The sequence below is a fragment of the Desulfosporosinus nitroreducens genome, assembly GCF_023897015.1.
Taxonomy (GTDB): domain Bacteria; phylum Bacillota; class Desulfitobacteriia; order Desulfitobacteriales; family Desulfitobacteriaceae; genus Desulfosporosinus; species Desulfosporosinus nitroreducens.
The window spans coordinates 115,343-173,013 of record NZ_JAMHFY010000004.1; the positions used below are offsets into that span (position 1 = coordinate 115,343).

Consider the following 57,671-nt stretch of genomic DNA (forward strand, 5'->3'; position numbering starts at 1 on the left):
AACAAGCATATTTCCTAAGGTCAGGACGAATGGACTAGCAAATCAGTACTTTAAACCCACCACACATTCCCTTAAATTCTCATTTCAGAAATATAACTCCAGATAACTCAACCCAAACCTTCTATCCTCGGAATGACATTGTTAGCACTCTGAGCTGATAAGCTTATTCTACGATAAGGCGTATCCTATCCAACACATCTTTACTGACCGCCCCGCCGCCGCAGAACACGTAAGGGACACTCCTTCCCCCCACAACAATGGTCTCTCAAATATTTAGATCCCTTTTAGTTTTGATATTAACCTAATTAGGCACTTCCAATTGAAAGAAGTAAAATCTGTCCTCATCAATTACCCAGAATTTCGAATTCTCTTTGTCATTATCGCTATGCTTATATACGATAGGTTTCAAAAGTTCATCACTGATTTTTACTAAATCCTCCATCGACCGGACTCTGCTCTGGAGTTCACTTTTAGGGGCTATCTCAGAGCTCAGAGCAACAAGCCTTGTTCCATGCCTTTTAAAAATCTTTTTAAGTTTAGAATCAAACACGTTCTCTTCTACGCTTTGGGTCTTAAATATAAGAATGAGGAGCGCAACCACCACTATTCCTATTCCTGTTCCCCCTAAAGTAAGCAGCTTTGTATCTACAGCCCTCGGCACCAGCTTAACTTCTTCAATGGCTTCAGATAAATTTTCACCCTGTTTCTTATTGATCATAAAATAGCTTCCTGCCAGAGGAATTTCTATCGATGATTCTGACGTTTTTTTGATTTCACCCTTGTCCGTTTTTGCATCAAAAACCACATTCATCGATGCTGTTACCTTTGTCTGGGCTGTGACTTTCGACTCCTCGGAAATTTTTTGGACAATATCATTAAAGTCTTGAAGCTTTAGAGACATTTTCTTAGTTATTGAAAATGTCTTATCTTTAATTGAAAAATTATTGTTAGCTAAGACAGGGATCTCTTTCCGCCAAAGTGTAGTGAGCCTGTCTCCTTCACCAATATAGCCCTCAATAACTGCCACTATTTCATAATTACCTTTTACTTCGGCCACTCTCTCCCCCGTAAAATTATATGAATAGGTTGTGTCAATAAAATCAACTAAATTAGAAAGGTAAACCTGATCCTCCCCTAAGCTCTTCTTGTCATAAAGCGAATTCGGTTTTAACGTGACCTCGTAATTGACTTTCCCTTGACTCTCATAGCTATAGAGGGGTACCATATTTTCATTAAAACCAGGGTTTATAAATTTAAAAGATAAAAGGGTTAGCGAGACTCCTAAGATTGCCATACATAAAATTATACTTCCTAACCTAATATCCTTTCGAATCTGCCCTTTTCTCATCTTTAATCCCCCTTTATGCTGATACTTCATACTCTCCTACAACATACATATCATAATATGGTAGACATAATATTTGCATCTCTTTGGGAGATTCTCCAATGGCAACCCCAAAACAATGTTGAGCATCTTACGCGTAATGCGTTAAGACGCTTATCGTTAATTATACATTTTTCTCCAACTTCCCGATTCAGCCTAAGGTATACTTTTTTAGCCTTTTTGAAGGCAATTGTTCCTAAGACGTATGGATACGACAATATACTACTTTCGTACCATACCAACTACCCTGAAAAACCCTCCAAAAACATCTTAAAGAATCCATAGACCTCAAAATCAGGCAGCTTCTTCCACAGGAGTGAACGAATTGCATGGCGAGGCGATAAGGCCCACAAAGCCTGCGCGGGAAAGCGGAGCCACGGTTCACTTCAGGTACTACCCAGAGGTTTGGCGAAGCTCCCGTACAGGCGCGTTGGCCAGCCTCGGAGTGCCTGAGTGACGAAGACACTGTCTTCGCACGAATTAGCTTTCTTGCAGGATGTGGGAGAAGCTGCCCGACCCAAAGGACCCTTTTCATCATCTGCTGATGCTGCGTAGCGGCATGGGGGTCTACTTAAAAAAACAGGGCATCATGCCTTGCTCTAAACTCCTACTCAAAATTGAACTTTTTCTATTGGGATCTCGTTTTTACGCTGTAATTATCCTTTCCTGTGCATATAGCGCTGCCTGCGTCCGATCTGCAAATTTCAATTTTGCAAGCACTTGACTGACATGTTTCTTCACAGTGTATTCCGAAATATACAGTTTCTTAGCAATCTCCTTATTATTTAACCCTTCCCCTAAAGCGGTTAATACTTCTAATTCACGAGACGTCAGCTTATCTTCTAGGTTCCCGACATTTTCGATTTTGCTCATCATGGAGTCAATTATGCTGGGATCATAGTATTTTCTCCCCCGGTAAACCAAACGGATTGCAGAAATAACTTCTTCCGGAAATGCCTCTTTGAGTATATAACCATCGACACCCAGCTCGCGAGCTCGTCTAAAATCCTCTCTATCTACTGAGGCGGTAAATATGATGTACTTACAGGCAGAATCTTTCTCCCTGCACCTTCGAATAATTTCTAATCCTGACATATCCTTTAATCTAAGGTCTAAAAGAACGACATCCGGATTACTTTTAGTGATTAGACTGACCGCTTCATTCCCAGCTTGAGCCTCTCCGATTAAGTTCATGTCCCCTTGACCAGCAATTACCGCGGTTAATCCATGGAGAACTAAGGGATGATCATCGACAATTATAATATTCATGCTGCACCTCCTTCTCGTCTTACTTTTAGTTCTGTAATGAAATTCAAGGGAAATTTAAGATGAATTACCGTTCCATCTGTTTAATGCTTACTAAATCAAAAGTACCATTAAACCATTTAAAACAAACAAAAAGACACACCTAATTCAAAGGTGTGCCGGTTTCACCATTCGCTACCGCAACCTTTTGGTGACCAAAGGAACTGTTGCGGGTCATTGCCTCACACAATAAGGCCAATTAAATTTTTGGGATCGTGCTTATTATACTGTAGTATGGCGTTTCAAATCAACCAATTATTTACAACACAATTCTCTGATTTCCTTCTTATTTTTCACCTTTTCAACATCGACCTTTACTAAAAGCTACTTTTAGCCGATTCCAAAACCTTTGTTTTCTCTTCTTTATAACTGGCTCAATAAGAACATACTCCCCACTGCACTGCATTCCCTGCCCGCTAAGGATATTTTTCGGATTAATCACCGTCAGTTCTTGGAACCTGCTCTCGCCAACCAGGTCCCTGACACTCTGGAGTGTCTCCGGATAAGTTGACTCTCTTCGGGACACACGGTGTGCATCAGACCCTATAAAGTGAATTAAATTACTATCGAGCAGTATTTCAGCCAAACCCTTGGACTGAGGGCCGTAACGCCCATCCAAGCTCCTTAAGTTCATCTGAAAGAAAATCCCCTTTCTGGCCCACTCCAGCAAACGCTCCGGATTCTCAACTAACTTTCTGTTACGTTCCGGATGGGCAAGAACCGGTGTCAGCCCATTAACTTGTAATTCAAAAAACACCTGGTCCGTATATTGAGGGATTTCAAGCATTGGAAGCTCTACCAGAATATACTTACCCGTGTTTCCCAAGGTCATCAGTTTCCCGTCACGCACCCACTTCGCCATCTCCGGGAAGATATAGTTCTCAGAACCCGGCAGGATCTCAATCTGAATTCCGGCTTCAGCAACCCGCTTGCGCACCTGTTCTGTGTAAGCAAGAATGTCTGCCGGGGACAAAAAATTGTCTTCCAAGACATGGGGGGTAGCAATCAGAGTCTTAAAACCCGACTGTTGCAACTGACTAACAATTCCCAGGGTTTCTTCCATGGTTTTGGCCCCGTCATCAATCCCGGGCAGGATGTGGCTATGAATATCTATCATCTAAACTCTCCTATATGCACTGTAATGTACCCTCCCTATCTTACCACAAGCTTAAATCATTAGTTCATCAAGTTGGGGATACCCCTGAATTTTTCTTAATTTGAAAACAACTCTGTACAATTATGAATACAGGATTCATGCCAAAAACCTATTCCCCATTCTCTAAAGAAGTGCTACTATAGAGTCAAATCATCAATCCTGTTTAAACTATTGAGGTCAAAGATGCCCTCAGGGAAACCTGAGGGCACTTTCTGTTTAAATGGTTGATGGCTAGGCAATGGCGCCTATGGGTAGAAGTACTGCTACCCATAGGCGCTTTTTTGTTTAACATAAAAATTCATGACTTGAAAGGAGAAAAGAAAAATGAAAACAAAATCCGTAAAAAAAGGAATTATCTTTGCAACAATAACAGCTTTACTCCTGGCGATCCCAGGAGTTGCCTTAGGAGCCGACCCTACCGTTGAAAGCAACGCCATTGCTATCGATACTATCTGGACTCTAATCTCCGGATTTCTCGTCTTTTTCATGCAAGCCGGATTCGCCATGGTCGAAGCAGGATTTACACGGGCCAAGAACGCAGGCAATATTATCATGAAGAACTTAATGGACTTTTCCATTGGCTCAATAATTTACTGGCTTTTTGGATTTGCCATCATGTTTGGAATAGACAAAGCCGGACTTTTTGGCACAACCGGCTTCGGCATGTCCGATACCTTTGAGCACTTGGGATTATCTATCCCTCTTCCAGCCTTCCTCCTGTTCCAAACTGTCTTTGCTGCAACGGCAGCTACCATCGTTTCAGGAGCTATGGCCGAACGCACTAAATTCGTCTCTTATATGATTTACAGCTTTGTCATCAGCGCTGTCATCTACCCTGTGGTTGGACATTGGATCTGGGGTGGAGGCTGGTTAATGGAACGCGGCATGATAGACTTTGCAGGATCGACAGTCGTTCACTCCGTGGGCGGTTGGGCCGCTTTGATCGGTGCACTTCTCATAGGACCCCGGGTTGGCAAATATACCAAAGACGGCAAATCCCATGCCATTCCGGGACACAATATTACCCTGGGCGCTCTTGGCGTATTTATCCTCTGGTTTGGTTGGTTTGGCTTTAACCCGGGAAGTACCCTATCCGGAACAAACCCCGATATCGGTAAAATTGCCTTGAACACAAACCTGGCAGCTGCCGCGGGTGCAGCAATGACGATGATCTTTACCTGGTTTAAATATAAGAAACCCGATGTTTCATTAACCTTAAACGGTGCCTTAGCTGGTTTAGTAGCCATCACAGCAGGATGCCTGGCTGTAAATCCCCTTGGAGCAGCTGTCATCGGAGCCTTGGCCGGTATCTTAATTGTTCTTTCCGTTGAATTTATTGACCAAGTCCTTAAAATCGACGATCCGGTGGGAGCTATTTCCGTCCATGGAGTCTGCGGTTGCTTTGGGACAATTATGGTAGGAGCCTTTGCCGTGGATGGAGGCCTCTTATATGGAGGGGGCAGTGCCTTATTAATCACCCAAATCATCGGCGTAGCTTCCGTTTTCGCCTGGACAGCAGTCACTTCTCTGGTACTTTTCGGTATCATCAAAGCAACCCTTGGATTACGCGTTAGCGAAGAAGAGGAAGTCAGAGGCTTAGATATCGGCGAACACGGTATGGAAGCCTACTCAGGCTTTGAAATGAAGGCACCTTCTGTGAACCTTTAATGCTTACGCAGGGATTCAATAATGAAAAAAATTGAATGTATCGTCCATCCCTCAAAGTTAGAAGCTATTCGAGATTCAATCGGACAATTTGGATTTAAAGGGATGACTCTAACCAACGTCTTAGGTTGTGGTTTACAAAAAGGGAGAACCGAGATCTATCGAGGATACACAATCACTAATAACTTCTTTATCAAAACAAAGATTGAGTTAGTCGTCAGGAATGAATTAGTCGATTATGTCGTTGACGTAATAATCAAAGAAGCACAAACCGGAGAAATTGGCGATGGCATAATTTTTGTTTCCGATATAGAGAGTGCTGTTAGAATTTGTTCCGGTGTCTGCGGAAATATTGCGATTTGATCGGAAAGAAACCTGGTTAGTGAAAAAAAGTAGAGAGCGTCTGCGGACGCCCTCTACTTTTTACTTCTTTGCCAAGAGGTTTTAAGCCTAGTTTCTAATGTTAATCACCATCTCCACAAGCTTGTCGATTTCAGGCTTGGTAATTTGGGCATCGGCACCGACACTTAACCCCTTATGTGCCAACCCTTCACTAGCAATCGAAGAAAACAAAATAACAGGTATCTGTTTTAATTTTGAGTTACTTTTGATTTGCTTTGTTAAGGTTAAACCGTCCATAACCGGCATTTCAATATCTGTAATAACGCAATAAATTTCGTCTAAAGAACTATTCTCCAGGAAATTTAAGGCGTCCAGGCCATTTCCAAACTTCTCCACAGTCGCCCCGGCTTTTAACAGAGACTCATTAACGACTTTCAATAAGAAGGTCGAGTCCTCTGCCACGACAAGTTTTTTCCCTTCCAGTCCTTTTGTCGCGCTGGATTCTCTCAAGGCCAAGGAAGGATCAATATCTCCCAGTATTTTTTCAAAGTCCAGCATCAAGATAATTTCTTCGTTTTCAGCCTTAACAATTCCTGTTATTGGGGTTTCATTTTGACTTAGGAGAATCGATGAGGGTGTCTCAATTTCTTTCCAAGACAGTCTCCTGATCCCACTAACAGAACTTACCTCAACAGCGAAATCACTGTTGTTAATATTAATCAGGATTAATAATCTTTCTTTCGAGGTTTTAGGACAAACTTGCTTGAGGGTTTTAATTAAATCCAAGACAGGAATAACCCGTCCTCTATAGTTAATGACTCCGCTGATATTCTTATTGGAATTTGGAACCTCAGTAATAGGCTGGTGGGTAAGGATGCATTCAACCTTGGCAACATTAACCCCTAACACGCTGTTCCCAGCTTTAAAAATAACAATTTCTAATTCATTAATGCCACTTTCTAAAAGAATATCTTGCTTCAAATAAAGACCTCCTTAAAATCATCAACGTCCGACAAATTTCTAAATATTAAGTACTATTTTAACATATTGAGTCTAAAATGATAGATATTAAACCAATTTATAAGTTATAAATTTCCCCTCCCCACCACACTCTATATCCTTTCTCGTCTAGAGAAAATCGTATTTATTTAAATTAAAAGAAGGAATTGGTCAATATTTCGAGAAATAAATAGGAAAAGGAGGACGAGCATTTTGATCACAAAGAAACACTTTATTCTCAGCTTTTTCCTAATAAGCATTCTTGTGTTCGCCTACGCGCCTATAGCGAGTGCATCTACATCTACAGAACGAATTTCAGGCTATGATAAATATCAAACAGCTGTTGCCATCAGTCAAAATGGCTGGCCTGCCGGATCAGATTCAGCTATTCTTGCCTTCGGCGAGGATTTCCCCGATGCCTTAAGTGCCGGTCCATTATCGGGTAAATACAATGCCCCCATCTTATTGACAGGTACCTACTCCTTAAATATTGACACTGAAGCCGAGTTGAAACGTCTAAAGGTCAAAAAAGTTTACATAATCGGAGGACAAGCGGTCATCTCTAGAGATGTCGAAAGGCAACTTTCGTTACTGAAAATAGCCACCGAGAGGCTTGCCGGCCATGATCTATATGAAACATCGATCATCGTAGCCCAATCAGTCGGATTAAGTAAGGGAGTTTTTGTAACATCCGGTACAAATTTTTCAGATGCTCTATCCATAGGACCCATTGCGGCCGCCAATCAAATGCCCATCATCCTAGTACCGGCCCAGGATCTTACGGCTGCCCAGAAAACTTTCTTAACTAAGAATAAGATCCCCTCCACTGTTATTGTGGCAGGGTACTATGATTTAAGCGACAACGTGATCAGCCAATTTACTGATCCCGAGCTTATTTATGGTTCAGACCCTTATGACAGAAATATTAAGCTGGTTAAGAAGTTTTCAAACACTCTAAATCTTGACACGGTTTACGTCGCCACAGGCAGAAACTTTCCAGATGGTCTCACCGCCTCCGCCTTAGCGCAAAAAGGTAAGAACCCCCTGCTTTTACTCGATGGCGATACGATTCCTTACCCAACTCTTACCTATATCCAATCTACGTTAATTTCGCATTTCAAAGTCTTAGGAGGAGAAAATGTCATTAGCGGTTCAACGGAATCATCCCTCGCTGAACTCCCAGCCGAGATTGAGTCAGTGATTGACGTTACTGACAGTATTCAAGAACAGCAAAAATACACCCCCCCTAAAACGGTTACCGTCGTAAAATCAGACGGATTGACCGAAGAAGTCCCTGTCACCTGGAGTCTGTCCTCAGTACAAACCCTAAAGTCCGGAACATATGAATTCGCAGGTCAGATAAAGAACTACAGCGACAGTGTTTATCTGAAATTAACCATCTATCCAAAAGTATCGAAAGTGACGAATATTACCGCTGAAATCATCCTGGGGGAATCCTATGATTTCCCTGACACCATAGAAGTGACCATGAGCGATGGAAGCACCGAAACATATCCTGTAACCTGGAACAGCAATATTGTCCCGTTAAATAAGGCCGGAAGCTACACCTTCCAAGGAACCGTTGACGGCTTAACTCAAAAAGTCAGTCTAGCCCTCAAAGTTTCCGAAGATGCTAAAATCACCTTTACTGACCCAGAGTTACATGATGCCATACGACGCAAATTGCATAAAAGCAGGTCTGAATCAATCTATAAAAGTGATGTTATAGATATCACTACGTTATATTTTCGCAATGATAACATCACCAATTTAGCCGGGTTAGAGTACCTCACAAACTTGAAAACCCTTGATGTTGGCAATAATGAACTCACCAATATTACTGCACTAAGTAAGCTAACCAAGTTGCAAACCTTGAAATTGAACGATAATGGTCTTAAGGATATCAACGCCCTAAAAACTTTAACCTCCCTCACCTATCTTGATCTATCTGATAATTATATTACCAACTTCACACCCTTAAAAGGGCTTGTAAACTTAACCACTCTTTACTTAGATGATAACGAACCCTTGGTTGAAGACGAAAAATATACCCCTGATTACAGCCCCATCAAATCCTATTATGATGATTTAAAAAAGAAGGATTTCAGTATCTAGAGCTAATGGATATGCACAAATAAAAGGTAAGCGGCGGAACAAATAGCGTGGTACAGAAAATTCGCCCAGATTTTCAGTTATTGAAAATTTGGGCGAATTTAACGTTCTTCAATATACCTCTTAATCACTTCAATGGGAACTCCACCCGTTGTTACAGGAGATCAAAAATTCATCCCCCGCCTAACGAGGTGGGAGAATTCTTTGTGAACGTAGGTTAAAAAATGTGTCATGCGTACTTGAGAATTTTACCTTAGTTGAGTTGTCATGAACTTTTTCGCTACGCTATTTAGTCCACCGCTTACAAATAAGAGAGAAGTTGCAGTTTGAAAATGCAACTTCTCTCTTTTCACATTTAGTATAGCAAACGCCCCTATTTGGTTGCCGTAATTTTAACCAAAGAATTAAATTGCTGTTCCACATTATTCTGAGTGACGTAATCAATCTCAAGATTAAAGGTTTGTCCTTCTTCGAATTTTAAGGTATCTCGGCCATTTTGATTCTCTAGTTCCGAGAGATACAAATCAAAATCAGTCAATCCATCAACACGATATCCATTGTCGCTCTGTGGCAACACTGCTTTGCCGCTATTATCTAATACTGCTAGTGCATATCCGTTTAGAGGAAGGTTTTTATTGTATATCCATCCCCACTTCAACGACTTACCAAATTCGGAATACCTAATCCATATGGATTTTACGGCTGACGGTTGACCGAAAGGAAGAGTCACATGAAAATGTCCGTCTGGTTTAGTATCGAGTGTTAAGTCATTTGGGCCTAATACATCCTGATCCACTCCTATCCAGGAAACCGAGACATCTGTCGATAGTGTGGGACTAATTGGGGCAGTCTGTTCTTGTTGTTCTTGCGAATCGGATGCTTGTGACTCAGGGGGTGGAGTTTGAGAATTGGTCGTAACCGGACTTTGGGAATTGAAAATTCCACATCCTGAAAGGGTAAGAACTACAATAATTGACATAAGTATTTTTGCAAATTTCATTAAATTTCACCTCTAGCGTTACTTCATTGCTAAATATTCGCTACGTCTTCACATTTACCCTTTTAATTTAGTATATCAAAATTATCCCCGTTCAGAATAATGATTTACTCATTATTCTTTGGTTGGGTCCGACTCCTTGCCCGACTTCAACAGAACCAACTCCCTATCCTTGCCATGTATGAACATGTCTTCCGTCTGACGCTGTATCTGTTGGATTTCTTCAATGATATCCGTCATTTTGTTGAATAGCATACTATACATCTTATTATAATCTACCATTGTTCGTCACCTCGATAAACAGATTACTTATACCATTTTATGCGATAAACGCATAAATTTCAATATGCATTTATCGCATATTATAGAATAGTATCGAGGTGAATTCAATGTACCAACGATTACGGGATTTAAGAGAAGACAGGGATTTAACCCAGCAAGAGCTTGCAACCTTGCTGAAGGTAAGCCAAACAACCTATTCAAGATATGAAAGCGGTGCCCTTGATATTCCGAGCACTTCACTTATTAAACTTGCCGAATTCTATAAAACCAGTATCGACCATCTGTTGGGGCTGACCAATAATAAAAAACCCTATCGCTAAGATGTAGATCTGTATGAGCAACCACTTTACTCTACTAACATTTCCTTGATAGTACATTTCACATTGAGTATTGCAGCAGCCTCCAAAACTCCGATTTTGTCGCAAAGCCTGGCTTTGTCAACCATCCGAATCTGATCTAATACAATCCACCCATCCACATCACCAACGTTAAGCCTAACACGGGTTGGATATGCTTCCCTACCTCTACTTGTAACCGGAGCGATCATCACTGTACGAAGATGCTCACAATAGCCCCTCTTTCCAGAACCTCAGGATTACCATTTCAAGAGATGGGCGCAAAGACTGTATCAAGGAAGTGAAGCATCGGCGTCTTTGTGACCCGTTTTAAGAGGTTGTTACCGAAATAGCAGACACTCCAGGCTCACATAAGTATACCTTGACAGGGGGAGTTTCCTCCTTGTGAAAATAACCTTAAAATGGAATAATTCCGAAATTATAGTAACAACCCTCGACCGAAGTTAATATAGTATAGAGTAGGACAGACACCCGGGACAAACCTCCTGTCCTGATTATTTTAAAAGGAGTTGACTACTATGGCTGTTATAGCCAGCAGCAGAGACAGTGTGATAGTCATTACCATTCAAACGGGGCAAACCCCGCAGGGCGCACCCATTCTGAGACAGCGCAGCCTCTCTAATGTGAGAGCAACTGCCACAGATCAGGATGTTTACGATATCGCTGCCGCCCTTTATGGACTTCAGGATCACTCCTTAATCGGAGTTCGAAGAGACAATCGCGTCGACCTTGTTGAAGCCTAGTGCTCATCGGAGGCATGCTCATGTTTAAGCAAGACAGGAGACTATTTGATAAGGAAAGGAGTGCCGAGAAATGGCAATCACTACCAAAAAAGTCTTGCGGATGACCTTTACCAACGCCGCAGGCAAAACGGTCACCATGACTCTTGACCAACCAAAAGAAGGTATAACATCGGCAGAAATCGAAACCGTCATGGATCAAATCATCTCTAAGGATATTTTCTTCACTTCAGGTGGGGGTCTGGTTTCCAAAAGAGATATAAAAATCGTGGATACAAAAACAGAAGACATGTATGAGCAACCCGAAGGATAAATGTAAGCTCACCCAACTGAATCTCCTTGTGTCAGGCCTGTCCGAGAAACGAAAGCGCTTTCGTTTCTCGGACAGACTGTTTAGATGAAGGTTTAGCACACTCAGGGACCAGGCCACATATTCTGTGAATAAAAAACAGAAAAGGCAGATGGCTACCCTTATGAAGGATTTGATCTCAGACCGTACGCCCCTCGTGATCGCGGCTGAAATAAACACCATTAAATACCAGACCAGAAAAGTTCTCCTGGCCGGCGCCATAGAGATTGGCCGGCGCTTGAAGGAGGCCAAGGACCTGCTTCCCTATGGGGAATGGAGCAAGTGGCTGGAGGAGTCGTGCAGCTATACCAAGAAAACCGCCGAAAAGCTGCTGCGCGTCTTCGATGCCTACGGAAGCCAAGAGCCGCCGAATTTGAATTGTACCCAGGCTTATATCCTCTTAGGAGTCCCGGAGGAAGAACGAGCGCAGTTCATCGCGGAGATTGATGCGGAAGGCCTGTCTACCCGCGAACTGCAAAAGGCGGTTAAGGATCGGAGCCAGGCCCTTCAGGAACGGGACCTGGCTCTGCAGGAAAAAGATGATCTCCGGCAAGCCCTGAGTGATCAAGAGAGCCAAATAACCCAGCTGACCACTGAGCGCAACAACCTGAAAACTAAGGCAGAGCAATTAAGCAAGTCCCAAGGAGAGCTGGAGACCAAGGCCCAAACCCTCGAGACAAAGTTGAACTCCCTTGAGAAAAGCACATCTTACGAAGGCCTCCAAAAGATGAATAAGAACCTTACTGCCGCGCAGCACAAGACCTGCGCCAATAAAATTGCCTTTTTATACGAGAATCTGGACAAAACCTTCAAGCAACTGGTCTGGGAAATGAAGGATTTCGCAGCCAAGGATCCGGATACCCATGAAGTGTATAAAAACAAAGTGCTTGATCTTTTAACGAAAGGTTTGAAGGAGAAAATCTAACACCCCCTTATTTCTCCTTCGAGGCCTTTTCTACCCCAAGCAAAAGCTCAACCAGAACCACCAAAATAAATATTGTTATAATCAAAGTCGAAACTTCCTGATACATAAAGAGCTTCAGATCATCCATACAGGAACATACCAGTTCTTTGCATCGATGGGAAGCAGATCATTTGCCATGCAGATGACCGCGCCGTTCCCGATTTTCATTTTTGTCTGAGAAAGTTCACCGAACTTTTCCGGCTCTGTAACGGGTTCCAACACACCAAAATGCTTAATGGCATCCTTGCCAGGGGAAGCTGATTTTTTGATTTCGATGGGATAAAGCGTTCCGTTCTCGTAGATTATCAGATCAATTTCCTTCTTATCCTTGTCACGGTAATAATAAATGGGCGGTTCCTTTCCTGCGTTCAGGTAGCTCTTGTAAATCTCCGAAAAAACATAACTCTCGAAGAATGCCCCGGACATAGCCCCTCTTTCCAGAGCTTCGGGATTACCCCATTTCAAGAGATGAGCGCAAAGACCTGTATCAAGGAAGTGAAGCATCGGCATCTTTGTGACCCGTTTTAAGAGGTTGTTGTAATAGGGCTGGACAAGTGCGATGATGTGGGATGACATGAGGATGGAAAGCCACCTTTTTGCTGTAGGAGATGATATGCCACATTCGCTGGCGATTTCGTCATAAACAACAGGCTTCGCTGTTCTTGCCGCAACGACAGTCATGAAATTGTAAAAAGCCATTTCATCTGCAACCTGTGTCAAATCCTTTATGTCACGTTTAAGGTAACTATCGATATAGGAGCGATAATACATTTCAAGGTCCACATTATCATCCGCATAGAGCTTAGGCATAGACCCTTTAAAGATGCGGGAATACAGACCATTAAGATCAATCTTCTTAGCCTTTTCGATACGTTTCATCAACCTTTCCGAGTCTGTGGCAAATACTTCGGATGAAACTGCATTGATTTCACTAGTCGATAAACCCAATAAGTTAATAATCCCGACGCGTCCTGCAAGGGATTCGCTGACATTCTGCATCATGAGAAATGACAGTGATCCGGTGATCCAAAAATCCCCGTTACGCTTTGATTTATCTACCGCCATTTTGATATACGGAAATAATTCGGCAGCAGCATATTGGATTTCATCAATCAAAACAGGCGGTGTATATCTTTGCAAAAATAATGCGGGGTCACTCTTTGCCAGGTATCGGATATCCGGGTCGTCCAATGTCACGATTTTGCGGTTAGGCTCTGCCAATCTTTCGAGCATCGTCGATTTTCCTACCTGGCGTGGGCCGGTTACAAGCATTACGGGAAATGTTGCTGATGCTTTTCGAACAGTATCTTCCAGCGCTCTTTGTATATACACAAACAAACACCTCGTCTAAAGTAAAATCCAATTTTACAATAGACGAATTTACTTATTTTGTCAAGCCACTTGGATGTTGTTACAAATTCAAAGAAACACGGAAGAAGATACGTCCCGCAGTTGAAGGGTTGATCAAAGCACTAATGATCGAACTATTCGCATCGTAGGATGTTACTTTAAATAGATACAAATCTAGCCATATAAACTTGCCACCAATAAACCTGCCAGCCGAGCGCCTAAGATCTGTAACTCCACAAGTCAAATAGATCCCTTCATAGTTTGTAATATCTTTTAGCATACATAATCAACAACCCGAAGTACGTCAGCAAGCAGTGCAGGACTAAATCCTGATTCAACACTGATAACGTCACACGTCATAAGTGAGCATAAAAATGAAGTCTCCTCCTAGCATTATTTGCTTGAGGGTAACTTCTTTTTATGCATTCCCGCCCTGGATTCATGCCACAATTTGTGGGTATCTCTTCTACTGGGTAATATTTAACGAACTGGCTGGCAGTACAGCATGAAGATTACCTTGAGCATCTAGAGAGAAACTTTTTCCATTAAATGAGAATGATTTTGATACATCAATACCGAGTGAGGTTAATAATTCTGATGTTGATCCCAAGCCTGTTTCATTGTATTGGTTAACTGAAATAGACCCATTTGCAACTGAATAAAGAAGTTTAAAACTATTAGCAATTAAGCTTGCTTTTTCCTGTTGAGCAGCTGAATGACTGTAAAAAACATCTGCAGCAAATAGTTGTTCAGGTGTAGCAGGACCACAATAATCAGGAGCCGGGGCAAGAATAGGTATTGAAAAGCTAGTTGAACCGTACCATCAGCATCAAAACTTATGTTTAATGGAGAACCATCGATACTTCCAATATTTTTTATTTCACCTGGTTTAATATTGATACTGTTTGTTTGAGGGTCGGCTGCATTTTGGGCTTTGCCAGAAACAAGCTGTTTCATTTTTGATAACAAAAACGAATCTTGTGTATTACTAGATTTAACAGCACCATAATCGTTTGAATTTGAATAGTTAATTTTGTTTAGAATTAATACCTGAGAAGAAAGAGAATTAATTTTCAACGAAAACACATTCCTCATTAAGATAAATACATCTGCTAATTATATCGTAATACAGTACATATTTCTTGATATGAATTTGTAATATTTTCCATTTTATAATGATATAAGGATCGAAATTTTCCTAAAATAAGGTGTATTTGGTTTGATAATAAATTTATGTATAATAGCCCCTGTCTTTAATTGGACAAGAGGCTATTACTTGATATGCCATGATTCACATAATGTCAGAATCCTCTTATAGCTTTCCTACTATGGTATTACTTATTTAACTGGTACAGGCGTTGCATCACCTGCTGGTACAGGTTCTGTAGCACTTATTTCATTTGATGCAGTTGTACTGGGTGTTCCATCCTGAATTACTTGTGTACTAGAAGAACCGTCAGGTGTTACTGTTGTTATTCCAGACATTCCGGCTGGGTTGTTCCAATATAAGACTATATTTATACCAGTTATACTACCTGAGTATTTTGCACCAGCCTTAACATACCATTTTTGTTTAACAAGTTTACCTGCATAATCATAAAAAGGAGTACCAGAATAAATTTGATAACCATTAGAAGAAGATGTATTGAAAAATCCGACCACCATATCAGCATATGGATAATTTTGAGTCCAATATACAGCCATTTGTACTACTGTTGCTCCATTAGGAATAGAACTATTAGTTGTTAAATCAAAGTAAGCAGGTTGTGACCAGTTATTAGCTCCATAAAACTGACAATAATTTGGAATAGCAACCCCCCGATAAATTCCATCGTACGTTATTGCCGTTGCTGCCATTGCTGGACTTGCTGCTAATAGAAGTGACATAGCTAAAACTACCATCAAAAGAATTTTTTTCATTTTAGTAAAACCCCCTCTTAAATATAGGACATAAAACACATAGTCTGTTTCTGATAATCCTGAAATTATATTACAGTGACCTAAAGGAGAACCGTTCGTTTGGAATCCATTTTTACTTTCTCCACTAACCACTTTCTTTAAATGGAAACCTCACCTCCAATTTTTTAACAGTTAAATTCTTGGAGATATATGGAATTCCGATGATAACCTCTCTTGTTCCACTGCATTATTGATTATAACCTCTTTTTTCTGATTAAATTGTTATAATATGGTATAAATTTTCATAAAGATTTCTCGGCTATCTCCTATCAGGTTCCTGGATTCGCGATAATAATTGTTTATATATGGAAATTACATTGCACAAAAGCATGAATATTAGTATTTGACATAATGAAGAAGCAACCTTAAAGCCGTTAGCAGTCCCCGGTCAAAGGTTGGATCAACGGTAAACTCTAATGACGAATCGAGGTGACGAATCTTAAAGGCCTTTTCCGACCCTAAGCATTTGCCAGTTTTAGGTTCTTAAGAAGTTATAATTAAAATATCAAATGGCAAAAGCAATCCAGCCGCGGCCACCTATAATATTCGTCGTAAACATGCCCAGAAAACCAATGGAATAAAAAGCACTGGCTACTCCGCCCATAACCCCTGCTAAAAGCACCGTAAGATTCAACACAGATAACGTCACACGTCATAAGCGAGCATAAAAAGACAAAAGTCACCCCTAGCATTATTTGCTTGAGGGTGACTTTTGTCTTTTTATGACATTCCCGCCCTGGATTTCATGCCACAATTTGTGGGTGATCGTTCTTTCTTCTCTAACAGAAATAAACACTTATCCTGGGGTATTGGCGTTAATTGGCTTTGAAGACTACAAACAATAAGTAGAATGGAATTAAGGGACACAAAGGCTATACTGAATGTATTGAATCACTTATGAAGTCGGAGTTCGGCACGGCACACTATTTTGGTCCAAAATTCGTGTTCTGAGATATTGCCCGATAAGCTCAACCAGAACCACCAAAATAAATATTGCTATAATCAAAGTCGAAACTTCCTGATACATAAAGAGCTTCATGCTGATCATAAGCTGAGTTCCGATTCCCCCTGCTCCCACAAATCCTAGTAACGTAGCAGAGCGCATATTGCACTCCCAACGAAATATCGTATAGGAAAGGAACATGGGCAATGTTATAGGAATCCTCGTCATTACCAAGAGCTTCAGATCATCCATGCCGCCTACACGTGCCATTTCCACAAGTCGCTGGTCAACCGATTCGAACATTTCGGCATATAATTTGCCGAGAATTCCTGTGCCATGAGCCATCAGTGCTAAAACCCCAGGAAAGGGGCCAAGTCCAACCGCCACAACAAAAACAAGTGCCCACATCAGTTCCGGAACACCTCGAAGTAAAGCTAAAAACCCACGAGAAAGATAATAGAAAGCCCAACGAAAAGACCATAGAGCGCTCCCAGAAACCTTTCTTGAATATTCTTCCCCGCGTGGCCTCATGGCAAAAAGAGAGAGTGGTAAAGCGAAAAGAATGGCTAAGACTGTAGCAACTATGGAGATTTCGACGGTTTCTAATAATAGTTTAAAAACATTATTCAAAAAGACGGCACTGGTCTCTGGAGGCCATAAACCACCTGTAAAACGAGACATCGCCTTGACATTCCCGGGGTCCAAAAATTCGCTTGGAGAAAAATTCGTATCTATCCCGCTGATAATCACGACCCCCAGGATAATAGCAGTGATGACCCAATTGAGGATGCTAGATCTCTCTTGCTTCATACGACCTTTACCCCCGTCTTAGGAACATTCCCCATAATTTTTTTGCTCACATCACTTTTGATATAATCCTCAGGACATCCATTATAAACTAAGGTGCCATGATCAAAAGCTAATATTTTAGAACAATACTTTAGAGCGCTATCAATTTGATGCAAGCTAAGCAGTATTGTTTTTCCTTGCTTATTTAGGGATTGGAATAGTTGTAGAATAAGTTCCGCTGTTGCAGGGTCTACGGAGGCTATAGGTTCATCTGCCAAAATCAGTTCTGCACCACAGTAGATGGCGCGGGCAACAGCAACGCGTTGTTGTTGTCCACCCGAGAGCTCTTGACATCTCTCATAAAGCTTATCTTCAATACCAAGCATGGCTAGGATCTCTTCAATCTCGGATTCCTCTTTTGCGGTGAGGCGGAACGCTCCCCGAACCACTGAAGCGTATGACAATTTACCAGCTCTTCCCATGAAAACGTTTCTTGCCACATCCAGAGAAGGAATAACGTTGAAATTTTGATATACCGTAGCAATTTTGCTTCGCAGGGTCTGAAGCTGTCGGCGATTTAAATGGCTCATTTCTTGACCCAGGATATTTAAAGTTCCTTCACTAGGGAAAATGGCTCCACAAAGTAAGCGAAGAAACGTTGATTTCCCTGCACCGCTGGGGCCTACAATTCCTATGAGTTCCCCTTTGCTCAAGGAAAAGGAAACTTTGTGGAGTCCTTGTCCGTTAGGGTAAACTTTCGAAAGTCCTTCTGCAACAATGATATCCATAATTCCCTCCATAATATATGTTGGCAGGAACAGAGGTTCCTGCCAACACTGGTTCTTATTTATTAGAGTTAATTAAGCCAAGACGATTCGCTTCTTTTTCTATTTCTGTGTAATTTGCGTCAGTGACTTTGGTAAAACCTTTAGCTCTCATTAGGGTAAGGAGTTCGGGATCTTTCATCTCAAGAAAGGAATTGACGATTTTTTCTTCGAGAGATTTATCTAAGCTATCCCGGACAACCCATGGATATCCCTCTACAAGATGCTTATCAATAATTCTAATCTTACTGGCGTCGACGGTTTTGTTCGTAATAAGTCGGTTCAAGATCCGGCCTTCGATTCCACCTGCATCAACGGTTCCATTTTGAACCGCTTGAGCCGTTGCATCATGGCCACCGGAGTAGACTACATTCTCAAGATCATCCGGTACTTTGATCCCTGCTTTATCAAGCATGAAGCGAGGATACAAAGAGCCTGAGGTTGAGCTAACATCACCGAAGGCAAAGACTCTACCTTTGAGGTCTGCAGTGGATTGAACCGGGCTGTCTGCGGGGACGATAATTAAGCTATAATATTTCGAGGTTTGTGTCTCCTCATCAATCTCCGTTACGATTGGGTGGATTTTAGCTCGCTGTTTGGCTTGTGCATAAGTAAGACCGCCAAAATACGCAACGTCGAGTTTATCATTGGCCATCGCTTCTACGACCCCAGCATAATCGGAGGCAACGAAGAGTTCAACAGGCATACCCAATGTGTTAGATAAGAATTCACGAAAAGGTCCATACTGGGCTTTAATTTTATCTGGGGCTTGATTAGGAACAAGCCCAACGCGCAAAGTCGATTGGCTTGTTTCTTGAATCCCTTGAGACTGAATCGGGCTTTGGCCGCAGCCACTGACCAGGAGAGCGAACGTCAAAATGATTGAACTTATAAGTGCCATTTTTTTCTTCATCAGATCCACCTTTTCTCGAAAATTCGACAAAGAAATTATATAACCAATTATAAATGTGTGTCAATAACTAAATACCTATCTATGTTAAAACATCTCGATAAATATCACTTGTATGTCCTTGCGTCCAAATTGGCCTGCGCAGTCCAATTTGAATAGGCATCTTATAACGAATGGATGATCATTCTTTCTTTTCTGGCTCTTCTAAACAATAAATAGATCACTGCAGAAGAACTCCCTCTGCAGTGATCTATTATTGAACTAGAACAACTTATACTTTTACTATAGGTGATGGTCTTCAGCATCCGCCTTTGTTGTATGAACCGTACCCCGCGGATGCTGAGGCGGTGCATAGATAGAGTACAATTTAAGCGGTACAGGGCCGGTATTTATCAGATTATGCCACTTACCTGCTGGTATCCATATGGCATAATTATCACCCACTCTTTGTTGGAAATAAAGCCTGTCTCTGCTGTCTCCCATTAAAACAAGGCCTTGACCTTGTTCAAGGCGAATAAACTGGTCAACATCAGGATGCATTTCCAATCCTATGCTATCCCCTACATTGATGGTCATTAAGGTAAGTTGTAAATAAGAGCCGGTCCACAAAGCGGTACGGAAGGTATTGTTCTGCAGAGTAGCCTCTTCGATATTCACAACAAAGGGGTTTGGTCCGTAGTCTCTTAAAGGAAGCATTCTCCTTGGATACATTGGTGTTTCATCCCAGCGAGGGTCGGGACAATTATATGGGTTATATCCATCATACATTTTACTCCATCCTTTCAATATTCCATGCTTTATTGATTTGCCAATGAGAGCAACTAGATCACTCTTACAGCAATTTAACCAATATTTGGTATATTGATAGTGTATGAAGTCACATCGTCCACAGTGTTTGGTCTAAATAGTAGTTTACTTCTGCTTCGAGGCCTTTACCGCATGCCAAATACTTGCTGCCAGTCCTCCCCAAATTACGATTATGCCCACCAACATCATGACAATGGCGCTTCCGCTCACGCTTCATCCACTCCTTCACTTTTTCTCCACTTCAAAGCGGCCATAATAATGCCGACAACAATCACAACCAGGGCTACTCCCCAGCCGGAATAGAGCAGAAACGCCGCAGGGTAATCTTCGTAATTGCTTTTTAAGTTATCCATGAGATTCAATATAAACATATAGCCCAAGACCCCCGGAGTGACTATTTGTAAGCAGACCTTCCACCACAATCCTGTGCGCAAGTCTGACGTGAGATTAGCATGATCTTGGAACGAAGTTAACTTTTTGAGAAACCAAGAAATAGTAATAACGGATACCAACCCCGCTAAGGCAATCCCGAAGGTGTTGATAAAGTAATCCACCACATCTAAGAAGAACAGTCCCCCTTGGGTGGCAAACAAAATGGAAATCAAGGCGGAAAGACCGCCGCCAATCATCACCGCCTTGACGCGGGACAGATTAAACTTATCTTGGATAGCAGCCACAAACGTCTCCACAACGGAAATTAAGGAGGATAACCCTGCAAAAACTAAGGAGCCGAAGAACATCAAACCAAAAAACCCGTTAAAACCGGGGAAAGAGTTTAAAATCTCCGGGAACACGACAAAGGCTAGGCCAATACCTGCCGTTGCCACTTCTTCAATAGGAAGATTGGCTTGCTTGGCCATAAATCCCAGGGCAGCGAAAACCCCAAAGCCGGCTAAAAGCTCCACACTTGAATTGCTGAAGGCAGCAATAAAAGCATTGTTATTAATGTCAGCCCCTTTGGGCAAGTAACTGGAATAAGTGATCATGATGGCAAAGGCAATGGATAAGCTGAAAAATATTTGGCCATAGGCGGCAACCCATACTCCCGGAGAAGCAATTTCACTCCAATTTGGCTTAAAAAGTGCTTCCAGGCCTATCATCGCCCCATCCAAGGTCAGGGCGCGAATCACAATAATGATAAACATAACCAATAACAAGGGGATAAAAATACGGTTTGCTTTCTCAATCCCCTTTTTGACACCTTTAAATAAGATTGCTAAGCTAATCACCCAGACCAGGATCAGAGGGATGAAAACCCCGGGAACAATCGACCCCACCGAACCAATGGGCGCGCCGTTGACAATATCCACCCGCTGCAAATATTCCCCCATCAGGAATCCCCCCGGGTCGCTCCCCCATTGCAGCCCTACGGAAAAATAGGCATAAGCCATCGCCCAGGCAACAATAACCGAGTAGTAGGTAGAAATGACGAAAGCTATGGTTACCTGCCACCAACCGATCCATTCCGTCTTTTTATTCATGCGTAGATAGGCTAAGGGTGCAGAGCCCCGATACTTATGACCCATGGTAAATTCCATAATCAGCATGGGAATACCCGCTGTCAAAAGCGCAAATAAGTAGGGAATAAAAAATGCGCCGCCGCCGTTATCATAAGCTACATAAGGAAAACGCCAAATGTTTCCCAGCCCAACAGCAGACCCTACGGCAGCTAAAATAAAACCGGCTCTTGTACCCCATTGTTCACGGACTTCCACTATTAAATCACCTTTTCATTATTATTTTGGTTTTTAGTAGTTACAGTCACCTTAATCCTGTTCAGGCAATCTAAAAGGACTCCTTAACTTCTCGTTTGTAAACAAGAAACAGTTAAGGCGTCCTTATTCGCAATACTTACATAATCCGGACAACACTCAATTATTGGCTCAGAAATCCCTAATAGCTCTTGTCTGAACAAATCTGTATAGTTTCCGCTCATACTAAATACCAATTTTCCAACCTGTACATTTTACCATAGAATAATCTAAGTACCAATCCGTAAATATCTGACTACATAACAGCTGCCTCTAGTAAACCACAGGATTTTAGCAGAAACTTAACAATAACGATAGCAGATCCCGAGCAGAGCATGCAAACCTTCCACTTATTATTTTTTCCTAGATGATAAACTTTGTATAAAAAGAGTTTAGGAGGGGAACTTATTATTAAAACAATTAGGTGGGTGAGGTTTTGTTTAAAGATAGATTGTTACGAGGGGCATTAGCTGGAATAATTGCGAGTTTATTTATGATTGCTTGGAACTTATTCTCCTACTATATTCTGCACTTTGTTAAAATAACATGGCTCGAATCATTGAGTCAACTTGTATTAGGACAGCCACCAAAAAACATTTTAGATTTTTTCGCAGCATTTGGTAGTTTAATTATTTGGAATGGCTTTTTAGGAGGAATCTTTGTTAGTTTTATAATTCCAGAACGAAGCGGAAATTATTTAGGAAGAGCTGTTGGCTTTGGATATATAATCTGGTTTATTCTCTATTCCCTTGGGACTTTATACAAAATAGAAACATTACATATTGTCTCTCCGGTAACGGTATTTTCAAATTGGATTGCTATGATAATATACGGGATCGTCTTAGGTTGGATCACAAAATGGTGGGATACCCATGAAGCATAAAAAGGATAGAAAAGATAATAGCAAAGGGAAATACGCGCAAGAGATCTTAATTGAAGTCAAGAAGAGAGCCTTCTGCAAAAAGGCTCTCTTCTATATTGTCTGATAGGCAGTTTCCCCCTCTATCCGGCGACTTCTAAACACCCATAGTAAAGGTTTCCGGCAAAGTACTTCCACCATCAAAAACCATTTGAGTCCCAGTCAAATAACTTGACTCATCACCCCCTAAGAAAGCCGCCAGTTCACCGACTTCTACCGGATCGGCCAATCGTTTTATAGGAATTGCATTGGCAATCCCATCAATAACGCTTTGTGGATTCTCAGGATTGCTCTGCAGCGCCATCTCCTTAACCATCGGCGTCAGCACGTAACCTGGACAGATGGCATTCACAGTAATATTATAGCCACTTCTCGAGCCATTGCTTTGGTAAAGCCAATCAGGGCCGCCTTGGTTGTGGTATAGGCAACTTCACTACCGTTTTCCTACTGGTAAAGAACATTTTTCAATAAAATACACTTTTTTACTAAAAAAGACAACCGCTATATTAAACGGTTGTCTTACTGATTTTTTCAACTCCTGAGCGGAGCATTCCCGAAGGTTCTGGATTGATGAGGCTATGATCCCTCATGCGAATAGAAAAAGATTCGATAATTCGCTCACAGCAAGGACTTTCACTTGCAAGATACACTAAACTTCTTGGCGTACTAACGGGAGCCGCAGTGCGGATGGGAGGGCATCCCTCGAGCAGTGAAAGTTGCCGAGCACCGCTAAAACAATGATAAGTTGGTGTCAGGCACGAGGCACCGGGTTCGTTCATGCTTTCAGCCGTTTAACTTCTTCTTCCGTCATACCTGTTGCTTTAACTACCGTTGAGATCTCCATGCCCAAGTCCAAAAGATTCTTCGCCACTTCTGCCCTTCCTTTATTCTCCGCGGTCTCTATTCTCGTTAGCTGGTCACGAAGCTCGGCTTCTCTGGCATCGTACAGCATTCTTGCCTTTTCATCCTTACTGATAATCTGCAATAAATCATAGGCCTTTTTGATGTCCTTATTCTTTTCTGCTAACATCTCAATCACTCCTTTTGATTTTGCATCTAGGAATTCCATCCATTCAACGATGGGATCATTCTCGTCTCTTTGAATATCCAAATCTGCTAGCTTTACGATCTGTGACTATTTTTAAGCAGATCTTCCACCACAAATTTGACGTATTTAGACAATATTATCTGTTATAACAGATAATATATGACATCGAGCACATATTCTTTATAGCGTTTTATCACTCAATTAAGGTATAGTAAATATTGACTAAAAAATTAATTAAAAAGGAGGATGCCAGTTGGATTCTAAAAAAATTGTTAATATGGTCCCTAAACTAAAAATAAGTCCAGGACTTATTACATTTGGCATTGTGATTATAGTTATTTTTTTCACAACGCTTAATTCTTTTGTAATCGTTAATGCTGGTCATAGAGGTATTGTTCTCCAATTGGGAGCTGTCCGCCCCGTCGTCTTTACTGAAGGACTCCATTTTAAGATTCCTTTCATTCAAGACGTGATCCCTATTGATGTACGAGTCCAGAAATCTCAATCCGATCAAACTGCTGCTTCCAAAGACCTCCAAATCGTCACCACAACTGTGGCTGTTAACTTTCACCTTGATCCCAATCAAGCGAATACACTTTACCAAAGTGTAGGTTTGTCCTACGGAGAGCGAATCGTTGATCCCGCCATCGGCGAGGCAGTAAAAGCTGTAACAGCCCAATATACCGCTGAGGAATTGATCTCTAAACGTTCTGAAGTAAGCAGCAAGATCAAAGAGACTCTCTCTTCAAAGCTAGCAACCTATTATATGATTCTCGATGAAATTAATATTACAGAATTTAAATTTAGTCAAGAGTTCAATAACGCGATTGAGCAAAAACAAATTGCTGAGCAGCAAGCTCTAAAGGCCAATCTTGATCTGCAGAGAATAGAGATCGAGGCTAAACAAAAAATTGAACAAGCTAAAGCAGAAGCTGAGTCTCTACGACTCCAAAAACAAGAAGTCACTGCTGAACTTGTTAAACTAAGAGAAATAGAAGCTCAGATTAAAGCCATCGAAAAATGGGATGGTAAACTACCGAATGTTACTGGTGGTGCTGTTCCTTTTGTTGATGTTAATAACGCCCAATAAATCCCTGTATAACTATTATCGCCCCCAAAGATAATTACTTTGGGGGCCTTTTTGTTCTTTCGATTAAAATATGCTGGACCCATCTTTAAAACTACTAATGCACACTTTGTGCACTTTAAGCCAATGATAAGTTGGGTCGAGTAGAATGGCGCGCTTTACAGCGCAAAACCCTATCAGAACCGTGCTTGCGCAATTAACGCACACGGCTTCTCATAGCGCTTCGGTTAATTCGAACCCCTCTTCTTTTTCGAACAATAAGTTGGTAAGTTGGTGTCAGGCACCGGTCCCCATTTGCTCTGCTCTTCGACCCCGGTCGGACAATGGTACTAGATCTATAAGGTACCATTATGCTGCCCCCGCCTTCTGAAAAACGAAAGCTCCAACGAAGAACTTTTCGAGGCTCAATCAGAATTGTTCCTCATTGTTTGGGGGGGCAGACCCCCTTGCTAAAGAGGCAAAGATCCCAATGCAACAAAGAACAGAAAAAACAGTGAAACTGGCTCTCGAACTTTGCAGAAAACTCGTAACATAATCTGGTGAATCGAGAGTTAAATTTTTCATACTTAAAGAAGTGATGAGGGCTACAATCGTCATACTCAGCGTCTGTCCGAGCAGTCTCATGGTTCCAAGGGTAGAAGAAGCTACTCCGTAAAGCGCTCGATCCACTGAACTCATTACAGCATTTGAATTGGGGGACGAAAAAAAGGCAAAGCCCAGACCGATAAACGCCAGATTAATTATAACAAGTAAAATAGAGGTCTTTTCATCCAGAAAGATAAAAAAGAACAGTCCCAAGGTAGTAATAGCCATCCCTAATGAAGCAAGTATTTGGGAATTGATTCGATCCGATAAACGTCCGGCTAAAGGGGAAAGAGCGGCCATAAGTATTGGCTGGGACAATAGAATCAAACCTGATTGAGAGATTTCGATATTCTGTACATTTTGAAGATATAAAGACATCAGGAAGGTTAAAGCAAAGGTAGCACTGTAATTAATGAGAGCAGCCAAATTTGAAAAAGTAAAGGCACGATTATTCATAAACATGCGTATTGGCAATAAGGGATTAGAAATTTTAGTTTCATAGACAACAAAAGCGATCAAAAGTGTCAGACCGAGAATAAAGGTTATCATATATTGGAAACCTGCAGTAATATCAGTTAACCCATAGAGAAAGAGCAATATGCCCAAGATCCAAAGAATACCGCCCCACTTGTCAAATTTGTCCACTGCCCCCAACCATTCACCAGAGAGCTTAGCCAATGTTAAGCAGAGGACAACTAAAGCAATTGCAAAGTTAAAATAAAAGATACCTCGCCAACCTATCGTACTGCATATCACGCCCCCTAATACAGGCCCTAACGAGAGACCGATATAGGTCGATGCAGCGCTAAGACCCATCGCTTTTCCACGTTCTTTTGGTGGGACAACTGACGTTAGTATCGCCATAGAGGTCCCAAAAATCATAGCACTAGCGACTCCCTGCAAAACTCTAAAGATTATAAACATCGAGAACGACCAAGCGAATCCACTGCCTAAAGCCGTTAAGGCAAAAAGGAACATTCCAACTGTAAAGACTTTTTTCCGACCCACAATATCCGCTAAACGTCCAAAGGGAAGTAAAAAAGCAGCCGATGCCAAGAGATAACTGGTTACGACCCAGTTCAGCAAAGATTGGCCAACGCCGAACTCCAGAGCCATCTGTGGGATACCCAAATTGATGGCATTTCCCATAAATGGGGCAATGAAGGATGTTATCATGACGATAACCATAGTAAGCTTAACCATAGATCGATTCTCTTCCATAATATTTCCCCCTAAAACACTCTTTCTCATCTAAATATCAAGAACTTGTTTTGTCCTTACCTACAACTATAATCCTAATCTCCCGCGAAACATGCCGAAAACATGAATGGTTTGAACACTTCTCGGGTTCGACAGTCAAAAGCCAGTTCACTAGAGCCTCTAGCCTTTGCGTTGCAAGGCCTTGAGGTTTTTCGTATGCCTACAGATACAGACTGCCAGAAAGGCATTGCTAACCCCCTGAACATATTCGACGAAATCTGGGAAGTACAGTCCCCGGGGAGGAAAAGGTTGACCCCCGAAGAACTTCGAAGGCCTTTTCCGACCCGTGTAAGAAAACAAAGGTTCCGAGTACTATAAAACCAGTATCCGACTATCTAGTGGGCCTGACCCAATAACAAAAAACCCTATCGCTAAAGGTAAGGGACAAATAGCCTCAATCCTTACAGGATTTATTCTTCCCCACGGAGGAATTCCTCTTTTCCACTCAATACTTCAATCATAATCAATGCCCCTAGTCTAAATCCGCAGACAAACGATTCAGTAGCTTCCATTGAACTTGATTGAGAACGCAAATCCAATAGGGTTTCCAGCTGATTATAATCATCTTCAGAAAGCTTCTTCTTCCAGATTGCAAGAATTTCTGATATTCTTTTATTTAATGGACGGTATTTGGGGTCTTTTGAAACAATCAGTTCACTGGGATATAAGTTGCCGTTATACAATTCTTCCAGAATAGTTTTCATATTCCGCCTTCCCTCTTTCTATAATACTTCTGCAGTCACCTCAAGACAATTATAGTTTAGTAAATTATCCACTATTGATTTTTAGCGATAATATCGCTAAGATTCTCTCGAGTGGTGAGGTGAGGTGGATGTACCCACCGGAATCTTAATCAAACTGGCCGAATTCCATAATACAAGTACAGATTATCTCTTGAACAGAACAAACAGAAAAAAGCCATATCCGAAGGTCTGATTCATCTAACTATTAAATTGACGCTATATGAGCGAGTGTAAAACCGACTTTGCATTCAACTCGCTACCTTCAACTACGCCTAGGAATGCCGTCAATAAGATAAGGCATCGGAATAAAAACCGATGCCTTTTTGATCAAGCGCAATGAATGTGTTGGCTTCCAGAGATGTTTACTTCACATCATAATAATCAACGTACCAATCAGCGAACTTCTGTAACCCTTCTTCAATGCTAGTACTAGGTTTGAAGTCAAAATCTCTCTCCAAAGGCGAACTATCACTATAGGTAGCTTTAACATCACCTGGTTGCATAGGAAGGAACTCTTTCTCTGCAACAATCGTTCTCCCAACTGCCTTACTTAATGCTTTTTCGAGTGTAGCGATATAATCCATCAATTGCTCCGGTTGATTGTTACCTATATTGTAAACTGCGTATTGTATACCATTTAGGATGCTGTCCTTATCGTCTTTCTTAGCGGGTGGATTACACAATATCCTCGCCACAGATTCCACGATATCATCTATATATGTGAAGTCCCTATAGCAATCCCCAAAAACACCTTGATTGTCTCCCCATTAAAGATCTTCTGAGTAAAACCGAAATAGGCCATGTCAGGTCTTCCCATTGGACCATAAACGGTGAAGAATCTTAAGCCTGTACAAGGTATACCGTACAATTGACTATAAGTATGGGCCATCAACTCATTTGACTTTTTGGTGGCAGCATAGAGAGAAACAGGATTGTCCACCTTATCATCTGTAGAGAACGGTACTTTTGTATTTGCACCGTAGACTGAACTAGAGGATGCATAGACTAAATGTTCGACGGGGTTGCGAACCAAAGTCTTCACAAGCTAAACAATAAGTTGATAAGTTGGTGTCAGGCACCGGGTTCCGCTGGCACCGGGTTCCGCTTCCATTTTCTTAGTTTTTCATATTTCTTGAAACAAGCTTCGTTCATAACAATTAATATATTGAAAAGCTCTGTCCTAAATCTATTTGATCAGTCGGTTAGAAGGAGCCGACAATATTCGTGAAGTACCACTCCCTACCGAGCGAACATGGCATCCAGGTATTCTTCTAAATTGTGTTGGGGTCAGACCACGGAACAATTCTGACAACGGAACAATTGTTATCGAGCATTAACGACACAATTATTATGATACCCACCGGAACGGGCAGCCAACTGATGGATTAGCCCGTTTCCGTTATCGACGCCAGTTAAGTTAGCGGGATCACCTGCTTGATGTTACACCCTTTGCTTGACGCACTGCACGACCTCGGAGTAAGGATGACTGAAATAGGAGGCCTTCCCTCAGATATATCATTTGTTTAATAATAATATCTGTTGCAATCTCGATAGAAAACTTACTCGTGTCAATCTCAATATCAGGATTTTCAGGTGCTTCATAAGGACTTGAAATCCCAGTGAAATTAGGTATCTCCCCTGCTCGAGCTTTTTTGTAAAGCCCTTTTACATCTCTTTTTTCACATTCTTCAAGAGGTGTGCTGACATATATTTCAACGAACTCATTACCTATTATTCTTTTCGCATTTTCTCTGTCATTTTTATATGGAGAAATAAAGGAAGTAATGACAATAATTCCTGCATCATTCATTAGATTAGCAACTTCGGCAATCCTTCTGATATTTTCAATTCTATCGGCCTCTTTAAAGCCTAGGTTTTTATTTAAACCGTGCCTAATATTGTCACCATCAAGCAGCATAGTATGTTTACCCATCGCAACAAGTTTCTTCTCTACTTCATTAGCAAGAGTAGACTTCCCAGAACCTGAAAGGCCTGTGAACCAAAGAGTCAGCGGTTTTTGGCCCTTTTGTTCGGCACGAATTTCCCGAGTGATATCAGTATTCTGCCACACAACATTCGTTGATCTTCTCAACGAATGTTCGATAACCCCCAATGCAGAGGTTTTATTTGTAATCTTGTCGATTAAACTAAGAGTCCCTAATGCCCTGTTATTCTTAAATTTATCAAACACAATATTTTCGGATAGAGCTATATCACATACTGCCAGTTCATTCCTTAATAGACTGTTGACGCTAATCCTATTGCCTGTATTTGTGTCAATTATATATTTAAGTGCCATAACCGTAGCTGTTAGAACTTTGGCCCCTACCCTAATGTGGTAGCTTTTTCCCGCAACAAGCTCTGTGTCATCCAGCCAAAGGATTGTAGCGGTAAGCATATCGGCAATTTGAAGATTAACATCTTTAACTAAGACACATCCTCTTGTAACATCCACATCTTTGTCAAGACAAATTGTAACTGCTTGCCCCATAAATGCCTGATCTTTTTTACTATCCGTATAAATACCTTTTATTTTGGTCTTTTGATTGCTCGGAAGCGTAAGAATCTCATCACCAACAGAAATAGTCCCCGATTCTATCTGTCCCTGAAGTTCTCTGAACGAATCATTAAATTTCAGTTTTGCCACCTTTTGAACTAACATGACAAAACTGTCACTGTTCGGGTTTGAGTTAGCGTCGATCTCTTCAAGATAAGGAAGTAGGGGCAATCCCTCATACCAGGGCATATGATTAGATGGCTTAATAATATTATCTCCCTGAGTTGCCGAAACCGGAATAACCACTACACTTTTTAAATTAAAATTAGCTGTAGAATTTAGTAAATCTTGTTTGATTTCTCTAAATCTCTTAAAATCATAATAAATGAAATCCATCTTGTTCACGACGAGAACAACGTGTTGAATCCCCATCAAGGTGCAAATTCTGAGATGCCTTTTAGTTTGCTCAGACACCCCTTGGCCCCCATCCACGACAATAACAGCTAAATCAGTAAAAAAAGCCCCCAGCGCTATTTCACTCATAGATTGCTCCCGACCAGGCGTATCGGCAACAATGAAAGACCTAGAAGCGGTTGCATAATAACGGCTAGTTACATTCTTAACAATTTCTTGCTCAGTTAGCAAATCGTTATAGGCAATAGAATCATTAATTTCTTCACCATGAATGCCAGTTTTGCTATCTGGTTCCCCGGCTTTATCATTAGAAGTTAATAACTTTTCCTTACCAAACATACTTTCAATCAATGTCGATTTGCCGCCGTCAACTGATCCGCAGGTAACTACTTTAACTATAGTTTTCATTATGAAATACCTTCTTTTTCTTCTTACCTTTAGACAGCTTCTTATACCCAGATATTTTCTCTCCTATTAACTACATAAAACCCTTTTTCATTCAGAATGTTCTCCCGATTATAAAGCATCTCAGATCCATCCATTTGCCTGAAGATGCCCCCGGCTTCTTCAACGATGCACTGCATAGCAGCCGTATCCCATTCAGAAGTTAAACCAAAACGGTAATATACATCTGCTTTACCTGAGGCTACCATGCAGCCTTTTAGTGAGCTTCCTGCTGAAAGTATCTCTTTAATTTTATCCTTATTGTCCTCAATTAACCTAGCCTCCTTCTCAGAGGAATGAGATTTACTACCCACCATAATGAGATTCCTTGTTTTATCTGTCACCTTAAGCCTCGTATTCTCAGCTTTATATTCTCTATAACCAATTTTTTCTAAATATGCACCTTGATCTTTGCTTGCATAATATAACTCTCCAGTCACAGGAACATAAATAACACCTATAATAACTTTATGCCTATAGGCCAAAGCGATGTTGACAGTAAATTGACCATTCCTTTTGACGAATTCCTTAGTTCCATCCAGCGGATCAACAATAAAACAATAGTCAGTTGTTAATCTACTTTTATCATCTCGTGACTCTTCAGATAGGATTGAGTACTCTGAAAAATTGTCCTTAAGCCCTTTTGCAATAATTTCATTAGCATTTATATCTGCTATTGTCAGAGGGGACTTGTCATTCTTCATCTCAACATCAAAATCTGTTGCGTAAACCTTTATAATTACTCTTCCAGCTTCCATTGCCAATGCTTTACATTTATCTAATATTTGTTGTATTTTCATTTGATCCTCTCTCTTCAATTTTATTAAACTATTTAGTTCGTTCCACTAATTTGTTTTTTAAACATTTCGGAACTATAGCTGTGCTTATAATTCCGATGCGCCGATACACCTGTTGGACCAAAATTACATTCCAAACAAAAAACGTGGTTGTATTAGCTAATGCCGCCCCATTTATTCCCAATATTGGTATGAATGCAAAGCAAAAGGCAATATTAACTATTGCAGCTACAGTAACTCCAATAGCTGTATCTCTCTCATGTCCAGTCATATTAAGTAAGTAACCTACAGATCCAGAACCTGCATTGACTAACTGGCCCAAACAAAGAATAGAAAAAGCTACATACCCTCGTATATACTCCTCACCAAATACATAGCCAAGAATATAATGCCCAAAAGGGATAAAAATGCTAGCTACAAAAACTCCCGTTAGCAAAATTGCCCTTGAACTCCCTGTGACTGCACGTTGTAGACGCTCATGATCACCTACAGTATAAAGTCTTGAAAAGTTAGGGGCGAGAGCCATATTCATAGCAGAAAGGGTAAAGGCCACTAAACTTGAACCTTGTACTACCACGCGAAAAACACCGACATCAGCTGCTGGTGCAAAGATCCCCAGCATAACAATGCCAGTTTGATTGTTAATAATTTGCATTCCAGCAAGAAAGCTTAAAGGTAATATGCTTCTTATCCATGTACGTTTATCGTATTCCGGCAAAATCTCCTTAGCCTTAACCGGAAGAAACCTAAGCAAAAACCAAGAACCGATAATAAAAGCTAAAAAAGCTGCTATAACCTGCATGGTTATAGCCATTGATGGCGATATGTTTATCTTTTTAAATAAGCCTATCAGAATAAATACTAGGAATACCCCTGGAAGAATAAGCTGGTCTGGAAGTTGTCCCCAAAAAACACGACGCAGACCACATAAAGTCGCGCCCCGAAGACTGCCCAACGCGATTAATGGAACCAGAAGTAACGCCCATGCAAACGTAGTTGTCCGCACAACATCGTAATGTCCCATATACGCCCAAACGCCTGCAATAAACACAAAAACTAAAGAAATCAATATAACTACTTCATTTGAAAAACGCAGTATACCCCGCATTAAACCCCATTGTTCTTTAATTTGGTATGCTGCAATATTTCTTGTGAGTAAAGTAGGTAGTCCTATCTGGGCTGGAATAGCAATTATTGTGGTAAGGGCCAAGGCATAAGAGTATATTCCATAACCCTCCGCTCCCATGATTCGGGCCAGAATTATATTTATTGCCAGTGTTGCAATAGTGTAAAAAAGTTTTAGAGCAATACTAGCTATCGAGGCTCGTAATAAGTTAGCGAAGAGCCCTTCACCTCGAAATGAACGCATTTTCATCTTAAGCCAACAAATTAAAGTCATTATATTTACCTCTATTTTTTAGCTTTATATTTCAATGAAAGAACGGCTGGGGCCAACCAAGTTGCAGTGTAACCATTTTATAGCATGTCTAGCTCTTCGCCCCCGGGGAAGTCCTACTTCACTCGCCAATAGGTTCAGTAAGATGTTGTCTTAAAGACTTTCGAAACTGTCGACCTTCCCGGTTTACTCAGTTCGAGGCTCGATTACTTTTAGGCCGCTATCTGACTATCTACGTGTCTACGCTTAACAGCTAGAATTACGGCTTTTAATACCTTCTGGCGTCGTGTGCTATTTTTTATAATTTTGTCATTTTACAAAGTAAAAATATTTCTATGCTTTAAATATTTTTTATTCCTTCCTACTATTAAACTAACCACATTTTCAAATCCTCGCCAATCAAATCCTGTAACTCTAATACATCTTCCCTATAAAAATCTATTAGATATCTACGGGTATTTTCATTTATTGGTATCTTTTTAATATTTTTTGAAATTAACATAGTTTTAATATTTTCTCTAAAATGTCTGGGTAAAAGAGGTTTAATTAAATATTTAAATAGATTTCTCTCTTTTAGAAATTTCTGTAATCTTACATTTTTAGGTATGCCTGAAACATTATAGTTAATTGACGTTTTTAAAGGAAATACTTTAATTTCTAGAAATTTCTCTATGTCATTAATAATGATTTCTATATCTTTCTTCATGTAATCGTTTAATATAATTTTCACATTACTACGTCCAAATACATCTAAATATGATTTGACTTGTCTATAATACTTCCCAACCTGCTTATAATGCCATATCTGATGATATCCTAATTTTATTCTCTCATCTTCCGCATCTAAAGCATCCTCAAAACTAAGATTTTCTCTAAGATCTCTCCTTAAATGATTATAAGCAGAATATGCACGATCAATTGGATTTCTTAATATAATTATTATTTTTGCTGTTTTATTAAACACTTTTAAATCATGAGCTACATCTGGGTAATATAAATATTCAATTGTCGCATCTCCAATAATTTTCTTCGTTCCTACATCATTAAATAATTTATAATATTCATATTCATTAATGATTCTTGAGCTATCGTAAATAGTATCACCTGGTCCGTTGTGTTTAATGATGTCATGCTTTAGATTAAAAAATCTAGGTTCTTTTTCTTTTGGAAAAAAAATTTCTGGGTGTTGACTTAAATAATTATATAAAGATGTTGATCCACTTTTTTGTGTGCCTACTATGAAGAGATTAGGTTTATTGATTGTCATAAATTACCTCCATTACGATATTAAGTTTGGACTACCATTATTAGATTTATCATACGGAAACTGTTTAGCATTAGCTGTGAAATCGGCTTTTTTCTTAATAATCTTATATTTGTAACTTGTATTTTTTGAAGATCTTAGACAATTAAAATTATTTAATAACTTGGGGCATAGCTGTAATACTGAATTCATTTTCTAATGCCTTTTAATGCGAATGTTATCTATCTCCATTGAAGCTAATGCAAAAAGCAACAAAATAAATGGAAAATACTTTATTCCGTTTGCAACCTGACAAATAAAAACACCTAAAACTGAAACTCCTAATGCAACCTGATATATTGAACGTCCTCTTTTTAAGAGTGGAATGCTTAAGCTAAGAATAATAGAGCAATAAACTAAGGTTCCCAGAAATCCCAATTCAAGTTGAGTTGTAATTAAATGGTTAAAGGTACTATAGACTCGTAAACTATATTCATTCATTAACAGTGACGGAACCATATTATATCCTACACCAAAAGGATATTTCCAAACTAAATTATATCCTAATAACATATTGGTAAAACGTTCACTATTACTAGAATCAGCAAGATTTGCCGTCTTAAAACTCTCTATTAGTGATTCTAGAAAATCATTGCTTTGAAAAAGAAAAGAAAGCCTATCAATATTTAAAAATAGGATCAGTATTAGAAAGGAACATCCAATAAAAAATAAAGATGCTTTAAGTACTAATATCTTTCTGTTAATTAACTTATAAATACTAATTTTATTACATCTAATCATATAAACTAATATAACAAAAGTTAGAGTTACCAAATTAGCTGACCAAGAAATAATTGTCAAGAATAAACAAGCGATATAGACTACTTTTTTGAAAAAAGAAGGTTTGATATAATCCCAAAATAATAAAAAAGTTCCAACTAAAAAAGCGACATAATGCGATGTTTCTAGGAATAGCCCCTGCGCCCTATACGAAAATATCACCTTCAGGTTATCATTTATTAACCCCAGTTCATTTGCAGATTGCCATGGAACTGGCATTGCAAACGCCGGTTGTGGAAAGTAATTGTAAAGTGAGAAATAATTTCCGCTCTTAAAAAGAAAATAACTCAATAATGAAAAGAATATATTTATTGAGAATCCAATCCAAACTCCATCTAATAGACTTTTTTTATTATCCCTTAATAAAAGATAACTAAAATACAAAATGATATTCAGAAAATAACTTAGTTGTCCATTAAAAAATGTAGTAATATAATCTGAATCACTTTTAGAAACCAAAATCATTGGTATAAAAGATAAAAATACAAGTATACTAAATATTAGTAAATACTTACTAAAAATTTTAAAAGTATTAACGATTACATTCGACTTTGTTAAAAAAACAAATAGAATAAAAATAGAAGAAAGGGTATAAATAATATTAATATACGTATTTCCAACTTTAAATAGATAGATTATATTATTACATGATAAAACGCCAAATAAAAATGCAAACATATTCCATAATTTTTCTTTTTTAATTTGCAAAGATATGGTCTCCTTCTATCTAATATATTTACTATACAATTGCAACAAATATGGATAAAAGTATGGTATATTCTTTAAAAGAAAATATTCAATAATTTGCACTTTAAGCAAATGCTTTTTAAATAATTTTATATTCGACCGTATTATTTCTGTATATAACTGTTTTTTAAACTTATTAGCCACATTGCTACGAGTCATCATCCTGAATAATTGTAATTGTATAGTAAATAAATTAGCCCGAGCTAAAGTACCTAGTTCAGGAATATTGAGATTTATGTGAACCAATATCTTTTCTGCAAAATAAATGGCATCAAACCACTTACTAGTAAATTCCATGTTCGTCGCAGAATCTATTCTGCCATGATATTTATATTTTGAAATGTCTATTGAACAAAGTCCGTTAGAAACACAAATTGACTCGAATATGAAAAACTTATCTTCATTCATCTTCTTTCCAACCTCGAACCTAACTTGTTGCACAATATTACGTTTAAAAATCTTAGTGCAAACACTAATGTTAATTTTTCCACTTTGTAGAAACGCCTCTATTGCTTCTTTACGGTTGTATTTATAAAATTTATTTGTTCCAAACTTCTCAACTGGTCTAGCATTTAATCTATAAGCGATAAGCCCGCACGAAGAAATGTCCACTCTATACTTTAAGGCATTATTAAGTAAGATCTCATACATATCTTCTGAGATTTCATCATCACAATCTACAAAACCGATATATTCTCCTGATGATATTTCAATACCAGCATTTCGAGCTGCTGAAACACCTGAGTTTTGTTGATGTAATACTTTGATTCTTTTATCCTGTAGACTTAGTTCATCGCAAATTCTTGCAGATTCATCCGTAGACCCATCATCTATCAAAATAATTTCTATATCCTTTAACACCTGATTTTGGATTGATGAAAGACAATTTCCTAAATATTTAGCACCATTATACACAGGGACAATTACACTTATTATGGGCATTTGTTTCACTCCAATTTTTAAGCTCAAGATAGAATTTTTCCATTTTCATTGCTTCCATCTGAATGTCAAAACCTTTTTCGCGGATAACATTAGTCGTATCGCTTCGTTCATATGAACTTACTATTTTTATAATAGCATCTGCCCAAACTTCTGGCTTTTCAGCAAGACTTACATAACACGTCTCATTAAGAAGCTTCACTTCTTTTGTTATACTATCCGAAAATACACAAGGTAATCCTACAGCTTGGGCCTCAACACCAGTGACAGGAAGCCCTTCGTTCAATGAAGGAAAAACAAAAATATCCATTGCTTGTGTCAAATCTTTTACATCATGCCTAAAGCCTAAAAACCTTACCGCATCCCCTAAACCTAATTGATCTACTTTCTCTTTTATTAACTCCTCTAAACTGCCTTTTCCTACTAATAAAAGGATAGCAGAATCCTCTCTTTTCTTTATCTCTTTAAAAATATTTAGTAAGAGATCATGATTCTTTTGCTTTTCGAATCTTCCAACATTGCCAATAACTAAATCACTGTGAACATTTAATTTTTTTCTCATTCTATCGCGAACAGATTGATCGAAATGAAATGCGTTTAAATCAATGGCATTGTGGATTATTGATACCTTTCCTTGTTTTGTAGCTCGCTTTCCAAACAACCACGTCCCCGCCTCTGTCGAACAAGCGAAGTAATAATTAGCAACTATTCTTAATGGAATCTTTAGTAAATTACCTATCCCAATAACTATTGGTTGAGATGTTTGAAATCTTGTATTATGAGAATGTGCAATGCGAACCTTAATCCCATGTCTTTTAGCAATTGCCAATGGAAGTGCACTTTTACTTGAAGAGTGAGCATGTATGGCTACATAATCATTGTGTTCTTTAAAGAACTGATTCATTGCTTTTATGCACTTATAGATGGATTTTGCTTTCATAGGTGGAACTTTATAGAAGTTCCCGCCCAAACGTATTATTTCATTTTCCAACTCATATTCTTTGCCATCATTCAAAAGTAAAAAATCAAACTGAATTACATCTCTATTCATATTTTTTATCAAACTCATAACCAGTGTCTGGATTCCTCCAGTGAGCATCCGGTCAATAAAGAATAAAACCTTGGCCTTTTTAATCAACATTTCTTATCTCCTACTTACTGAAAATGTTGTAAACTATTTTCCTCTAAATCCAACTATATCACCAATTGCTGCTCTAACAATACTATAGATTCCAAGTCGATAAGCAACAAATCTTCCAATAGATAATGTTTTAACTTTTACTGTATTTGGGAAATACTTGTTAAAAAGGTTAGTGCTTGACATAGTTACTGCATCGGCAAAGAACATTGCTCTCATAGGATTCATCTTGGTCGGTGTAACAAATTCTTTAACATCACCAAAGGCAGACTCAATATTAATTTCTTCGTAATTTATATTGTCTTTAAATTTATAAAACATTTCGAAAGCCTTATTAGTTCTAGCAATTACCCGAGTAGTTCCTTTATCATCATCAAGCTTTTTACTATATCTTCCTACGGAAAAACAGTCCCAAATAGTAAAATCGCTTGTCCTATATCTTTTCTTAAAGTTACATTCATAGCAAGATGGTCTCACGCAAATTCCTGAGAAGAATGCCCTTAGCCATACGTCAGATTCTATGCCTTTATGATAGTCTTTCTTTTTACAACCAGGTTTCATGTATAATGACATTGTAGAATATTTATAACCGTAACATTTATCTCTGAATCTTACTCTTTCAATACAATATTGGTTTTTTTGTTGTTGATACTCAATATACTTCCTCCACACCATTGGAGAAGGTACAGCACGACATACTAAATCAATAGTGACAAGATTAGCATACTTTTTTCTTAAGAAATGTTGAAGCCCCTCTATTTGGCATGGAGTCCCACTAAAACAAACCTCTCTCCCTAGGTCTAAAAATTCTTTAACTTTAGAAAAACACTTCCCTATCTCACTTTGCACATATTTGCTGCTTCTGAATTTTCCGAGGTCTTCTCGTTTTTCTACGTACATATGATATACAAAATAACCAGCCCCGAGTGTTGCTCCGAATACAACGCCTCCCTGATCGAGGGTATATTGGGCAATAGCCGAAAATGCCCCTCCAGCTGTACTTTCTTCTCGTATTTTATCGTCCTTAATGTTCACAATGTATGCTTTTTCTTTAACCGGTTTCTCTGGATCATTGTTTATTATTGGGCATACTTTTTCACAGATGTTACAGTTAATGCACTTTGTAACATTTACATCTGGATAAAGAAAGCCCTCATTATCAGGTTTCATCGATATACAATTCTCGGGACAGACATTAGCACAGGAATGGCACCCGCAACACTTAGTTTTGTCAGTAATTTTAATCATTCTCTATTCTTCTCCGTCTCTAAAGCTCTAATTAAATAATTTATTGATTCTTTTCTAAATGAATCTAGCTTTTCCAAAACTGTCTTATAGTCAATTTCTTTCATAAGGCACTCATTTACATCTTGTTCAACTGTTATGAAACGTTCATGTAAATCTAACACATTAAATAATGAATGCATCCGTGAATTTGTAGATAAAGAAGATCCCTCTTTAAATCTTCTATAGGTAAAAAATTTCTTTTGATTTAAAACAGAAAATACCGTTCCATGAAAAGAGTCCGTAAAAACATACTCAGCTTGTCTAATTAAATTAAAGAATTCTGCAGGTCCGATATCAAATGGCGCATAGTCCGGGAAATTGCAATCACTTTTTACATATTCGTCTAAATGCAATAAAGCAACAATTTTAAAGCCTGTAATTTCTTTAGCCTTTCTTACAAAATCGCGTTGTTCCGGATTATTTCCCAAGAAATAACAGAATATATATTTTTCCTTTATAATTCTTTTCGAAGGAAACTCCTCTGCCCATTGATCAGCTGTAAGCAAAAATGTAGGATCACAAACAACCTTTACCTCTCGATTAGCAATTTCCTTAACTATTTGCTGTCCGGCTTCTTCCCTTACTGAAACATGGTTAATTCGATTCAAAAATTCGTTCGCTTTTTCCCACTGCCTTTCTGGAATATTTGATACGCCAAAGCTGGTAGCATAAGACACCTTATTAACCTTATCCGGTACGAAAGACAGTGTATAATAATCAGAATCTATATTTGAGGGTAACCATAGTTGATCACTCCCCACAAGAACAGACGAAAAATCTTTACAATAATCCGTTAATTCCTGTCGTGATTTACAGGTTCTTGATAATTTAAATCTTGTATTCTTAAATTCAAGAAACTTCTCATCTCTTATAGCCATCTGTCTCGTAAGTTCTTTATTAATTTTTTTTACGATACTTTTTTTTATAAAACCCAATTTACCTTTAACAACATCAAAATTGTTTAATTGTAAAAGGTAATGCTTTATTTTTGCCTTTTGTAGCTCTTTATAAATGCCATCTATACATATAGTCTCGTGCTCATAACCCAACATATTGACTATTTTCTGAGTAGCGAAAGATTGTAGCATGCTACCATAATTTTTTTGAAAGTAACACGATACAATAGCAACTTTTTCCATTAAAATAGTTAACCCCCTAGATCTTATCTAGCTAAATATGAATCAATATAAATAATAATTACATAAATTTTCTGCAGCCTTTTTTATTTGAAATCCTGAATCAATAATCTTCTCATCAACCTTTTTTCTCTCAAATCCATCCTTAAAGTGTAGTACTTTATCTGCCCATTTATCTACAGATTCTTTCAAACTAACAAATTCCGTACTATCCAATATCTTTGTTTCTTCAGTAATTGTATCGGCATACACACAGGGAAGCCCTGCAGATTGAGCCTCAACACCCACCACAGGTAATCCTTCATATAAAGAAGGAAGTAAAAATATATCCATTCCCTGCATCAGCTCGTGAACATTATTCTGTACTCCAAGAAAACAAACCGAATCCTTCAATCCCAGCATTCTCACTTTGTTTTCAATCTCTTCCTTTAGCTCGCCTTCTCCGGCGAGGAGCAATATCGCTGTTGAATCTATTTCATGGATTTTCTTAAAAATATCAACTAAAAAATTATGATTTTTCTGCTTCATAAACCGACCAACATGACCTATAACAAAGCTATCTTCAACATTCAGTTCTTTTCGAACCCTATTTCTAATCTCCTGATTAAATGAAAACTTTGAAATATCAATTGCATTAGGAATCAACTTAACATTTCCTTGATCGTAAAACCGTTTACCAAAAAGCCATTTCCCCGCTAAAGCAGAACATGCACAGAAATGGGTCGGGTATACCTTAGCTAAAGGACGTAAAATATATTTAACTACCGTTCTCTTCAGCTCATTTTTGCTAGCAGTACTGTGGTTATGGGCAATACGAATTGGGACCCCTGCCATTTTTGCTGCACGAAGTGGGAATATGCTCAATGCATTCATATGAACATGTACAATCTTATAATCATTTCTTTTAAAGAGCGAGATCAATTGCCTTTGATATTCTTTTATATCCGTATACGATGGAACAAGATATATTTTCCCACCCATTTTCTCTATTTCGTCCCTGTAGGGTATCGTTGAACCTTCCTCAACGATAAAGTCAAACTGCACCTTCGTGCGGTTTATATGCCGGTAGTAATTCAACACCACCATTTCGATACCGCCTGAATTCATCTTAGATAATATTTGAGCTATTCTAAAGGGTTCATTGCTTTTCATAAATATACCTTTCATTTGGAGAAAATAAATGTTCTTTTATCAACCAGTTCCAGTTCTAAATAATCATAACGCTCCTTTACGCTTAAACACACAATAAACGGTTCTAAAAAGTACGGCTATATCAAACGTCATCCCCTGCTTTTCTAGATAGCTTAATTCCACATCCACTCGTTCAGGATATTTTAAATCGCTCCGACCGGAAACCTGCCAAACTCCTGTTATTCCTGGCTTCATATTTAAAAAGAGAAATCTCTTACTGCCATATTCATTCAACTCAGCTTGAACAATTGGACGCGGGCCCACCAAAGACATATTTCCAATTAACACGTTCCAAAATTGTGGTAGTTCATCCAAGCTAGTTTTTCTTAAGAAAAACCCAATCTTCGTAATCCGTGGATCTTGTCCCTCAGGCAACTTATAGTTATTCGAAACATATTTGTTATAAATTACCGGGTTACCCCTTAGAACTTCTTCAGCATCCCTTCGCATCGAACGAAATTTATATATGTGGAACGTTTCGCCGCCGAGTCCCAGTCTATCTTGAGAAAAAAATATCGGACGACCATCAGTAACGTAAATGATGAAAGATACAACAACAATAATTGGAGAAAATAAAATAAGACCGACTAACGCCCCTATAATATCAATCATTCGTTTCCAGCCAGGAAATTTTCTCTCTTCAAATTGGACTTGTGCTTCTTTTTGCAAAACCTCTGAAGCACGCATATTCATAATTAACACCCACTCCTCTTCTTTCAATGACTAGGCGATCTTTGCCGAATCTAACGGCGACTCTGCCTACTTCTCTATCTAAACAAAAACCATAATCACATTACGGTGTTATGTCACCTTGTTGATGTAAAAAGGACAATCAAAAATTAGAATTCCTTAACAATTACCAACTCTATTTCTTAACTCTCCAAATCATATCGTAAATCATTATAAATAACCTAAATCAGGCGAAACCCGCACCAACAGAGGATTCCAGGTCTAATCTCTTTTCAATCTCCAGCACTTTGTCTAGATGCAAAATTACCAAGCCCAGTGCTACCAAGGCTTCTAGCGTCATAGAGATACTCTCTCTTTTCGCATCTCCACCGGCCAAAACACTATATATAGTATTAATTATGATAAAAAGCAGAAAAATAAACTATATGTAGTGTTTCTTTGCAATTTCCAGCACTCATATCCCCTTGTATACATAAATAACTAAGGGAGTTCATCAATACTAGTTTTTCGTATGAATCTTCCCACGGTTGTCACTATTGGATCATTTGAGAATCTTAAAGACAGGTCCACTCATTTCATTTAAATCAGCAAGTCGTTCCTTCAGTTCCTCAGCATTGAAAACCATGGAACGAAACTTGTACATTTCAAACGGTCACCGCAACAGTTTTCCCCATGATATCTAGAATTTCAATCGATTCCTGAATACCCTTTTCAGTAATTAGCGCTGTTACAACCGTTAGATCAACAATATTCATACGAATGATGGATTCGAGATTCGAATAGTCCCCTAAGTAAGGAATTGTAAGCCCATTTTTAGTTGGGGCTATAGCAAATTTGGATTGTAGAGATTAATTAGTATCATGCTCACTGCAAGTGAGAAAAAATGCGCTTTTAGCATTTGTCTGAGTTCACGCCATGCAGACATGAAACGGCGAGATTGATAAACTTTATAGACATTACTTCCAACGATCCACGTCAGAAGGTAGATCAAAAATATTACCAAGTACTCTGACCATGTTTCACCAGTTATTACATGCTTAATCTGATATAATTTCAAAGCAAATGAGAAGCCTATTGATATCAGAACAATGTCAACTAGTTCTGATATGTTTTCAACGATCCCACGCTCCCTTAACATTGTCCCACTTCCCTTTTCCTTCTTCCCCGCGAAATATACTGATTTTTAACTCTGATACTAATTCTGAATATTCATTCACTCTTAGCCATAATTAGTAGCCTTCGCTAAGCCCACCACCTGAAAATAAGATCAATCTCATTGACAAATCCTCTCTTGTTCTCAGTTAAGATATAGCAAATTCAAGGATAAACTTAACAACACCCTTAAGTTCGGCACCCCAGGACTAAAGTCCTAACATCCTAGGCCTACCACCCTAAGAAAGGACTACTTGTTTCCCAATTCGTTGTTAATATGGAAATTCCTGCAGACAAAATGCCAATTATTCCTACAATATTACAGTAATTCTATGTATTTCTGGGAAATAAATGTCGGTAACTTGCATTAGCCATCTTATTACTCCTTTTATCGTCTAACATATTCTAAAATCTACCTTTCTTTCTTTTTCAACTTGTTCGTAAAGAATTTACTTGAGTTTAATTGATAGGTTGCAAAGTAATTTTACAGAACATGGGTAACATTTCTTCGTTCTTATGTTACAATAATGTAAATTACCTAATATTTATCAAATTTACCATAGTAATTTTTTACAACAGAAGAGGTAGAACTATGCCTGATCTTAATGTTTTAATCGTTGACGATGACCCAAGTGTCTTAATCCTGTTGGAATCAGCTCTGAACAAAAACGGCTATCAAGTTTATAAGGCAGAATCCGGTGAGGATGCGCTAAGGATTTTAGAATCCTTGGACATCGATTTGGTAATCTTGGACGTTATCTTACCGGGCATAGATGGCCTGACAACTCTTAAGGAAATACGGCATCATCCTAGCAATAGAATGGTTCCTGTGCTTATGCTGACAAGCCGGGACAGCGAGATAGATAATGTCATTGGTCTGGAATTAGGGGCGGATGATTATATCTCTAAACCGATTCGCTATCATGAGCTTATTGCACGCATAAAAGCCGTCCTGCGCAGAACTGACCAGAGTGCAGCCACCTCTTCCTCCAAGATTTCATTTCGGAGTCTGGAGATGGACCTTGCTACTCGCAGTGTTACGCTGAACGGCCAAGAGCTACAACTTTCCTTCAAAGAATTTGAGCTCTTATGTCTTTTGGCTAAAAAGCCAGGCAGAGTGTTTACTCGCAGTGAGATTTTGGATGCTATCTGGTCTGAAGATGTCTTCTGGGAAACTCGCACAGTGGATGTCCATATTCGCAGAATTCGTAAAAAGATAGAGATAGCCGGGCTAAGTTCTTGTCTGATTGAGACTGTTAGAAATGTGGGGTATCGGCTTCCAAGCTCTTTTTAAGCGTCTGAAGTTCCCCTATTAAGGCAGGGATTTGTTGCTTGAGTTTATTGTACTGTTCTTGTAACTCTTGCCAATTTCGAGCCTGAGCCTCCCGTTCCAGTTTCTTAGCCAGCTCAAAAACCTTCATTGTGTAAAGACAGGATAAAGCGCTCGCCAATCTATGAGCGCTTTTTTCTAATTGGTCAGCATGGCAAGCCTCCAGATCCGTCTGAATGTCTTCCAGCAAAGATTGATAGTTTATTAGAAATTCCTCGATAATAGACAGCATGACCGTTTTGCCAAATAGCTCTGCTTCCTGGTGGAAAACTTCGTAATCAATAAGCTCATCACCCTGCTCTCCTCTGGGTTTGAGTTTTTCCCCTCTAAGATGCTCTTGGTCTACTTCCCTTGAATGACGAATCTTCTGCAAGATGTTTAGTAAATAGTCCTCCCGAATTGGTTTGGCTAGATAATAATCAATCCCCTGGGCGAGAAGCTTTTCACGGTCTCCGAGAATAGCCGAAGCAGTGAGGGCAACGATGGGGATATGCTTACCGGTATTTTCTTCCAGGTTGCGAATAATCCGAGTTGTCTCTATGCCACCCATTACGGGCATATTCTTATCCAGCATAATACAGTCATAGTCCTTAAGTTTCAGGGCTTGTATTAGTTCAAGGCCATTATTGACAACGGTTACTTCACAGTTGTGATAGGCTAGGACGTACTTGATATACGTCTGATTGGCCAGATTGTCTTCTGCGGCAATAATTTTTAAACGCTTTAAGTCGTCTTTCTTTTGATAATCGAACTTCAAGCTATCCTCTGTAACAGCGATCTCCTGCTGAGTTGCCCTCCCCAAGGGTAAGAGACAACGAAACTTGCTGCCTTGCCCTTCTTTGCTCTGGACTTCAATGTGCCCGTCCATCAATTCCACCAATCTTTTGACGATAGTCAGACCAAGCCCGGTACCGCCGTATTTTTTGGTGATACTGCTATCCCCCTGGGAGAAGCTTTCAAAAATGCTTAGAAGCTTTTCGGATGATATGCCAATTCCGGTATCCTCTATGATAAATTCAACCTCTACCAGCATTTCATTGACGGTAAGACAACAAGCGCTAAAATTCACCTTCCCTTGATGGGTAAATTTTAGGGCATTGTTTAAGAGATTATTGAGAATCTGACTTATCCTTAAAGGATCTCCGCTTAGATATTCCGGAATCTCTGAACAAATGCTCGATATTAAGGATATCCCCTTGCCTCCAGCCTGTGGCTCATAGTTTTCTAAGATTTGCTTAAGTAAGTCTTTTAAGCTAAAGGCCCTCTCCTCAATCACTAACCGATTGGATTCTATTCTGGAAATGTCCAGGATATCGTTGATAATTCCTAAGAGGGATTCTGCTGAGGATTGAATCATCCTTACATAATCGTCATTGTAGCGATGATTTTTTTTCAGGAGGCTGGTCATTCCCATAATCCCTTGAAGAGGGGTCCTGATCTCATGGCTTACATTGGCGACGAAGCGGGTTTTATTTTCATTGGCTTCTGCCAGCTTGTGATTGCTCTCGTTGAGGGCAATATTTTTTTCGGTCAATTCCTTGGTATGGTCTTCTAGAATACTTTCCAGGTTCTTATATTGTCTGGCGTTTTCTATAGAGACTGCTATCTGAGAAGACAATAACTGTAATAGCTGCAAGCGCTGCTTTGTAAAAATACCCGGTGCCAGGTTGTTTTCCAGGTAAAACAAGCCTATTACCTTATTCTTAATAATCACAGGCAGACAGAGGATGGATTTATCCTTCTGCGGGCCATCTAAAGTGACGGTTTCTCCCGTTCTAACCACATAGCTAATCAACTTGATGGGCAGGTCAAAACTTGCTTGGTTCAGACCGATGGACTGCAACAGTCTGACAGAGTTATCCTCGGCATTCCCCTCCGCTTCGACGGTTAATCTATTTTCATGATTCATGATTAAGACTACGGTTTGAGCGCCCGAGTTTTGGAGCATGATTTTTATCAGCAACTTGAGCAGGTCCTCAAGGACTATTTCACTGGAAATCGCTTGCCCGATCTTAATAATTGTGGACAAATCTATATCGGGTATGCCCTTGGGCAAGGGTGGATAAGGCGCATTCTGAAGCAATTTGGGATAACGCTTCTGCAGATCATCCACTTTAGCCTGAGCTCCCCACTCTAGATAGCAATCAAGGGCTTGCTGCAGATAGAATTTAGCCGAGACATCTCTCCCTCGAGAGAGATAAAACTCAGCCGCTAATTCATTAGCCAGGGCTTCCTCTTGGATAAATTGGTGAGTTCCGCCATACTTAATAGCCAAATCGTAGTATGTAGCTGCTTTAAAGTCCTCTCTGTCCAGTCTGGCCTTTTCAGCTTTGAGGAGATACAGCTTGTTGAAGATATTTTCCGGGGCTGACCGAGATAATTTTTCCAAGGCTTTTATATTACGCTTAATCTTTTTCCTGCTTAGATATCGTTTAGAGAAACTTTGTCTCTCATAGTTGGCGGCAATCACTAATGATCCGTAAAAATGAACCAAGGGCAGGCAGAAGGTTCCTAGGACACCGTCCAGATATTCTTCGACAAAGGGCAGGTTTTCTAAGGCTCGTATTGGTTGATGGAAATAGAAAGCCTGAATCAGGCGGTGAAAATAGATGTTGAAGACAATCGTCCGATCATTAGACCTTGTATAAACCGGCAGCAGGATTTCTTCATCAAAATAATCCCCCACTAAGGCACAGGGGTCCGGGGTTCTTCCGGCAAAATTCAAGGCAGTCTGGCGATAGAGTTGACTGAGGCGGAGGGAGGTTTCATGCCCTGTTTTGTGCATGGCATTCTGATGTTCCTGCATTTCATCCTCGATGACAGCAAGTTGCCGTCCGGAAAAATATGAATAGACAAAGTATTGCATGATAGAGTGACCGGCAGAAAGCAAGTCTCCCGCAGCAAAACCGCTCAAGTAGGTTTTAGGGAAATCCTCTAATGTCGCTCTGAGAGGATCTTTGCTATGTCTAATTACCATGTTAAACATCATGCGGATCTTGCTGTCAAACCGTTTGACACCCAGTCTGTCCTGCAACTCGAGGGCTAATTGTCCGAATTCATACCCTTTATCTGCTTTTTTCAAGAGCATGTTGATAATGTATCCATAACCGGAATAGGCCACGATGGTTTCTTCTGTAATCCCATGTCTAAGGGAAATCTGCAAAGCTTTGAGGACGATTAAGATAATGGTGTTGTAAGAAGCAGAGTAGCTGCCGATCCCTGTGCTGTTGAGGATGCGCATAATGGTCATGTACTTTTCATCAGTCATCTTGGGGAGATTTAGTAAGTCTTCCCTTTGCTTGCCTCGCAATGCCCAGCCAGTTTTCAGATATTCGAGGATGACATGCCCTAAATGGGGCTTTTTAGGAAAGCGAACTCCTAATAGTCCCAGAATATTTTCTGCAGTTGCCATAGCTTTTTCCAATTGGTTTTCCGCAGTATAGGTGGCAATCATGATTTCTGAAATTCTCGCCATATCCAGGCTGTCTTGACAGTGAACCATGGTCTCTGCTGCTACTTCTTCCATGCGTTCGAACTGTGTACAAACATAGGCCATTTCTGCAAGTTCAATATGTAACTCCAACATAAGCGGGTACTGAGTAATCCAAGCTTCTTCAGGGCATAATCGTTTGCCCAAGCTGAAATAGTCCAGAGCACGTTCATAGGCTGAGGATGCTTTAGCCTTTTTGCCGGCTCTTAGATTCAGATTGGCTGCTAAGTATCGTTCAGTTGGATCGTCGATCAAGTTTAGGGCGATGTTCAAATGATCAACAAGTTCGAAGAGGCGGTTTTCTTGTTCTTGTTTTGTTAGCTTGGCATAAAATAGCTTGCCGATTTTATAGTGAATGATTGCTTTTGTCTCTTCCTCCAGGAGTGAATAGGCGGCCTGCTGGACCCGGTCGTGCAAAAAAAAGTATTTCGTACCGTTTTCTAGGATAAGGCCCGACTCGACAGCCTCTCCCAGTGTTCTCTCGATTGCGCTCAGGGGCTTTTCCATCACGATCTCTAAGGTATAGGCGTCAAAGTTATTCCCGATACAGGCGGCCAGTTTCAGGATTTCAACGGTTGGCAAAGGCAGTTTGCTGATCTTTGCCAGCATCAAGTCGACGACATTTTCCGTGACCTTACAGCTCAAGATGGCCGGAAGATCCCAACCCCAAGCAGATTGCAGGGCTTCCTGATTCAGGAGCCCTTCTTCTTTGAGCATGTATAAAAACTGAATCAGGAAAAAGGGATTTCCTTTCGTTTTTTCCTGACAGACTTGAGCCAGGGGCAGGGATTCCTCCCAGGTCCGTTTCAAGGTGGTAGAGATCATTTCGTTGACATGACTTAGCTCCAGTGGCTTGATGTCTAGGACTTGGACGTTTAGGCCTGGGTCTTTAAGACGATAGAACAGTAACTGAACAGGGTGGGTCGAATCTATCTCATTATCCCGGTAAGCTCCAATGATCATCAAAAACCCAGACTGCTCCAAGACGAGCTGTTCGATCAGACGTAGGCTGAATAAATCTGCCCATTGCAGGTCGTCCAGAAATAGCACGAGGGGTTTCTCAGGGAGAGCGAAGAGTTGGATAAACTTCAGAAAAACGGAATTGAACCTATTTTGGGCCTCAGTGGGGGCTAGGTTATCCACCGGTGGCTGAGGTCCAATAATCATGCCTACTTCAGGGATCAGATCCACGATCAGTTGAGCATTGGGCGAAAGTGCACTGAGGATCTGTTCTTTCCAGTGACTGACTACTGCCTGGTTTTCTGAAAGTATTTCCTTTAGAATAGCTTGGCAAGCCTGGATAAAGGCTAGGTAGGGGAGGTTGCTTTTGTACTGGTCGAATTTCCCTCCTGAAAAGATCCCGCCATTTTCCCGCACATATTCCAAGAATTTGTTGACCACAGACGTCTTTCCCACACCCGAATAGCCCGAAACGAAGATGAGTTCCTGACTGCCGTCCTTGACCCGTCGATAAACCTGCTTAAGGGTCTCCAGCTCAGTATCCCGCCCATACAGTTTGTTCGGTATTGATAGGCCTCTCAGCTTGTCGAATTGGGCGATTTTGAAGGGTTCGATCTGATGGACCCGGTTTTTGACGTTGAGAAGTTCGAGACATTTCTCCAGATCCCGTTGCAGAGCGTCGGCAGTTTGGTAGCGATCTTCCGGTTTTTTATGCATAAGTTTATGGGTGATGTCGGACAAGACCGAGGGAATCCTGGGATTTAACTGGCTTAAGGGCAAGACTTCTCTGGCCAAATGGGCGTAAATCAGTTCCAGGGGATCATCGGCATTAAAGGGAGGTTGCCCGCAGAGCATATGATAGAAAAGTATGCCCAGGGAATAGAGATCCGTCCTGGGATCGACCTGACGATTGATTCTGCCGGTCTGTTCTGGGGATAAGTAACGTAAGTCAGCAGGAGGGCAAGAGACCTCCGGACTGAAGTCTTTCAGTTTAACATGGCATCTGTCGAAACTGACCATAATACTGCTGGGACGGATGTTCTTATAAATGATCTTCTGCCCGTGGAGAAGAGCTAACGCTTCAGAGATCTTGAGGCCGATCTTTAGAATACTCTGGATGTCCAGCGGTTTCCTTCTCAGCAAGTCTTCCAGCTCGAGGAAATATATCCCTGACAGATCCTTTACGATGTGCGCTGGAATTGTTTCAAGGTCTACCACAACGTTGTCCAAGGGGTTCCACCACCTTACTTAGCGTCTGACGCGTACTTTACAAATGAGCATAGCTAACTTCATAGTCACCCTATTAATAAAAGACGAATTTCATTTTGCCTTTTTCTGCTTGGTTTAATCAGAAAGATCCTGTCTTGACAAATTCTACCTGAGTCTGTCCTTTTCCTGCCCCATTGACGAGCTAAACGTCAAAAGCACGAGAAATCCGATCCTAGGAATTCCTCGTGCATTAAAAGAAGCAGCTCCTTCAATTTCAATTGATGGATGCTGCTTTGATTTTAGCGATGTTTATGACCTTTATGTTTCTTCTTATTATCGTCAGTTCCGTGATAATAGTAGTAGTAATAGTAGTCGCTGGTGTTCATGTCCGCTTTATTGAGAACTGCCCCGAGGATCTTAGCTCCAACTTTGTCTAACTGCTCCTTAGCAAGCTGGGCATACTCTTTGTTTACTTCACCTGAGGCCAAGACTAAGATAACTCCGTCGACTTCCTGGGCAAGAATGGCGGCATCTGTCACCGCAATGATCGGAGGGGTATCGATAAGGACCACATCAAATTGCTCACTGACTTCCTCGATTAAACGCTTCATCCGTTGAGATCCGACGAGCTCAGCCGGATTGGGGGGAATGGGACCTCCTGTAAGGACCTTGACCCCAGGTATTTCGGTTTCTTTGATGAAATTGTGACTATCTTCTTGATTCTGAGCCAAAAAACTTGAAAGTCCCTCAAAATTACCTAGTTGAAACATTTTATGCTGAGTTGGATTACGCAAATCCGCATCGATAACCAGGACAGACTTGCCGGATTGAGCTATACTCACAGCCAGGTTGGCAGCCGTGGTCGATTTTCCTTCTCGCGGGCCTGAACTTGTGACCATAATTTTTTTGGTCTTAGAATCCACACTTGTAAACTGCACATTCGTCCGGAGCGTCCTGTAAGCCTCAGAGATAGGTGATTTCGTTTCTTCGTGCGTAATTAGTGAAAATGCCAAGTGAACCTTCTCCTCTTACCCTTGTTTTCCTGCTTCAAAGTTTGGTATAACTCCTAATACCGGAATTCCTAAAACATTCTCCACATCACTTGAGGTCTTGATCGTATTATCTAAGTACTCTAACAAAAAGACCAGTCCGAAGGCAGCCATTAAGCCGACAACATAGGCAATCAAGATATTCAACTTTTTATTGGGTTTAACCGGATTATTGGGAACGACTGCAGTATCTACGATACTGACACTGTCCACTTTTTTTATCTCAATGACCGCTTTGGAAAACTCAGCTGCCATCGAATTGGCGATGTCCGTGGCAAGTTCGGGGTTAGTATTCATGACTTGTATTTCTAGAATTTCCGTCGTCTTTACGGGGTTGATAGTGATAAGTTTGTCCAGCTCTGCAACACTCATTGTCAAATCCAAGTGATTAATGACACTTTGTTCGACGGTACGGCTCTGGGCGATAGTAGCGTAGGTTTTAGCAAGCTGTAGATTAGCTTGGAGGACACTATTGTCCAGCATTTGTACGGCTGCTTGACCTGCCTCCGAAGCTTTCTTTCCCACGATCAATGTAGTGGAGGCTTGATATACGGGTTTTATAATAAAGAAACTAACGACCCCGCTGGTGAGAGCTGCGATGATCGGCAGTACCAGGACGATGATCCAACGCTTTTTTAGCATTTCCCAATACTGTCGTAATTCTATTTCTTCTTCCATGGCTACCTCCAAATCAATCCAGCAAACTTGTCCGACATACTATATTCGCGATAGTTTTGGTTTTTCCTTCAATTACTAAAAAATGATTCTTTTGTAACTTCTTTTACTCAAACGCCAGCCTAGTATTAGGGTAATCAGTCAAAATCTATTTATCTTGGAAAAATATAATAATTTTGGATACTTGAGAAGGATATTACATACTCCAACGTCGAATCTTGTTGTCTGTAGGAAATCCCGTATGTTTAGGAGGAAACTGCTCTGATGATAAAACCAGCCAAGCTTGAGTTACACATAATTTTAGCCACCTGTATTTTAGCACTTTTTGTTATTGGCCTATTCTGGGTCACAAATAGAGGAGAGACACCGAAATATGCCCTAAAACCATCCACTCCGGTTGACAGCACGGTAAACATGACCGAGACTTCAAACCCTGAGGATTCAGAGAAAATAGCTGCGAATCCCCTTATCGTTGAGCCGAGCACGATCACCAACCATGGATTAGCTAAACTTTCCAGTCCTGCTAGTGTTAAGGCCCTTGTCTTCGGAGGAGCTGTGGCTGAAAGCCAAGGGGTTACCAATAAGGAGGAATTAAGCTGGCATGCTTTAGTCTCAAAAGCTTTACTTGATAAATACCCCGGTAATTTTCAGTGGCTTTTTAAGACAACTGAAAATGCTACCATAAATACGATCTCAGCGTATGCTCCTGAGGCGACACAAGATACTGACCTAATAATCCTCTGCTTGGGCAGAAACGATTGGGCCACAGTAACCACGGATGATTTTAAGCATAAGTACGAACAACTGCTGGTAGAACTTAAAGTCCGAAGCCCAAATGCCAACATTTTTTTAGTTGTGGAACCTCCCGTCAAAAACGTCGCTAATAATAATAAGTCTTTCCCTTATCGCCAGGTCATTATTGAGATTGGAAAAAAACACCAACTTCCTGTTATTGACGAGTGGACAGCCTTTATAAGTGATCCTACACCGCTGGCAGGGCTGTTGGCAGACGGAGTTAATCCCAACGATAAGGGGTATCAGGTTTTTGCGGCTGCAGTATTAAAGGGATTTGAGGGATATTTGTTGGGGGAGTATTGAAAACCAAGCTGTAATTGAGCTTTGCATATGATACTCGTCTGTTTAAAGAGCCGACCGCCATAGCAGTCGGCTCTTTGCTTTCACCTAATTTTCATTTCATTAGTTAAAATTGATGGTCCAGATATTATTGTTTTGATCCTTAAAGAAAATTTTCTTATCTTTAAGTTGACTTAAAGTTGCATTTGCCCAAGTAGAACCAACTAGGGTTTCGATATCAGCTTTAATTTCGGCTTTGCCAGTAGTGGTCGTTGGATCATTCCAATCACCACCGTCAGGCTTTACTGATACAGGAATAATTCCGGCAGAATTGACTAGCAGATTATTAATTCCCATAGTACTTAACTTAGTTGTCCCTTTGCCGCTCTTTATTGTTGCAGTAATATCGTTTCCATTGACTGTCATAGTAACCCACTCATTATTAGGCGGTGTGACAGATGAACTTAAGTTGAGCGTTAGACTAACACTGCTTGTTGAATATCCTGATTTTGAGAGTGTACCATGAAATGTAACAGATGACCCAAATAAATCTCTTAATGTACCTAAGCTAACATCTCCGTTTTTAATTGCTGGAAGAAGGTCCGACATAGTAATTGGATTGCTCACTGAAAATGTTTTGTTGTCAAAAGTAACTGTACCCGTACCTGGGGATACAAGACTGGTCAGCTTAAGGGTACTATCTGCCGGACTAGCTGTGATATCAATGGCGCCAATCATTTTACTATCATCCAATGCAGTAAGGCTAGCTGTACCACTCGTTCCATTTACCGTGTCACTCGCTAAGACAGTAGAGCCTTTTATAATTGAGAAGTCTACAATTTTGGTAGACGTTGTAGTACCCGATCCGTTACTGCCACTGCCACTACTTCCACCTGTTGATGGAGTTTTTGGCGGTGTACTGGGAGTTGATGTAGTATTCTCACCGTTAACTTTTCCACCACCGCTAACTAAAGTGCCAGTTGAACCCGATACTAATTTGCCAATACTTGAACTGATTGGAATAGTAATGTCAACTTTTGCAGTGGTTTTCATGGTGTCAACAACAGTATTGTCGGCTAAAACCAGTTTCCCTTGGGATTGTACTTCTACCGCTTTAAAGCTTCCTTCTAAGGTCACCTTCTGATCTGGATTTTCCGTGTTAATTACAACAGATGGAACAACGGCATTTGTTGCAGCTTTCAGTGTAACCTGACTCTCTACAATAATCGGTTCAGTGAAAGTTCCCCTTAGCTCAACAACAGGATCTTGTCCAGGGGTACTTGTAATGGTAACTGTACCCATAGAACCGCCATTGGCATCTAAAATAGCGTAGGTCCGAACTACAGTATCACCAATCGTTGTAGTGCCAGAGGCCTCAACCCGAACATTACTGTCACTGTCAACCGTAAGGACGTCGGCCGTCGAATTTTTTATATGAATACTGTCTGATGCACCAGAGAGGATGACAATGTTAGCAGCGGTTACTCCGTCTAAGGTTGCCGTTCCCTTTTCCCCGGGATCTACAAAGACTGTCCCACTGACTGTCAGGTTGTTCAGTGTGATATTGTCTCCCTTAACATAGACGCTGTAATTGGCCTTGGCATTTTGTAAGGTGATGTTATCTCCTGTAAGCAGAACGTTATCTGTCAATACTGCAGGAGTATTCTTATCAGTCGAACCGACGGTTTCGTCATCTGTTGAATATGAAACAGCTGAAGTCAGGGCGTTCATTCCTGCAGAAGGAACAACAACCTCACCGCCTACTGCAACCATATCATTTGTGGATATGTTTAACTTCACAAAATCCTTGGTGGCATTGTCTAGTTGTTGATTAACAAGCACTACGGGGGACCCACTTGCAGCGGCAAGAGGTACCACAGCCAGAGCATCAACTAAGGTTTCTCCGTTTGCGACATACACTTTGTCATTCTTATATTGTCTTGCAAAGCCTTTTAGGATTTGGACGTTCGTATCATACTTCGAAAGGCCTGAGTATCTTTTTACGTTTCCTTTTAACTGCCCTTTGACCGCATCCGATACTACTGCCGTTCCACCAACTACATAGGAATCTGTGACCTTATCGTTCATGCTGTCCAGATAGGTTTTAACAGAGGCAGGAAGTTGTCCTTGGGTCGTAGTCAAGATCGGCATACCTTGGGCTGCAGCGATGGGCGCAACAGAAAGAGCATCTGACGGGCTTAACCAACCGGCTGCAATCACAACCTTAGAAATATTGACGCCTTGATTGGCCATTTCCTTCGCTATGTTTACGGAGGTTTCATATTGATCATATCCTCCAAGCTGAACTGGGGTAATGCCCATAGCGATGATTTCATCAAGAACGGATTGTTTTATGACAGCTGTCCCGCTGGTAATATAGACTTTTTTAGGTTTAAGACGAAGCAACTCCGCTTTAGCTGATACATTTAAGGTTTGCCCGTTATCTGTTAATAGAATCGGAGCCTTTAATTTGGCTGCTAATGGTCCCGCTGCCAGGGCATCCACAAGGGAGTAGGTCATTCCGGCTGAAAGAACGACGCTGTCGCTTGTTCCTGCCCAGCCTTTTTGGGCCATCAGGGCTGCTGTTGCATATTGATCATATCCACCAATCCTAGTCACTGCATTTGGTACGTCCGGCGTTGCTGCGTTCGCAACAACAGGAGTTAACGTTGCCGACAATGCAACTGCAACTGCCATACATCCGTTTAACAACTTTTGTTTTGTTCTTTTCATAATTTGACCTCCTCATTAATTCAGACTCTGGTTTCTATCCTAGGTTGTATTAGAATTAGGGTTGGCGCGGAACCACTCTTATATTGATGATAATAACAATTAAGGCAAAATGTCCCTCACCTGTCAAAAGTTATTTAATTACTTCGCTATCCCTTAAGGTATTCCTGCAAGAAATATCCTTTTATTCATATTATTTTCACTTTTAGATATCCTTGTGCTGTATTTAGATAAAAAGAAAGAACGGATTCACTTATCATCCGTTCTTTCTTCTTTGCACTTTAAAGGTTATTCAACTGTCTTCAGATTATTACATATTTATAAGATAAAATGTTCCGCCAATAACCGATGCCAATACAACCGCCGCAAGTATAATATAGAAATTCTGCTTCTTGGGATTGAGCTTGTGCCAAGGTAGGCCCATACCAGGTGCCCCTTTCTGTAAAACGACTCATAATGGTACTTTATTACAGAATACGACAATAATCAAGGACTTTGTTAGAACGACCGTTTACTAGAGAGAAATAAATAAATCGAGACAACTTCAAACTCATAGCTTACAAATTATGTTATAATCATATTGCAAGGGGGGTGTTTTCAAATGGATCAAAAAGTTATGGAGTTACTTGCAAACATATATCAAACGCAAACCGAAATGCGAAGTGAGTTAAAAGAGCTTAGAGGTGACGTCAAAGAACTCCGTGGCGAAGTCAATATACTTAGTGGTGACGTCATAGAACTTAGAAGCAAAGTCAATATACTTAGCGGCGACGTCATAGAACTTAGAGGCGACGTCAATGTGCTTAGAGGCGATGTTAAAGAACTCAGAGGCGAAGTCAATGTGCTCAGCGGCGACGTTAAAGAACTCAGAGACGAAGTCAATGTGCTTAAAGGCGACGTTAAAGAACTCAGAGACGAAGTCAATGTGCTTAAAGGCGACGTTAAAGAACTCAGAGGCGACGTCAATGTACTTAGTGGTGACGTCAAAGAACTCAGAGACGAAGTCATTGTACTTAGTGGTGACGTCAAAGAGCTCAAACGCGAAGTCAATGTACTTAGAACAGATCAAGAAACAATAGCTCAAAACGTTGCTAAAATAATCACAGTTGTCGAACATGATATCTCCCAAAAAATTGGAGTAATCTTTGATTTCCGTGAAATGCAGATAGAGGATAACCAGAAGACTGGAAAAGCACTAGAACGCATAGAAGCCAAGGTCGAGGTCCTACAATTAGAGACATCCCATTTGAGAATGATTAAATGAACTCCTGTTATCATTTACGCAGCTATTGTGTTAAATACATACGCACTCAAGTCGTTTATTACTGCTCGCTTAAGGAAGATTCCCTAGAAGTCTAAAAAATCTCCCAGACCCTTAATTAGGATTTGAGAGATTTTTTAGACTTCTATGCATATTGATAGGCAATGAAGGCTTCGATAAATTTGACTTAAGAAGTTACACCCTCCCACTCCCATCACAGTTCGGACAAGGAGAAGTATAACGTACTGAAAGCGTCTGACCCACTTTTTTACGAGTCATTTCCACAAGCCCCAGCTGAGTAATCCCTAAAATCTGAGACTTAGTCTTATCCTGGGCACAGGCTGTCTCCAGCTCAT

The 57,671-nt window shown here is 40.2% G+C and carries 50 protein-coding genes and 2 pseudogenes (1 of these 52 cut by a window edge); 12 read left to right on the plus strand and 40 right to left on the minus strand.

Annotated features, from left to right (window positions below; translation table 11 throughout):
* Positions 1 to 301: 301 nt before the first annotated feature.
* From M8E35_RS06140 to M8E35_RS06150, 3 genes are all read right to left on the minus strand, one after another.
* Positions 302 to 1,348: a DUF5305 family protein gene (locus tag M8E35_RS06140; protein WP_252467947.1), complete on the minus strand. Its 1,047-nt coding sequence runs from the start codon at positions 1,346 to 1,348 to the stop codon at positions 302 to 304.
* 681 nt (positions 1,349 to 2,029) lie between these two features.
* Positions 2,030 to 2,653 (minus strand): response regulator, encoded by a 624-nt coding sequence (locus M8E35_RS06145; RefSeq protein WP_252467948.1) that lies wholly within the window; start codon positions 2,651 to 2,653, stop codon positions 2,030 to 2,032.
* Between the two features lie 337 nt (positions 2,654 to 2,990).
* Positions 2,991 to 3,806: a tyrosine-protein phosphatase gene (locus tag M8E35_RS06150; protein ID WP_252467949.1), complete on the minus strand. Its 816-nt coding sequence runs from the start codon at positions 3,804 to 3,806 to the stop codon at positions 2,991 to 2,993.
* A 363-nt stretch (positions 3,807 to 4,169) separates the two neighbouring features.
* On the opposite strand from M8E35_RS06150, the gene M8E35_RS06155 reads away from it, so the two are divergent.
* Entirely contained in the window at positions 4,170 to 5,513 is a 1,344-nt protein-coding gene (locus tag M8E35_RS06155) for an ammonium transporter (RefSeq protein WP_252467950.1), read from the plus strand.
* A 21-nt stretch (positions 5,514 to 5,534) separates the two neighbouring features.
* A complete protein-coding gene (locus M8E35_RS06160) occupies positions 5,535 to 5,873 on the plus strand; it encodes a P-II family nitrogen regulator (protein WP_252467951.1) in 339 nt (112 codons plus the stop codon).
* A gap of 87 nt (positions 5,874 to 5,960) precedes the next feature.
* On the opposite strand, the gene M8E35_RS06165 is transcribed toward M8E35_RS06160, so the two are convergent.
* Positions 5,961 to 6,833 carry a chemotaxis protein CheV gene (locus M8E35_RS06165; protein WP_252467952.1) on the minus strand — a complete coding sequence of 291 codons (873 nt, stop codon included), beginning with the start codon at positions 6,831 to 6,833 and terminating at the stop codon, positions 5,961 to 5,963.
* Positions 6,834 to 7,064: 231 nt separating this feature from the next.
* On the opposite strand from M8E35_RS06165, the gene M8E35_RS06170 reads away from it, so the two are divergent.
* The gene (locus M8E35_RS06170; protein WP_252467953.1) at positions 7,065 to 8,966 is read left to right on the plus strand and encodes a cell wall-binding repeat-containing protein; all 1,902 of its coding nucleotides are present in this window, start codon (positions 7,065 to 7,067) and stop codon (positions 8,964 to 8,966) included.
* A gap of 370 nt (positions 8,967 to 9,336) precedes the next feature.
* On the opposite strand, the gene M8E35_RS06175 is transcribed toward M8E35_RS06170, so the two are convergent.
* Positions 9,337 to 9,963, minus strand: coding sequence for a hypothetical protein (locus M8E35_RS06175; protein WP_252467954.1), 627 nt, complete (start codon positions 9,961 to 9,963; stop codon positions 9,337 to 9,339).
* A 111-nt stretch (positions 9,964 to 10,074) separates the two neighbouring features.
* On the minus strand, positions 10,075 to 10,242 hold the full coding sequence (locus M8E35_RS06180) for a hypothetical protein (protein WP_252467955.1): 168 nt from the start codon (positions 10,240 to 10,242) through the stop codon (positions 10,075 to 10,077).
* Between the two features lie 107 nt (positions 10,243 to 10,349).
* Here M8E35_RS06180 and M8E35_RS06185 point away from each other — a divergent pair, with 107 nt between their 5' ends.
* Positions 10,350 to 10,562: a helix-turn-helix domain-containing protein gene (locus M8E35_RS06185; protein WP_252467956.1), complete on the plus strand. Its 213-nt coding sequence runs from the start codon at positions 10,350 to 10,352 to the stop codon at positions 10,560 to 10,562.
* 26 nt (positions 10,563 to 10,588) lie between these two features.
* Here M8E35_RS06185 and M8E35_RS06190 read toward each other — a convergent pair whose 3' ends face one another.
* Positions 10,589 to 10,789: a type II toxin-antitoxin system PemK/MazF family toxin gene (locus tag M8E35_RS06190; protein WP_252468130.1), complete on the minus strand. Its 201-nt coding sequence runs from the start codon at positions 10,787 to 10,789 to the stop codon at positions 10,589 to 10,591.
* A 327-nt stretch (positions 10,790 to 11,116) separates the two neighbouring features.
* Between M8E35_RS06190 and M8E35_RS06195 the strand changes: the two genes are divergently transcribed.
* The 3 genes from M8E35_RS06195 to M8E35_RS06205 all read left to right on the plus strand — a co-directional run bounded on the left by M8E35_RS06195 (position 11,117) and on the right by M8E35_RS06205 (position 12,612).
* Positions 11,117 to 11,341 (plus strand): DUF1659 domain-containing protein, encoded by a 225-nt coding sequence (locus M8E35_RS06195; protein WP_252467957.1) that lies wholly within the window; start codon positions 11,117 to 11,119, stop codon positions 11,339 to 11,341.
* A gap of 70 nt (positions 11,342 to 11,411) precedes the next feature.
* The gene (locus M8E35_RS06200) at positions 11,412 to 11,651 is read left to right on the plus strand and encodes a DUF2922 domain-containing protein (protein ID WP_252467958.1); all 240 of its coding nucleotides are present in this window, start codon (positions 11,412 to 11,414) and stop codon (positions 11,649 to 11,651) included.
* Positions 11,652 to 11,811: 160 nt separating this feature from the next.
* Positions 11,812 to 12,612 carry a DUF3102 domain-containing protein gene (locus M8E35_RS06205; protein ID WP_252467959.1) on the plus strand — a complete coding sequence of 267 codons (801 nt, stop codon included), beginning with the start codon at positions 11,812 to 11,814 and terminating at the stop codon, positions 12,610 to 12,612.
* Between the two features lie 114 nt (positions 12,613 to 12,726).
* Here the strand turns inward: M8E35_RS06205 and M8E35_RS06210 are convergent, their stop codons facing one another.
* The 11 genes from M8E35_RS06210 to M8E35_RS06255 form a co-directional block, all read right to left on the minus strand.
* Positions 12,727 to 13,983, minus strand: coding sequence for an ATP-binding protein (locus M8E35_RS06210; RefSeq protein ID WP_252467961.1), 1,257 nt, complete (start codon positions 13,981 to 13,983; stop codon positions 12,727 to 12,729).
* A gap of 79 nt (positions 13,984 to 14,062) precedes the next feature.
* Complete coding sequence (locus tag M8E35_RS06215; protein WP_252467962.1) at positions 14,063 to 14,281, minus strand: hypothetical protein; 219 nt, start codon at positions 14,279 to 14,281, stop codon at positions 14,063 to 14,065.
* A 404-nt stretch (positions 14,282 to 14,685) separates the two neighbouring features.
* Complete coding sequence (locus tag M8E35_RS06220) at positions 14,686 to 15,078, minus strand: hypothetical protein (RefSeq protein WP_252467964.1); 393 nt, start codon at positions 15,076 to 15,078, stop codon at positions 14,686 to 14,688.
* A 261-nt stretch (positions 15,079 to 15,339) separates the two neighbouring features.
* Positions 15,340 to 15,921, minus strand: coding sequence for a hypothetical protein (locus M8E35_RS06225; RefSeq protein ID WP_252467965.1), 582 nt, complete (start codon positions 15,919 to 15,921; stop codon positions 15,340 to 15,342).
* A gap of 544 nt (positions 15,922 to 16,465) precedes the next feature.
* Positions 16,466 to 16,597 (minus strand): hypothetical protein, encoded by a 132-nt coding sequence (locus M8E35_RS26445; protein WP_289710700.1) that lies wholly within the window; start codon positions 16,595 to 16,597, stop codon positions 16,466 to 16,468.
* A gap of 258 nt (positions 16,598 to 16,855) precedes the next feature.
* A complete protein-coding gene (gene phnE, locus M8E35_RS06230; protein ID WP_252467967.1) occupies positions 16,856 to 17,713 on the minus strand; it encodes a phosphonate ABC transporter, permease protein PhnE in 858 nt (285 codons plus the stop codon).
* Complete coding sequence (locus M8E35_RS06235) at positions 17,710 to 18,480, minus strand: phosphonate ABC transporter ATP-binding protein (RefSeq protein ID WP_252467968.1); 771 nt, start codon at positions 18,478 to 18,480, stop codon at positions 17,710 to 17,712. Before M8E35_RS06235 ends, phnE begins: the two co-directional genes overlap by 4 nt.
* A gap of 55 nt (positions 18,481 to 18,535) precedes the next feature.
* Positions 18,536 to 19,429: a phosphate/phosphite/phosphonate ABC transporter substrate-binding protein gene (phnD, locus tag M8E35_RS06240; RefSeq protein WP_252467969.1), complete on the minus strand. Its 894-nt coding sequence runs from the start codon at positions 19,427 to 19,429 to the stop codon at positions 18,536 to 18,538.
* A gap of 279 nt (positions 19,430 to 19,708) precedes the next feature.
* Positions 19,709 to 20,137 (minus strand): cupin domain-containing protein, encoded by a 429-nt coding sequence (locus M8E35_RS06245; RefSeq protein WP_252468131.1) that lies wholly within the window; start codon positions 20,135 to 20,137, stop codon positions 19,709 to 19,711.
* 201 nt (positions 20,138 to 20,338) lie between these two features.
* The gene (locus M8E35_RS06250) at positions 20,339 to 20,443 is read right to left on the minus strand and encodes a methionine/alanine import family NSS transporter small subunit (protein ID WP_252467970.1); all 105 of its coding nucleotides are present in this window, start codon (positions 20,441 to 20,443) and stop codon (positions 20,339 to 20,341) included.
* Entirely contained in the window at positions 20,440 to 21,948 is a 1,509-nt protein-coding gene (locus tag M8E35_RS06255; RefSeq protein WP_252467971.1) for a sodium-dependent transporter, read from the minus strand. The genes M8E35_RS06250 and M8E35_RS06255 overlap by 4 nt, the downstream gene beginning before the upstream one ends.
* A 472-nt stretch (positions 21,949 to 22,420) precedes the next feature.
* On the opposite strand from M8E35_RS06255, the gene M8E35_RS06260 reads away from it, so the two are divergent.
* Entirely contained in the window at positions 22,421 to 22,867 is a 447-nt protein-coding gene (locus M8E35_RS06260; protein WP_252467972.1) for a hypothetical protein, read from the plus strand.
* A 133-nt stretch (positions 22,868 to 23,000) separates the two neighbouring features.
* Here the strand turns inward: M8E35_RS06260 and M8E35_RS06265 are convergent, their stop codons facing one another.
* Together M8E35_RS06265 and M8E35_RS06270 are read right to left on the minus strand one after the other, a co-directional pair.
* Entirely contained in the window at positions 23,001 to 23,255 is a 255-nt protein-coding gene (locus M8E35_RS06265; RefSeq protein WP_252467973.1) for an SDR family oxidoreductase, read from the minus strand.
* Positions 23,256 to 23,678: 423 nt separating this feature from the next.
* Complete coding sequence (locus M8E35_RS06270; protein ID WP_289710701.1) at positions 23,679 to 24,014, minus strand: PD-(D/E)XK nuclease family transposase; 336 nt, start codon at positions 24,012 to 24,014, stop codon at positions 23,679 to 23,681.
* A gap of 190 nt (positions 24,015 to 24,204) precedes the next feature.
* Here M8E35_RS06270 and M8E35_RS06275 point away from each other — a divergent pair, with 190 nt between their 5' ends.
* Complete coding sequence (locus M8E35_RS06275) at positions 24,205 to 25,041, plus strand: prohibitin family protein (protein ID WP_252467974.1); 837 nt, start codon at positions 24,205 to 24,207, stop codon at positions 25,039 to 25,041.
* 405 nt (positions 25,042 to 25,446) lie between these two features.
* On the opposite strand, the gene M8E35_RS06280 is transcribed toward M8E35_RS06275, so the two are convergent.
* The 15 genes and pseudogenes from M8E35_RS06280 to M8E35_RS26450 all read right to left on the minus strand — a co-directional run.
* Positions 25,447 to 26,844: an MFS transporter gene (locus tag M8E35_RS06280; RefSeq protein WP_252467975.1), complete on the minus strand. Its 1,398-nt coding sequence runs from the start codon at positions 26,842 to 26,844 to the stop codon at positions 25,447 to 25,449.
* A 449-nt stretch (positions 26,845 to 27,293) separates the two neighbouring features.
* Positions 27,294 to 27,587 carry a DUF6809 family protein gene (locus M8E35_RS06285; RefSeq protein ID WP_252467976.1) on the minus strand — a complete coding sequence of 98 codons (294 nt, stop codon included), beginning with the start codon at positions 27,585 to 27,587 and terminating at the stop codon, positions 27,294 to 27,296.
* Between the two features lie 401 nt (positions 27,588 to 27,988).
* Positions 27,989 to 28,650, minus strand: a pseudogene (locus M8E35_RS06295) (NAD-dependent epimerase/dehydratase family protein); the annotation flags it as partial.
* Positions 28,651 to 29,052: 402 nt separating this feature from the next.
* Entirely contained in the window at positions 29,053 to 30,945 is a 1,893-nt protein-coding gene (gene cysC / locus M8E35_RS06300) for an adenylyl-sulfate kinase (RefSeq protein WP_252467977.1), read from the minus strand.
* A gap of 41 nt (positions 30,946 to 30,986) precedes the next feature.
* Positions 30,987 to 31,781: a 3'(2'),5'-bisphosphate nucleotidase CysQ gene (cysQ, locus tag M8E35_RS06305; RefSeq protein ID WP_252467979.1), complete on the minus strand. Its 795-nt coding sequence runs from the start codon at positions 31,779 to 31,781 to the stop codon at positions 30,987 to 30,989.
* A gap of 28 nt (positions 31,782 to 31,809) precedes the next feature.
* Positions 31,810 to 33,177, minus strand: a complete 1,368-nt coding sequence (locus M8E35_RS06310) for a flippase (protein ID WP_252467981.1) — start codon at positions 33,175 to 33,177, stop codon at positions 31,810 to 31,812.
* A 364-nt stretch (positions 33,178 to 33,541) separates the two neighbouring features.
* Positions 33,542 to 34,441 carry a sulfotransferase family protein gene (locus M8E35_RS06315; protein ID WP_252467982.1) on the minus strand — a complete coding sequence of 300 codons (900 nt, stop codon included), beginning with the start codon at positions 34,439 to 34,441 and terminating at the stop codon, positions 33,542 to 33,544.
* Between the two features lie 192 nt (positions 34,442 to 34,633).
* On the minus strand, positions 34,634 to 35,965 hold the full coding sequence (locus M8E35_RS06320) for a hypothetical protein (protein ID WP_252467983.1): 1,332 nt from the start codon (positions 35,963 to 35,965) through the stop codon (positions 34,634 to 34,636).
* Between the two features lie 15 nt (positions 35,966 to 35,980).
* The gene (locus M8E35_RS06325; protein ID WP_252467984.1) at positions 35,981 to 36,946 is read right to left on the minus strand and encodes a glycosyltransferase family 2 protein; all 966 of its coding nucleotides are present in this window, start codon (positions 36,944 to 36,946) and stop codon (positions 35,981 to 35,983) included.
* Positions 36,912 to 38,084 carry a glycosyltransferase family 1 protein gene (locus M8E35_RS06330; protein WP_252467985.1) on the minus strand — a complete coding sequence of 391 codons (1,173 nt, stop codon included), beginning with the start codon at positions 38,082 to 38,084 and terminating at the stop codon, positions 36,912 to 36,914. The genes M8E35_RS06325 and M8E35_RS06330 overlap by 35 nt, the downstream gene beginning before the upstream one ends.
* Positions 38,085 to 38,117: 33 nt before the next feature.
* Positions 38,118 to 39,329 (minus strand): Coenzyme F420 hydrogenase/dehydrogenase, beta subunit C-terminal domain, encoded by a 1,212-nt coding sequence (locus tag M8E35_RS06335; RefSeq protein ID WP_252467986.1) that lies wholly within the window; start codon positions 39,327 to 39,329, stop codon positions 38,118 to 38,120.
* Positions 39,326 to 40,507, minus strand: a complete 1,182-nt coding sequence (locus M8E35_RS06340) for a polysaccharide pyruvyl transferase family protein (RefSeq protein ID WP_252467987.1) — start codon at positions 40,505 to 40,507, stop codon at positions 39,326 to 39,328. Before M8E35_RS06340 ends, M8E35_RS06335 begins: the two co-directional genes overlap by 4 nt.
* A 42-nt stretch (positions 40,508 to 40,549) precedes the next feature.
* Positions 40,550 to 41,656, minus strand: coding sequence for a glycosyltransferase family 1 protein (locus M8E35_RS06345; RefSeq protein WP_252467988.1), 1,107 nt, complete (start codon positions 41,654 to 41,656; stop codon positions 40,550 to 40,552).
* 63 nt (positions 41,657 to 41,719) lie between these two features.
* Positions 41,720 to 42,388 (minus strand): sugar transferase, encoded by a 669-nt coding sequence (locus M8E35_RS06350; protein ID WP_252468133.1) that lies wholly within the window; start codon positions 42,386 to 42,388, stop codon positions 41,720 to 41,722.
* Between the two features lie 480 nt (positions 42,389 to 42,868).
* Positions 42,869 to 43,034: pseudogene (locus M8E35_RS26450) on the minus strand (sugar transferase); the annotation flags it as partial.
* Between the two features lie 1,095 nt (positions 43,035 to 44,129).
* On the opposite strand from M8E35_RS26450, the gene M8E35_RS06365 reads away from it, so the two are divergent.
* Positions 44,130 to 44,831: a response regulator transcription factor gene (locus tag M8E35_RS06365; RefSeq protein ID WP_252467989.1), complete on the plus strand. Its 702-nt coding sequence runs from the start codon at positions 44,130 to 44,132 to the stop codon at positions 44,829 to 44,831.
* On the opposite strand, the gene M8E35_RS06370 is transcribed toward M8E35_RS06365, so the two are convergent.
* The 3 genes from M8E35_RS06370 to M8E35_RS06380 form a co-directional block, all read right to left on the minus strand.
* On the minus strand, positions 44,794 to 50,547 hold the full coding sequence (locus M8E35_RS06370) for an AAA family ATPase (protein ID WP_252467990.1): 5,754 nt from the start codon (positions 50,545 to 50,547) through the stop codon (positions 44,794 to 44,796). The two genes, M8E35_RS06365 and M8E35_RS06370, sit on opposite strands and share 38 nt — an antisense overlap.
* 278 nt (positions 50,548 to 50,825) lie before the next feature.
* A complete protein-coding gene (locus M8E35_RS06375) occupies positions 50,826 to 51,539 on the minus strand; it encodes a CpsD/CapB family tyrosine-protein kinase (RefSeq protein WP_252467991.1) in 714 nt (237 codons plus the stop codon).
* Between the two features lie 15 nt (positions 51,540 to 51,554).
* Positions 51,555 to 52,253, minus strand: coding sequence for a YveK family protein (locus tag M8E35_RS06380; RefSeq protein WP_252467993.1), 699 nt, complete (start codon positions 52,251 to 52,253; stop codon positions 51,555 to 51,557).
* Between the two features lie 261 nt (positions 52,254 to 52,514).
* Between M8E35_RS06380 and M8E35_RS06385 the strand changes: the two genes are divergently transcribed.
* On the plus strand, positions 52,515 to 53,348 hold the full coding sequence (locus M8E35_RS06385) for an SGNH/GDSL hydrolase family protein (RefSeq protein ID WP_252467995.1): 834 nt from the start codon (positions 52,515 to 52,517) through the stop codon (positions 53,346 to 53,348).
* A gap of 99 nt (positions 53,349 to 53,447) precedes the next feature.
* On the opposite strand, the gene M8E35_RS06390 is transcribed toward M8E35_RS06385, so the two are convergent.
* Positions 53,448 to 56,057 carry a cell wall-binding repeat-containing protein gene (locus M8E35_RS06390; RefSeq protein ID WP_252467997.1) on the minus strand — a complete coding sequence of 870 codons (2,610 nt, stop codon included), beginning with the start codon at positions 56,055 to 56,057 and terminating at the stop codon, positions 53,448 to 53,450.
* Positions 56,058 to 56,655: 598 nt separating this feature from the next.
* On the opposite strand from M8E35_RS06390, the gene M8E35_RS06395 reads away from it, so the two are divergent.
* On the plus strand, positions 56,656 to 57,318 hold the full coding sequence (locus M8E35_RS06395; RefSeq protein WP_252467999.1) for a hypothetical protein: 663 nt from the start codon (positions 56,656 to 56,658) through the stop codon (positions 57,316 to 57,318).
* A 192-nt stretch (positions 57,319 to 57,510) separates the two neighbouring features.
* Here M8E35_RS06395 and M8E35_RS06400 read toward each other — a convergent pair whose 3' ends face one another.
* Positions 57,511 to 57,671, minus strand: the final stretch of a protein-coding gene (locus M8E35_RS06400; RefSeq protein ID WP_252468000.1) for an Rne/Rng family ribonuclease. Its footprint extends 1,117 nt past the window's final position; 161 of the gene's 1,278 nt are visible here — the last part of the coding sequence; the start codon falls outside the window, past its right edge; it ends in the stop codon at positions 57,511 to 57,513.

Coding starts and splice junctions, on each gene's coding strand:
- M8E35_RS06140 (WP_252467947.1), bottom strand. CDS start 1,348: ATGAGAAAAGGGCAGATTCGAAAGGATATTAGGTTAGGAAGTATAATT.
- M8E35_RS06145 (WP_252467948.1), bottom strand. CDS start 2,653: ATGAATATTATAATTGTCGATGATCATCCCTTAGTTCTCCATGGATTA.
- M8E35_RS06150 (WP_252467949.1), bottom strand. CDS start 3,806: ATGATAGATATTCATAGCCACATCCTGCCCGGGATTGATGACGGGGCC.
- M8E35_RS06155 (WP_252467950.1), top strand. CDS start 4,170: ATGAAAACAAAATCCGTAAAAAAAGGAATTATCTTTGCAACAATAACA.
- M8E35_RS06160 (WP_252467951.1), top strand. CDS start 5,535: ATGAAAAAAATTGAATGTATCGTCCATCCCTCAAAGTTAGAAGCTATT.
- M8E35_RS06175 (WP_252467954.1), bottom strand. CDS start 9,963: ATGAAATTTGCAAAAATACTTATGTCAATTATTGTAGTTCTTACCCTT.
- M8E35_RS06180 (WP_252467955.1), bottom strand. CDS start 10,242: ATGGTAGATTATAATAAGATGTATAGTATGCTATTCAACAAAATGACG.
- M8E35_RS06185 (WP_252467956.1), top strand. CDS start 10,350: ATGTACCAACGATTACGGGATTTAAGAGAAGACAGGGATTTAACCCAG.
- M8E35_RS06190 (WP_252468130.1), bottom strand. CDS start 10,789: ATGATCGCTCCGGTTACAAGTAGAGGTAGGGAAGCATATCCAACCCGT.
- M8E35_RS06195 (WP_252467957.1), top strand. CDS start 11,117: ATGGCTGTTATAGCCAGCAGCAGAGACAGTGTGATAGTCATTACCATT.
- M8E35_RS06200 (WP_252467958.1), top strand. CDS start 11,412: ATGGCAATCACTACCAAAAAAGTCTTGCGGATGACCTTTACCAACGCC.
- M8E35_RS06205 (WP_252467959.1), top strand. CDS start 11,812: ATGAAGGATTTGATCTCAGACCGTACGCCCCTCGTGATCGCGGCTGAA.
- M8E35_RS06215 (WP_252467962.1), bottom strand. CDS start 14,281: ATGCTAAAAGATATTACAAACTATGAAGGGATCTATTTGACTTGTGGA.
- M8E35_RS06225 (WP_252467965.1), bottom strand. CDS start 15,921: ATGAAAAAAATTCTTTTGATGGTAGTTTTAGCTATGTCACTTCTATTA.
- phnE (WP_252467967.1), bottom strand. CDS start 17,713: ATGAAGCAAGAGAGATCTAGCATCCTCAATTGGGTCATCACTGCTATT.
- M8E35_RS06235 (WP_252467968.1), bottom strand. CDS start 18,480: ATGGATATCATTGTTGCAGAAGGACTTTCGAAAGTTTACCCTAACGGA.
- phnD (WP_252467969.1), bottom strand. CDS start 19,429: ATGAAGAAAAAAATGGCACTTATAAGTTCAATCATTTTGACGTTCGCT.
- M8E35_RS06245 (WP_252468131.1), bottom strand. CDS start 20,137: ATGTATCCAAGGAGAATGCTTCCTTTAAGAGACTACGGACCAAACCCC.
- M8E35_RS06280 (WP_252467975.1), bottom strand. CDS start 26,844: ATGGAAGAGAATCGATCTATGGTTAAGCTTACTATGGTTATCGTCATG.
- M8E35_RS06285 (WP_252467976.1), bottom strand. CDS start 27,587: ATGAAAACTATTCTGGAAGAATTGTATAACGGCAACTTATATCCCAGT.
- cysC (WP_252467977.1), bottom strand. CDS start 30,945: ATGAAAACTATAGTTAAAGTAGTTACCTGCGGATCAGTTGACGGCGGC.
- cysQ (WP_252467979.1), bottom strand. CDS start 31,781: ATGAAAATACAACAAATATTAGATAAATGTAAAGCATTGGCAATGGAA.
- M8E35_RS06310 (WP_252467981.1), bottom strand. CDS start 33,177: ATGACTTTAATTTGTTGGCTTAAGATGAAAATGCGTTCATTTCGAGGT.
- M8E35_RS06315 (WP_252467982.1), bottom strand. CDS start 34,441: ATGACAATCAATAAACCTAATCTCTTCATAGTAGGCACACAAAAAAGT.
- M8E35_RS06325 (WP_252467984.1), bottom strand. CDS start 36,946: ATGCCCATAATAAGTGTAATTGTCCCTGTGTATAATGGTGCTAAATAT.
- M8E35_RS06330 (WP_252467985.1), bottom strand. CDS start 38,084: ATGTTGATTAAAAAGGCCAAGGTTTTATTCTTTATTGACCGGATGCTC.
- M8E35_RS06335 (WP_252467986.1), bottom strand. CDS start 39,329: ATGATTAAAATTACTGACAAAACTAAGTGTTGCGGGTGCCATTCCTGT.
- M8E35_RS06340 (WP_252467987.1), bottom strand. CDS start 40,507: ATGGAAAAAGTTGCTATTGTATCGTGTTACTTTCAAAAAAATTATGGT.
- M8E35_RS06345 (WP_252467988.1), bottom strand. CDS start 41,656: ATGAAAAGCAATGAACCCTTTAGAATAGCTCAAATATTATCTAAGATG.
- M8E35_RS06350 (WP_252468133.1), bottom strand. CDS start 42,388: ATGAATATGCGTGCTTCAGAGGTTTTGCAAAAAGAAGCACAAGTCCAA.
- M8E35_RS06365 (WP_252467989.1), top strand. CDS start 44,130: ATGCCTGATCTTAATGTTTTAATCGTTGACGATGACCCAAGTGTCTTA.
- M8E35_RS06380 (WP_252467993.1), bottom strand. CDS start 52,253: ATGGAAGAAGAAATAGAATTACGACAGTATTGGGAAATGCTAAAAAAG.
- M8E35_RS06385 (WP_252467995.1), top strand. CDS start 52,515: ATGATAAAACCAGCCAAGCTTGAGTTACACATAATTTTAGCCACCTGT.
- M8E35_RS06390 (WP_252467997.1), bottom strand. CDS start 56,057: ATGAAAAGAACAAAACAAAAGTTGTTAAACGGATGTATGGCAGTTGCA.
- M8E35_RS06395 (WP_252467999.1), top strand. CDS start 56,656: ATGGATCAAAAAGTTATGGAGTTACTTGCAAACATATATCAAACGCAA.